61 protein-coding genes (2 of these 61 running past the window's edge) are annotated in these 54131 nt (G+C 66.3%); 26 read left to right on the forward strand and 35 right to left on the reverse strand.

Going from position 1 to position 54131, the window contains the following annotated elements; all coding sequences use genetic code 11:
• The 5 genes from CP958_RS20090 to CP958_RS20110 form a co-directional block, all read right to left on the reverse strand.
• Positions 1–498: the 5' portion of a MoxR family ATPase gene (locus CP958_RS20090; RefSeq protein WP_096703965.1), read on the reverse strand. It extends 348 nt beyond the left edge of the window; the window shows 498 of its 846 coding nt (coding positions 1–498); the start codon lies at positions 496–498; the stop codon falls past the left edge of the window.
• 249 nt (positions 499–747) lie between these two features.
• On the reverse strand, positions 748–1098 hold the full coding sequence (locus CP958_RS20095; protein WP_096703966.1) for a phasin family protein: 351 nt from the start codon (positions 1096–1098) through the stop codon (positions 748–750).
• Between the two features lie 204 nt (positions 1099–1302).
• Positions 1303–1734 (reverse strand): CBS domain-containing protein, encoded by a 432-nt coding sequence (locus CP958_RS20100; RefSeq protein WP_096703967.1) that lies wholly within the window; start codon positions 1732–1734, stop codon positions 1303–1305.
• 114 nt (positions 1735–1848) lie between these two features.
• Positions 1849–3231: a phosphomannomutase/phosphoglucomutase gene (locus tag CP958_RS20105; RefSeq protein WP_096703968.1), complete on the reverse strand. Its 1383-nt coding sequence runs from the start codon at positions 3229–3231 to the stop codon at positions 1849–1851.
• Position 3232: 1 nt separating this feature from the next.
• Positions 3233–4876: an alpha-D-glucose phosphate-specific phosphoglucomutase gene (locus CP958_RS20110; RefSeq protein WP_096703969.1), complete on the reverse strand. Its 1644-nt coding sequence runs from the start codon at positions 4874–4876 to the stop codon at positions 3233–3235.
• Positions 4877–5050: 174 nt separating this feature from the next.
• On the opposite strand from CP958_RS20110, the gene CP958_RS20115 reads away from it, so the two are divergent.
• Entirely contained in the window at positions 5051–5860 is an 810-nt protein-coding gene (locus tag CP958_RS20115) for a hypothetical protein (protein WP_096703970.1), read from the forward strand.
• 113 nt (positions 5861–5973) lie between these two features.
• Here the strand turns inward: CP958_RS20115 and CP958_RS20120 are convergent, their stop codons facing one another.
• From CP958_RS20120 to CP958_RS20135, 4 genes are all read right to left on the reverse strand, one after another.
• Positions 5974–7281 (reverse strand): UDP-glucose/GDP-mannose dehydrogenase family protein, encoded by a 1308-nt coding sequence (locus CP958_RS20120; RefSeq protein ID WP_096703971.1) that lies wholly within the window; start codon positions 7279–7281, stop codon positions 5974–5976.
• 13 nt (positions 7282–7294) lie between these two features.
• Complete coding sequence (gene galU, locus CP958_RS20125; RefSeq protein ID WP_096703972.1) at positions 7295–8167, reverse strand: UTP--glucose-1-phosphate uridylyltransferase GalU; 873 nt, start codon at positions 8165–8167, stop codon at positions 7295–7297.
• Positions 8168–8278: 111 nt separating this feature from the next.
• Positions 8279–8758 carry a DnaJ domain-containing protein gene (locus CP958_RS20130; RefSeq protein ID WP_096703973.1) on the reverse strand — a complete coding sequence of 160 codons (480 nt, stop codon included), beginning with the start codon at positions 8756–8758 and terminating at the stop codon, positions 8279–8281.
• Between the two features lie 3 nt (positions 8759–8761).
• The gene (locus tag CP958_RS20135) at positions 8762–9064 is read right to left on the reverse strand and encodes an STAS domain-containing protein (RefSeq protein ID WP_096703974.1); all 303 of its coding nucleotides are present in this window, start codon (positions 9062–9064) and stop codon (positions 8762–8764) included.
• A 179-nt stretch (positions 9065–9243) separates the two neighbouring features.
• Here CP958_RS20135 and CP958_RS20140 point away from each other — a divergent pair, with 179 nt between their 5' ends.
• The 3 genes from CP958_RS20140 (at position 9244) to CP958_RS20150 (ending at position 12829) form a co-directional block, all read left to right on the forward strand.
• Positions 9244–11199 carry an acetoacetate--CoA ligase gene (locus CP958_RS20140; RefSeq protein ID WP_096703975.1) on the forward strand — a complete coding sequence of 652 codons (1956 nt, stop codon included), beginning with the start codon at positions 9244–9246 and terminating at the stop codon, positions 11197–11199.
• A gap of 63 nt (positions 11200–11262) precedes the next feature.
• Positions 11263–12033, forward strand: coding sequence for a carbonic anhydrase family protein (locus CP958_RS20145; protein WP_096703976.1), 771 nt, complete (start codon positions 11263–11265; stop codon positions 12031–12033).
• A gap of 10 nt (positions 12034–12043) precedes the next feature.
• Positions 12044–12829, forward strand: a complete 786-nt coding sequence (locus CP958_RS20150; RefSeq protein ID WP_096703977.1) for a hypothetical protein — start codon at positions 12044–12046, stop codon at positions 12827–12829.
• Between the two features lie 40 nt (positions 12830–12869).
• Here CP958_RS20150 and CP958_RS20155 read toward each other — a convergent pair whose 3' ends face one another.
• On the reverse strand, positions 12870–13520 hold the full coding sequence (locus tag CP958_RS20155) for a hypothetical protein (protein WP_096703978.1): 651 nt from the start codon (positions 13518–13520) through the stop codon (positions 12870–12872).
• A 136-nt stretch (positions 13521–13656) separates the two neighbouring features.
• Positions 13657–14499, reverse strand: a complete 843-nt coding sequence (gene rlmJ, locus CP958_RS20160) for a 23S rRNA (adenine(2030)-N(6))-methyltransferase RlmJ (RefSeq protein WP_096703979.1) — start codon at positions 14497–14499, stop codon at positions 13657–13659.
• Positions 14500–14921: 422 nt separating this feature from the next.
• On the opposite strand from rlmJ, the gene CP958_RS20165 reads away from it, so the two are divergent.
• The 5 genes from CP958_RS20165 (at position 14922) to CP958_RS20185 (ending at position 19974) form a co-directional block, all read left to right on the forward strand.
• A complete protein-coding gene (locus CP958_RS20165) occupies positions 14922–15446 on the forward strand; it encodes a PAS domain-containing protein (protein WP_096703980.1) in 525 nt (174 codons plus the stop codon).
• Positions 15424–16734, forward strand: coding sequence for a methyl-accepting chemotaxis protein (locus tag CP958_RS20170; protein WP_096703981.1), 1311 nt, complete (start codon positions 15424–15426; stop codon positions 16732–16734). Before CP958_RS20165 ends, CP958_RS20170 begins: the two co-directional genes overlap by 23 nt.
• A 289-nt stretch (positions 16735–17023) precedes the next feature.
• A complete protein-coding gene (locus CP958_RS20175) occupies positions 17024–18043 on the forward strand; it encodes an aspartate-semialdehyde dehydrogenase (protein WP_096703982.1) in 1020 nt (339 codons plus the stop codon).
• Positions 18044–18262: 219 nt separating this feature from the next.
• Positions 18263–19081, forward strand: a complete 819-nt coding sequence (locus CP958_RS20180; protein WP_096703983.1) for an ATP-binding cassette domain-containing protein — start codon at positions 18263–18265, stop codon at positions 19079–19081.
• The gene (locus CP958_RS20185) at positions 19081–19974 is read left to right on the forward strand and encodes a hydrogen peroxide-inducible genes activator (RefSeq protein ID WP_096703984.1); all 894 of its coding nucleotides are present in this window, start codon (positions 19081–19083) and stop codon (positions 19972–19974) included. The genes CP958_RS20180 and CP958_RS20185 overlap by 1 nt, the downstream gene beginning before the upstream one ends.
• Before the next feature lie 68 nt (positions 19975–20042).
• Here the strand turns inward: CP958_RS20185 and CP958_RS20190 are convergent, their stop codons facing one another.
• The 7 genes from CP958_RS20190 to pip all read right to left on the reverse strand — a co-directional run bounded on the left by CP958_RS20190 (position 20043) and on the right by pip (position 26545).
• On the reverse strand, positions 20043–20975 hold the full coding sequence (locus tag CP958_RS20190) for a ribose-phosphate pyrophosphokinase (RefSeq protein ID WP_009871053.1): 933 nt from the start codon (positions 20973–20975) through the stop codon (positions 20043–20045).
• A gap of 102 nt (positions 20976–21077) precedes the next feature.
• Positions 21078–21899, reverse strand: a complete 822-nt coding sequence (locus CP958_RS20195) for a hypothetical protein (RefSeq protein WP_096703985.1) — start codon at positions 21897–21899, stop codon at positions 21078–21080.
• Positions 21896–22666: a peptidoglycan editing factor PgeF gene (pgeF, locus tag CP958_RS20200; protein WP_096703986.1), complete on the reverse strand. Its 771-nt coding sequence runs from the start codon at positions 22664–22666 to the stop codon at positions 21896–21898. The genes CP958_RS20195 and pgeF overlap by 4 nt, the downstream gene beginning before the upstream one ends.
• Entirely contained in the window at positions 22663–23739 is a 1077-nt protein-coding gene (locus CP958_RS20205; RefSeq protein WP_096704207.1) for an SAM-dependent methyltransferase, read from the reverse strand. Before CP958_RS20205 ends, pgeF begins: the two co-directional genes overlap by 4 nt.
• Positions 23736–24554, reverse strand: coding sequence for a prolipoprotein diacylglyceryl transferase (gene lgt / locus CP958_RS20210; protein ID WP_096703987.1), 819 nt, complete (start codon positions 24552–24554; stop codon positions 23736–23738). The genes CP958_RS20205 and lgt overlap by 4 nt, the downstream gene beginning before the upstream one ends.
• On the reverse strand, positions 24554–25540 hold the full coding sequence (gene rfaD, locus CP958_RS20215) for an ADP-glyceromanno-heptose 6-epimerase (protein ID WP_096703988.1): 987 nt from the start codon (positions 25538–25540) through the stop codon (positions 24554–24556). The genes lgt and rfaD overlap by 1 nt, the downstream gene beginning before the upstream one ends.
• 63 nt (positions 25541–25603) lie before the next feature.
• Positions 25604–26545: a prolyl aminopeptidase gene (pip, locus tag CP958_RS20220; protein WP_096703989.1), complete on the reverse strand. Its 942-nt coding sequence runs from the start codon at positions 26543–26545 to the stop codon at positions 25604–25606.
• A 95-nt stretch (positions 26546–26640) separates the two neighbouring features.
• Here pip and queA point away from each other — a divergent pair, with 95 nt between their 5' ends.
• Genes queA through CP958_RS20235 form a run of 3 tightly spaced genes read left to right on the forward strand, consistent with a single transcriptional unit; the run spans position 26641 to position 29380 of the window.
• Positions 26641–27678 carry a tRNA preQ1(34) S-adenosylmethionine ribosyltransferase-isomerase QueA gene (queA, locus tag CP958_RS20225; protein WP_096703990.1) on the forward strand — a complete coding sequence of 346 codons (1038 nt, stop codon included), beginning with the start codon at positions 26641–26643 and terminating at the stop codon, positions 27676–27678.
• Positions 27675–28802, forward strand: coding sequence for a tRNA guanosine(34) transglycosylase Tgt (tgt, locus tag CP958_RS20230; protein ID WP_096703991.1), 1128 nt, complete (start codon positions 27675–27677; stop codon positions 28800–28802). The genes queA and tgt overlap by 4 nt, the downstream gene beginning before the upstream one ends.
• Positions 28799–29380, forward strand: coding sequence for an isoprenylcysteine carboxylmethyltransferase family protein (locus CP958_RS20235; RefSeq protein ID WP_096703992.1), 582 nt, complete (start codon positions 28799–28801; stop codon positions 29378–29380). Before tgt ends, CP958_RS20235 begins: the two co-directional genes overlap by 4 nt.
• Here the strand turns inward: CP958_RS20235 and CP958_RS20240 are convergent.
• The 4 genes from CP958_RS20240 to CP958_RS20255 form a co-directional block, all read right to left on the reverse strand.
• Entirely contained in the window at positions 29370–29888 is a 519-nt protein-coding gene (locus CP958_RS20240) for an invasion associated locus B family protein (RefSeq protein WP_096703993.1), read from the reverse strand. The genes CP958_RS20235 and CP958_RS20240 overlap by 11 nt on opposite strands.
• 117 nt (positions 29889–30005) lie before the next feature.
• Positions 30006–31037 (reverse strand): OmpA family protein, encoded by a 1032-nt coding sequence (locus tag CP958_RS20245; RefSeq protein WP_096703994.1) that lies wholly within the window; start codon positions 31035–31037, stop codon positions 30006–30008.
• A gap of 136 nt (positions 31038–31173) precedes the next feature.
• The gene (gene pssA, locus CP958_RS20250) at positions 31174–31968 is read right to left on the reverse strand and encodes a CDP-diacylglycerol--serine O-phosphatidyltransferase (RefSeq protein WP_096703995.1); all 795 of its coding nucleotides are present in this window, start codon (positions 31966–31968) and stop codon (positions 31174–31176) included.
• Positions 31968–32690, reverse strand: coding sequence for a phosphatidylserine decarboxylase (locus CP958_RS20255; protein WP_096703996.1), 723 nt, complete (start codon positions 32688–32690; stop codon positions 31968–31970). Before CP958_RS20255 ends, pssA begins: the two co-directional genes overlap by 1 nt.
• Before the next feature lie 140 nt (positions 32691–32830).
• Here CP958_RS20255 and CP958_RS20260 point away from each other — a divergent pair, with 140 nt between their 5' ends.
• Positions 32831–33346 carry a hypothetical protein gene (locus tag CP958_RS20260; RefSeq protein ID WP_096703997.1) on the forward strand — a complete coding sequence of 172 codons (516 nt, stop codon included), beginning with the start codon at positions 32831–32833 and terminating at the stop codon, positions 33344–33346.
• Between the two features lie 4 nt (positions 33347–33350).
• Here the strand turns inward: CP958_RS20260 and CP958_RS20265 are convergent, their stop codons facing one another.
• Positions 33351–34292 (reverse strand): LysM peptidoglycan-binding domain-containing protein, encoded by a 942-nt coding sequence (locus tag CP958_RS20265; protein WP_096703998.1) that lies wholly within the window; start codon positions 34290–34292, stop codon positions 33351–33353.
• Between the two features lie 252 nt (positions 34293–34544).
• Here CP958_RS20265 and CP958_RS20270 point away from each other — a divergent pair, with 252 nt between their 5' ends.
• Positions 34545–36770, forward strand: a complete 2226-nt coding sequence (locus tag CP958_RS20270; protein WP_096703999.1) for an NADP-dependent isocitrate dehydrogenase — start codon at positions 34545–34547, stop codon at positions 36768–36770.
• 173 nt (positions 36771–36943) lie between these two features.
• Positions 36944–38158 (forward strand): NADP-dependent isocitrate dehydrogenase, encoded by a 1215-nt coding sequence (locus CP958_RS20275; RefSeq protein WP_096704000.1) that lies wholly within the window; start codon positions 36944–36946, stop codon positions 38156–38158.
• Between the two features lie 207 nt (positions 38159–38365).
• Here the strand turns inward: CP958_RS20275 and CP958_RS27400 are convergent, their stop codons facing one another.
• The 5 genes from CP958_RS27400 to CP958_RS20295 form a co-directional block, all read right to left on the reverse strand.
• Entirely contained in the window at positions 38366–38497 is a 132-nt protein-coding gene (locus tag CP958_RS27400; protein WP_277948892.1) for a hypothetical protein, read from the reverse strand.
• A gap of 153 nt (positions 38498–38650) precedes the next feature.
• Entirely contained in the window at positions 38651–39403 is a 753-nt protein-coding gene (gene fliP / locus CP958_RS20280; protein WP_096704001.1) for a flagellar type III secretion system pore protein FliP, read from the reverse strand.
• The gene (locus tag CP958_RS20285; protein WP_096704002.1) at positions 39400–39723 is read right to left on the reverse strand and encodes a flagellar biosynthetic protein FliO; all 324 of its coding nucleotides are present in this window, start codon (positions 39721–39723) and stop codon (positions 39400–39402) included. The genes fliP and CP958_RS20285 overlap by 4 nt, the downstream gene beginning before the upstream one ends.
• Before the next feature lie 2 nt (positions 39724–39725).
• A complete protein-coding gene (locus CP958_RS20290) occupies positions 39726–39992 on the reverse strand; it encodes a hypothetical protein (RefSeq protein WP_096704003.1) in 267 nt (88 codons plus the stop codon).
• Positions 39989–40342: an EscU/YscU/HrcU family type III secretion system export apparatus switch protein gene (locus CP958_RS20295; protein ID WP_096704208.1), complete on the reverse strand. Its 354-nt coding sequence runs from the start codon at positions 40340–40342 to the stop codon at positions 39989–39991. The genes CP958_RS20290 and CP958_RS20295 overlap by 4 nt, the downstream gene beginning before the upstream one ends.
• Before the next feature lie 203 nt (positions 40343–40545).
• Between CP958_RS20295 and flgB the strand changes: the two genes are divergently transcribed.
• From flgB to recA, 8 genes are all read left to right on the forward strand, one after another.
• Positions 40546–40947, forward strand: a complete 402-nt coding sequence (gene flgB / locus CP958_RS20300; RefSeq protein WP_096704004.1) for a flagellar basal body rod protein FlgB — start codon at positions 40546–40548, stop codon at positions 40945–40947.
• A gap of 14 nt (positions 40948–40961) precedes the next feature.
• Entirely contained in the window at positions 40962–41372 is a 411-nt protein-coding gene (gene flgC / locus CP958_RS20305; protein WP_096704005.1) for a flagellar basal body rod protein FlgC, read from the forward strand.
• 30 nt (positions 41373–41402) lie between these two features.
• Complete coding sequence (locus CP958_RS20310) at positions 41403–41714, forward strand: flagellar hook-basal body complex protein FliE (RefSeq protein ID WP_096704006.1); 312 nt, start codon at positions 41403–41405, stop codon at positions 41712–41714.
• A 15-nt stretch (positions 41715–41729) separates the two neighbouring features.
• On the forward strand, positions 41730–41999 hold the full coding sequence (fliQ, locus tag CP958_RS20315) for a flagellar biosynthesis protein FliQ (protein WP_096704007.1): 270 nt from the start codon (positions 41730–41732) through the stop codon (positions 41997–41999).
• A gap of 1 nt (position 42000) precedes the next feature.
• Positions 42001–42765 (forward strand): flagellar biosynthetic protein FliR, encoded by a 765-nt coding sequence (gene fliR / locus CP958_RS20320; protein WP_096704008.1) that lies wholly within the window; start codon positions 42001–42003, stop codon positions 42763–42765.
• A 4-nt stretch (positions 42766–42769) separates the two neighbouring features.
• Positions 42770–43837, forward strand: coding sequence for a flagellar biosynthesis protein FlhB (flhB, locus tag CP958_RS20325; protein WP_096704009.1), 1068 nt, complete (start codon positions 42770–42772; stop codon positions 43835–43837).
• Positions 43827–46214, forward strand: coding sequence for a PAS domain-containing sensor histidine kinase (locus CP958_RS20330; RefSeq protein ID WP_096704010.1), 2388 nt, complete (start codon positions 43827–43829; stop codon positions 46212–46214). Before flhB ends, CP958_RS20330 begins: the two co-directional genes overlap by 11 nt.
• 124 nt (positions 46215–46338) lie before the next feature.
• Positions 46339–47418 carry a recombinase RecA gene (gene recA, locus CP958_RS20335; RefSeq protein WP_096704011.1) on the forward strand — a complete coding sequence of 360 codons (1080 nt, stop codon included), beginning with the start codon at positions 46339–46341 and terminating at the stop codon, positions 47416–47418.
• Between the two features lie 359 nt (positions 47419–47777).
• On the opposite strand, the gene CP958_RS20340 is transcribed toward recA, so the two are convergent.
• From CP958_RS20340 to CP958_RS20350, 3 genes are all read right to left on the reverse strand, one after another.
• Entirely contained in the window at positions 47778–48671 is an 894-nt protein-coding gene (locus tag CP958_RS20340) for a LysR family transcriptional regulator (protein WP_096704012.1), read from the reverse strand.
• A gap of 74 nt (positions 48672–48745) precedes the next feature.
• Positions 48746–49696, reverse strand: a complete 951-nt coding sequence (trxB, locus tag CP958_RS20345; protein ID WP_096704013.1) for a thioredoxin-disulfide reductase — start codon at positions 49694–49696, stop codon at positions 48746–48748.
• Positions 49697–49793: 97 nt separating this feature from the next.
• The gene (locus tag CP958_RS20350) at positions 49794–50417 is read right to left on the reverse strand and encodes a peroxiredoxin (RefSeq protein ID WP_096704014.1); all 624 of its coding nucleotides are present in this window, start codon (positions 50415–50417) and stop codon (positions 49794–49796) included.
• A gap of 270 nt (positions 50418–50687) precedes the next feature.
• Here CP958_RS20350 and CP958_RS20355 point away from each other — a divergent pair, with 270 nt between their 5' ends.
• A complete protein-coding gene (locus tag CP958_RS20355; RefSeq protein WP_096704015.1) occupies positions 50688–51188 on the forward strand; it encodes an Lrp/AsnC family transcriptional regulator in 501 nt (166 codons plus the stop codon).
• A gap of 124 nt (positions 51189–51312) precedes the next feature.
• Here the strand turns inward: CP958_RS20355 and CP958_RS20360 are convergent, their stop codons facing one another.
• Positions 51313–51729, reverse strand: a complete 417-nt coding sequence (locus CP958_RS20360) for a hypothetical protein (protein ID WP_242443016.1) — start codon at positions 51727–51729, stop codon at positions 51313–51315.
• A 278-nt stretch (positions 51730–52007) separates the two neighbouring features.
• On the opposite strand from CP958_RS20360, the gene CP958_RS26505 reads away from it, so the two are divergent.
• The gene (locus CP958_RS26505) at positions 52008–52160 is read left to right on the forward strand and encodes a hypothetical protein (protein WP_170959044.1); all 153 of its coding nucleotides are present in this window, start codon (positions 52008–52010) and stop codon (positions 52158–52160) included.
• 150 nt (positions 52161–52310) lie between these two features.
• On the opposite strand, the gene CP958_RS20365 is transcribed toward CP958_RS26505, so the two are convergent.
• Positions 52311–52871 carry an NYN domain-containing protein gene (locus CP958_RS20365; RefSeq protein ID WP_096704017.1) on the reverse strand — a complete coding sequence of 187 codons (561 nt, stop codon included), beginning with the start codon at positions 52869–52871 and terminating at the stop codon, positions 52311–52313.
• Positions 52872–53011: 140 nt separating this feature from the next.
• Here CP958_RS20365 and CP958_RS20370 point away from each other — a divergent pair, with 140 nt between their 5' ends.
• Positions 53012–53239, forward strand: a complete 228-nt coding sequence (locus tag CP958_RS20370) for a hypothetical protein (protein WP_096704018.1) — start codon at positions 53012–53014, stop codon at positions 53237–53239.
• Here CP958_RS20370 and CP958_RS20375 read toward each other — a convergent pair.
• Together CP958_RS20375 and CP958_RS20380 are read right to left on the reverse strand one after the other, a co-directional pair.
• Positions 53209–54003, reverse strand: a complete 795-nt coding sequence (locus CP958_RS20375; RefSeq protein ID WP_096704019.1) for a DUF4239 domain-containing protein — start codon at positions 54001–54003, stop codon at positions 53209–53211. The two genes, CP958_RS20370 and CP958_RS20375, sit on opposite strands and share 31 nt — an antisense overlap.
• A gap of 76 nt (positions 54004–54079) precedes the next feature.
• Positions 54080–54131, reverse strand: partial view of a hypothetical protein gene (locus CP958_RS20380; protein WP_096704020.1) — the 3' portion only. Its footprint extends 362 nt past the window's final position; only the last 52 of its 414 coding nucleotides appear in the window; the start codon falls outside the window, past its right edge; its stop codon occupies positions 54080–54082.

Genomic DNA, 54131 nt, shown 5'->3' on the forward strand with positions numbered 1-54131 from the left:
GTCGGGCAGCTCCTTCTCGTTGTTCGACGTGATGATCACCATGGGCCGCCGCACCGCCTTGACCACCTGCTTGGTCTCGTAGACATGGAACTCCATGCGGTCGAGTTCCAGCAGCAGGTCGTTGGGAAATTCGATGTCGGCCTTGTCGATCTCGTCGATCAGCAGCACCGGCGGCGTGGGGGCCTCGAACGCCTCCCACAGCTTGCCCTTGACGATGTAGTTGGAGATGTCGTGGACGCGGGAATCGCCCAATTGCGAATCCCGGAGGCGCGCCACCGCATCGTATTCGTACAGGCCCTGCTGCGCCTTGGTGGTGGACTTGACGTGCCATTGCAGCAGCGGGCGGCCCAGCGACTTGGCCACCTCGGCGGCCAGCACGGTCTTGCCGGTGCCCGGCTCGCCCTTGATCAGCAGCGGGCGCTCGAGCTTAAGCGCCGCATTGACGGCGACCAGCAGATCCTCGGTCGCCACATAGCTATCGGTACCCTTGAACGACATCGGCTCACTCCTTACTCGATGAGAAAGGTAGGAGCCCGCGGCAATTCGGTCAAGCAATGCCGATTTAAAATGGGCAAAGAAAAAGCCCCGGCCTTGGGAGGGAGGCCGGGGCTCGTGTCCGTCGTCGCAAATGTCCGGAAGCAGCGGGATGGGGGGGAGAGCCCCGGACATCATCAAGCGGCGGCGGTCTTTTCGATCCAGGTCCGGACGAGGTGGGAGGAACCTCGCCGGGCCTTAAGTCGGATCGAATTAGGCGGCAACCTTGGTCAGCGCGGCGAAACGGGCCTGGATCGGCTCGACCGCGGCGGTGAGCGCAGTGGTCGACAGCTCGGCCAGCTTGCGGCCGTCGGCGATGGCGCCCTCGATGGCCTCGCGGGCCAGCTTGCCCTGCAGGTCGGCCAGCTCGGCCGGGCTCTTGACGGAGAACAGCGCCTTGACGGCGGCGTCGGCCTTCTTGACGTTCTCGGCGATCAGGGCCTGCTGGGCCTTGGCGATCTCTTCGAAAGCCTTGACGGTGGCGGCGCCCGACTTGGCGAAAGCGTCGGCGTTTTCCTTGCCCAGGGCGACGAACTTCTCGAAACCGTCGATCTTGATGGTCATGTGCGTATTCCTTATCAGAGGTGGGCGCGTTGTGCGCTGCAACATGACGTCAATCTAACAGAGCCTCGCTGCAGTGCAACATATTTTTTGCACTGCAACATAACTGTCGCGCATGGGTGGGGACGCAAAAAAGCAAACACCCCCGGAAACCAGGGTTTCCGGGGGTGTCGGAGATTTCTCGCCGAGCCTTGTCGCGTGAAAGCCTCAGCGGGTGGCGGCCACGTCGCGCAGCACGTTCATCTCCATCTGGGCCTCGGTCAGGCGGAAGTTGACCGCGTCGCCGATGGAGACGATGCCGATCAGTTCGTCCTTTTCCAGCACGGGCAGATGGCGGATGCGGCGTTCGGTCATCACGCCCATGATGGTCTTGACGCTGTCGCCGGGGGAGCAGGTCACCACCGGGCTGGACATGACGTTGCGTACCGGCATTTCCAGGGCGGCCTTGCCGTACTGGGCCAGGCCCTTGACGATATCGCGCTCGGACAGCACGCCCTGCAGCTTGCCCTTGGCGTCGCAAACCACGGCGACGCCGACCTTCTTGTTGGTCAGCAGGGCGGCGGCATCGGCCACCGAATGCTCGGGACGGATGGTGAAAACGACGCTGCCCTTGGTCTTCAGAATGGATTCTACGGACATTGCTGGTCCCCCTTATGCCTTGAACTTTGCTTTTGCGGAGGGGTGACCGGTCCCAGACCCCTACCTTCGAATGATAGTAGTCTGGAACCGAAGCCGAAGAAATTCAAGCCGCCATCAGTGAGTATGTCCCAGACTCACGCCGCTGGCGGCCAACTGATCGGAGAGCGTCTGGCGCAGGTGCTTCAGCCCCTCGGCACTGGCCGCCTCGCAGCGGGCCACCAGCACCGCCTGGGTGTTGGAGGCGCGCAGCAGCCACCAGCCGTCCGGGGTGTCGACCCGCACGCCGTCGATGGCCGAGAAGGTGGCGCCTTCGGCCTCCAGCCGGGCCTTGACCTCGGCCACCACGGCGAACTTGCGTTCGTCCGGGCAGTCGAAGCGCAGTTCCGGGGTGTTGACCATGTGGGGCAGCTTGTCGCGGCGCTGGCCGATGGTCATGTGATCCCAGCGTGCCACGATGCCCAGCAGGCGGACGGCGGCGTAAAGGGCGTCGTCGAAGCCGTAATAGCGGTCGGCGAAGAAGATGTGGCCGCTCATCTCGCCGGCCAGCGGCGCGCCGGTCTCGGCCATTTGGGTTTTGATCAGCGAATGGCCGGTGCGGCCCATGAGGGCCGTGCCGCCCATGCGGCGCACCTCGTCGAAGAATACCTTGGACGCCTTGACATCGGCGATGATGGTGGCGCCGGGCAGGGTTTTCAGCAGATCCTCGGCCAGGATCACCAGGATCTGGTCGCCGTAGAGAATGCGGCCTTCCGCGTCCACCACGCCGATGCGGTCGCCGTCGCCGTCGAAGGCGATGCCGATATGGGCGGATTCGGTCAGCACCTTGTCTTGCAGGGCCGCCAGATTGTGGGGCTCGGTAGGGTCGGGGTGGTGATTGGGGAAGTGTCCGTCGATCTCGCCGAACAGCACGGTATGGGTGCCGGGCAGGCGCTTGATCAGGGCGTGCAGCACCTCGCCGGTGGCGCCGTTGCCGCAATCCCACACCACCCGCAGGTCGCGCAGCCCGTCATAATCGCCGGCCAGCCGCGAGACGTATTGCTCGAACACCGAATCCTCGACGACCTTGCCCTCGCCGCTGGCGAAGTCGCCGGCACTGGCGATGGTCCCCAATGACTGGATGTCGGGACCGAAGAACGGCTTGCCGGCCAGCACCATCTTGAAGCCGTTGTGGTTGGGCGGATTGTGGCTGCCGGTCACCATGATGCCGCCGTCGGCGTCCCGCACCTTGGCGGCGAAGTACAGCATGGGGGTGGGGCCGCGCCCGACGCGCCTGACGGTGCAGCCCGCCGCCGTCAGCCCACGGGTCAGCGCCTCGGCCATCTCGGGGCTGGACAGCCGGCCGTCCCAGCCCAGGCAGACCACATGGCCGCCATTGCGGCGCACGCGGGTGCCGAAGGCCCGGCCGATGGCTTCGGCATCGGCTGCGAACAACGTCTCGCCGATAATGCCGCGGATGTCGTATTCGCGCAGGATGGTGGGGTGGAAGGTATGGGGCATGTCAGGTAATCACCGTCGGTTCCTTGCGCCCGGTACGGGCTTCGATCTCGGCCAGATCGCGGGCGATCTTGATCAGGTCGGCAAGGGCGACCTGGGGATCAAGGTGGTGCTTGGACGCATCGGGCTCGTAGCGCTCGATGTAGACGCGGAGCGTGGCGCCCTCGGTGCCGGTGCCCGACAGGCGGAAGACCACGCGCGAGCCGTCCTCGAACACCACGCGGATGCCCTGCTTCTTCGACACCGAGCCGTCGACGGGATCGGTGTAGGCGAAGTCGTCGTTGAAGGCGACGGTATAGGCGCCGAGCTTCCGGCCCTTCAGCGACAGGCCGCGCAGATGCTCCATCAGCCCCTCGGCGGCGGCGCTGTCGATGCCTTCGTAATCGTGGCGGGAATAGACGTTGCGGCCGTATTCCTTCCAATGCGCGGTGACGATGTCGGCGACGCTCTGCCTGCGTACGGCAAGGACGTTCAGCCAGGCCAGCACCGCCCACAGCCCGTCCTTCTCGCGCACGTGGTCCGAACCGGTGCCGAAGCTTTCCTCGCCGCAGAAGGTGGCAAGCCCGGCGTCCAGCAGGGTGCCGAAGAACTTCCAGCCGGTGGGGGTCTCCCAGGCGGGAATGCCCAGTTTGGCGGCCACCCGGTCAGGCGCCGCGCTGGTGGGCATGGAGCGCGCGATGCCCTTCAGGCCCTTGGCATAGCCGGGGCACAGGGTGGCATTGGCGGCCAGTACCGCCAGGGAGTCGGACGGCGTCACATAAAAGTCGCGGCCGAGAATCATGTTGCGGTCGCCGTCGCCGTCCGAGGCCGCACCGAAATCGGGGGCGCCCGCGCCGGTCAGCGCCTCGACCAGATCATGGGCGTGCACCAGATTGGGGTCGGGATGGCCGTGGCCGAAATCCTCCAGCGGCACGCCGTTCATCACGGTGCCCTTGGGCGCGCCCAGGCGGCGCTCCAGGATTTCGGTGGCGTAGGGGCCGGTCACCGCGTGCATGGCGTCGAACTTCATGCGGAACCCGGCGGCGAAGGCTTTGCCGATGGCGCCGAAGTCGAACAGGCTTTCCATCAACTCGGCATAATCGGCGACGGGGTCGAAGACCTGCACCTCCATGCCGCCCAGGATGCGGGTGCCGAGCGTATCCAGGTCCACATCCGCCGCTTCGGCGATCTTGTAGGAGGCGATCACCCCCGTGCGGGCGTAGATGGCCTCGGTGATGGCCTCGGGGGCGGGGCCGCCGGCCGGGATATTGTACTTGATGCCGAAATCCTCGTCCGGGCCACCGGGATTGTGGCTGGCCGACAGGATGATGCCGCCGAAGGTCTGGTACTTGCGGATGACGGCCGACGCCGCCGGGGTGGACAGGATGCCGCCTTTGCCCACCATCACACGGGCGAAGCCGCTGGCGGCGGCCATCTTCAGGATGGTCTGGATGGCGGTGCGGTTGTGATAGCGGCCGTCGCCGCCCAGAACCAGGGTCTTGCCGGCGATGTCGCCGCCCGCTTCCCCTCCAATCGTGTCGAAGACCGCCTGGACGAAGTTCTCCAGGTAGTGTTCCTGCGCGAAGACCTTGACCTTCTTGCGCAGGCCCGAGGTGCCGGGCTTCTGGCCGGCGAAGGGGGTGGTGACGATCGTCTTCACTGCGGCCATGGCGCTGGGTTCCCTCCCGACATGTTCCCTGCGTTGATGGCCGATGGCGCAACGGGTGTCAATGGCCGGCGCGAGAGCGGAAAGAGAGATCGGCCTAACTGAAGCGATAAATTGCATTGCATTGCTATCGCCATGGCATAGGCTCTTGTCTTCTTCACAAGCGGAGGGAGAGCGATGGGCGGAGAGACGGCCGTGGATGGGTTCGAGCCCGAGGCACTGGCGGCGGCGGGATTGGTGATGGCGCCGGGCGACCTTCCCTATCCCGCCATGCCGACCCCGGCCTATCATCCGGTGGTGGCGGCCAACTGGCGGCTGGATCGGGCCTTCATTGTCGCCGCGCCCGGCTATTTCACCGGGCCGCGTCCCCTCGACTGGATGAATGCCCTGCTGGTCCGCGACGGACGGACCTGGATGAGTCTGGTTCCCGGCGAGATGGAAAGCCAGATGCCCCATCTGGCCGCCGCGCGGGGAACGGTGGTGGTGTGCGGCCTGGGCATGGGGGTGATGGCCTATGCCGTCTCGGCCCGTACCGCCGTGGAGCGGCTGGTGGTGGTGGAGAAGGACCCCGAGGTCGTCGCCATGTTCCACGAATTCGCCGGCTTCGAGGCTTGGCCGCAGCGGGCCAAGATCGAGATCGTCGAGGCCGACGCCCGCGAGGTGCGGGTCGACGGCGTGGATTTCCTCTATGCCGATATCTGGCCCTGTTACCGCATGGATTGCATGGTGCCCGACATGCAGGCCATCCAGGGCAACATCAAGGCGCCGCGCTGCGGTTATTGGGGCCAGGAACTGGACATGGTCGACCGGGCGCGGGCCAAGGGCGTGGCGTTCGAGGATTTCGGCGCCGCGCATGTGTGCGATTTCATCGCCGAGACCGGCCTGCCGCTGATCGGGCTGGAGGAGCCGCGCTATCCCGAACTGTGCCGGCGGGCGGCGGCCAATCCCGCCATCGGCGCCAAGCGGCGGCCGGTGGCGAGAGACTGAGGGCCAAAGAAAACCGCCTCTTTGAACCTTTCAAAGAGGCGGCAAGGGCAAGGCCCGCCGCGGCCTGTGCAGCGAAAGCCAAGCGCGAGCGCCCGGCGACTGAGGGCCAGATATTACGGCCGGCCGATGCTGGTGTAGGTGAAGCCCAGTTCGGCCATTTCCTCGGGAACGTAGACGTTGCGCAGGTCGACGATGGCCGGCTGGGCCAGCAGCGACTTGACCTTCTTGAGGTCCAGGGCGCGGAACTCGTTCCATTCGGTGATCAGGACCGCGCAATGGGCGCCCGGCATGGTGGCGTAGGCGTCCTTGCAGTACTCGACGCCCTCGGGAAGCAGCTTCTTCGCCTCTTCCATGCCCTCGGGGTCGAAGGCCTTGATGACGGCGCCCGCCTCGACCAGCGCGGCAACGATATCCAGCGACGGCGAATCGCGCATGTCGTCGGTATTGGGCTTGAAGGTCAGGCCCAGCACCGAGATGGTCTTGCCCTTCACCGAGCCGCCGCAGGCGGCGACCACGCGTTCGGCCATCTGCTTCTTGCGGGCGTCGTTGACGGCGACCACCGATTCGACGATGCGGAGCGGCGCGTCGAAATCGCGGGCGGTCTTGACCAGGGCCAGGGTGTCCTTGGGGAAGCACGAGCCGCCGTAGCCGGGGCCGGGGTGCAGGAACTTCTTGCCGATGCGGCCGTCCAGGCCGATGCCCTTGGCGACGTCGTGGACGTTGGCGCCCACCTTCTCGCACAGATCGGCGATCTCGTTGATGAAGGTGATCTTGGTGGCCAGGAAGGTGTTGCCGGCATACTTGATCAGCTCGGAGGTGCGCCGCGAGGTGAAGACGATGGGCGTTTCGATCAGGTAGAGCACCCGATAGAGCTGCTTCATCACCTTGCGGGCGGCATCGGACTCGGTGCCGATGACCACGCGGTCGGGGCGCATGAAGTCGTTGATGGCCGAGCCTTCGCGCAGGAATTCCGGGTTGGAGACCACATCGAACTGAGCGTCGGGGCGCCGCGCCCGGATGATGCGCTCCACCTCGTCGCCGGTGCCCACCGGCACGGTGGACTTGGTCACCACCACGGTGTAGCCGGTCATGGCGTCGGCGATTTCCTCGGCCGCCGCGTAGACGTAGGAGAGGTCGGCGTGGCCGTCGCCGCGCCGGGACGGCGTGCCCACCGCGATGAACACCGCGTCGGCATCCCTGACCGCCGACTTGAGGTCGGTGGTGAAGGCCAGCCGGCCGGCTTCCACGTTGGCGGCGACCATGTCGTCCAGGCCCGGCTCGTAGATGGGCATGATGTTCTGGTGCAGTTTCTCGATCTTGCCGGCGTCCTTGTCGACGCAGGTGACGTCGATGCCGAATTCCGAGAAACAGGTCCCCGACACCAGGCCCACATAGCCGGTGCCGATCATGGCGATGCGCATGGCGCTTTAGTCCTTAGCCGTGAAAGCGGGTGATCAGGTCGCGGGCGGCCTCGGCCATGTCCTCGCGGGCCAGGGCGAAGGCCAGATTGGCCTCCAGCCAGCCCACCTTGTCGCCGCAGTCGAAGCGGGTGCCCTCGAAGCGCAGGCCGTGGAAGGGGACCATGCCGATGGTCTGGCTGATGGCGTCGGTCAGCTGGATCTCGCCGCCGGCACCCTTCTCCTTTCTGTCCAGCACGTCGAACACCGCCGGATGCAGGATATAGCGGCCGATGATGGACAGCGTCGAGGGAGCGACCTCGGGATCGGGCTTTTCCACCAGGCCCTTGGCGCGGGCCAGACGGCCGTTGTCGTGTTCCACGTCCAGGATGCCGTAGCGCTTGGTGTGCTCGCGCGGCACGTCGGAGACGGCGACCACGTGGCCGCCCACCTCGGTGTGAACGGCGGCCATCTGCTTCAGGCAGGCGGTCTTGGACAGGATCAGATCGTCGGGCAGCAGCACGGCGAAGGGCTCGTCGGCCACCAGATCGCGGGCGCACCACACGGCATGGCCGAGGCCCAGGGGCTCGGACTGGCGGGTGTAGGAAATCTGGCCCGACTTGGGCATCCACGAGGTCACCGCCTCGACCAGATCGAACTTGCCGCGATCCTTGAGGATGCGTTCCAGCTCGGGATTGTGGTCGAAATGGTCCTCCAGCGCGTTCTTGCCGCGCCCGGTGACGAAGATGAAGTGCTCGCAACCGGCCGCGGCCGCCTCTTCCACCGCGTACTGGATCAGCGGCTTGTCCACCACCGGCAGCATTTCCTTGGGCATCGCCTTGGTGGCGGGCAGGAAGCGGGTGCCCATGCCACCCACGGGGAACACGGCCTTGCGGACTCGACGAGTCATCGATCACTCCTGAAGCTTTGTCTCGGCCGCCCGGCGCTTTATCGCGCCTCGTTACGGTCGCGGCATGTTTTGCCACGCCCGCGTGACGGACGCAACGGTTTGAGCGCGACTCTATCCCAGCAGGATGTCGCGGGCCTGATTGAGGCGGGTGGCGATCCAGGTGGAGCCGCCGGCATCCGGGTGGGCTGCACGCATCAGGCGACGATGGGCCTCGCGGATTTCATCGGGCGTGGCGCCGGGCTCAAGGCCCAGCACCTCGTAGGCCTGGGGGCGGGTCATGGCGGCGTCGGCGGGCGGAGAGGGCGGTGGCGCCTCGGCGGCGGCGCCTCGGCCGGTCATGCGGCGGATGGATTGCCAGAGCTGGTGCAGGCGCATGGCGCGGCCGATCCATGGCGACAGGCCGGCCAGGATGGCGAACAATCCGGCCAGCTTGCCGGTCACCACCAGTGCCACGCCGCCGATCACCAGGGCGGCGAGCCCGGCACCGATCAGTGCCTTCTTGGCTTTTTCGGGCGGCGCCTTGGACCACCAGCGCAACCCCCACCATAGGGCGAGCAGGGCGCCGACCGCCAGAAGCAGGCGCAGGGGCATGGGCTATTCGAAATCGAAACTGGAATGGCCGTCGGTCAACTCGAACAGGCGCCGCACATTGCCCGAGGCGCCGCGCAGGGTGAGGTGCCGTCCCTTGCCGACGATTTCATCCTTGGCCAGATGCAGCATTCCCAATCCCACGGAATCCACCCGTCCCACCCTGGCCAGGTCGAAGACGACCCGGGCCGCCGTGATCGAATTGATGTCGGTGATCAGGCCGTTCATCTGGCTGGTGACGGTATAGTCCATGGTCCCGTCGAGCCGGACGGTCAGGGTATCGTCCTGGTGGGAGATGGAAATGTTCATGGGAAACCTGAATTCCTCGATTGGGTAGTCGATGATTATGCTACGACTTTGCCTGTCGCTCCAGGGATTGAATCAGGCAAATTGTGTCTCGCGTATAGGTGTTTGCCGCAAGATCAACCCTTGGCGCCACTGCGGCTTCGCGGTAAAAACGAACAGATGATCGTAAAAGTGGAGGTAGCATGTCCGTTCTGCTGTGGCAACCGTCCAACGAGCGTGTCGAAGCCTCGGCGCTTGCCCGGTTTATGCGCCAGGCCGATACCCGCTTTCACGCCGGAGCGAGCGATTACCAGACGCTGTGGCGCTGGTCGGTGGACCGCCCCGATCAGTTTTGGTCCCTGGTGTGGGACGAGGTGGGGATTGTCGGCGACGGGCCGGGCGGCGTGGTGGTGGACGATGCCGGCCGCATGCCGGGCGCCAGATGGTTCCCCGAGGCACGGCTGAACTTCGCCGAGAACCTGCTGCGGCGCGACGATGCCGGCGACGCCATCGTCTTCTGGGGCGAGGACAAGGTGAAGCGGCGGCTGTCCTTCGCCGATCTGCATGCCCTGGTGTCGCGCATCCAGCAGGCGCTGAAGGCGGCGGGAGTCGGACCGGGCGACCGGGTGGCGGGCTACATGCCCAACATGCCGGAATCGGTGGCCTTCATGCTGGCGGCGGCCAGTCTGGGCGCCATCTGGTCCTCGGCCTCGCCCGATTTCGGCGTCCAGGGCGTGCTGGACCGCTTCGGCCAGATCGCCCCCAGGGTGCTGGTGGCCGCCGAGGGCTATTTCTATTCGGGCAAGGCCCACGACTGCCTGGAAAAGCTGGCGTCCATCGTGCCGGGCATTCCCTCGCTGGAGAGCGTGGTGGTGGTGCCCTACACCCGTGAGGCGGCGGATATCTCGGGCCTGCCCAAGGCGGTGCATCTGGGCGACTTCCTGGCGCCGTATACGCCCCGCGCGGTGGAGTTCGTCCGCCTGCCCTTCGATCATCCCCTCTACATCATGTATTCGTCGGGCACCACCGGGGCGCCCAAGTGTATCGTCCACTCGGCGGGCGGGGCGCTGATCCAGCAGTTGAAGGAGCACCGGCTGCATTGCGACGTGCGCAAAGGTGACCGGGTCTTCTACTTCACCACCTGCGGCTGGATGATGTGGAACTGGCTGGTGGCCGGCCTGGGGGCCGAGGCCACCCTGCTGCTCTACGACGGTAATCCCAGCCATCTGGGCGGCAACATCCTGTTCGACTTCGCCGATGCCGAGGGCATGACCCTGTTCGGCACCTCGGCCAAGTGGATCGACGCCATCGCCAAGATGGGCCTGGAACCCATCAGGACCCACTCGCTGACGACGGTGCGCACCCTGTGCTCCACCGGCTCGGTCCTGGCGCCCGAGGGCTTCGACTACATCTACGGCAAGGTGAAGGCGGACGTGCAACTGGCCTCCATCTCGGGGGGCACCGACATCATCTCGTGCTTCATGCTGGGCAACCCGCTGGCCCCGGTCTATCGCGGCGAGATCCAGTGCCGGGGGCTCGGCATGAAGGTCGAGGTGTTCGACGAGAACGGGCGCTCGCTGGAGGGCGAGAAGGGCGAACTGGTCTGCACCCGCGCCTTCCCCTCCATGCCGGTGGGATTCTGGAACGACGATGACGGCGCCAAGTACCGTGCCGCCTATTTCGAGAAATTCCCCGGCATCTGGACCCACGGCGACTGGGTGGAGCTTAATCCCCGGACCGGCGGCATCATCGTCTTCGGCCGCTCGGACGCCACCCTCAATCCCGGCGGCGTGCGCATCGGCACCGCCGAGATCTACCGTCAGGTGGAGCAGATCGACGACGTGCTGGAAAGCCTGGTGATCGGCCAGGACTGGCAGGCCGACGTCCGCGTGGTGCTGTTCGTGCGGCTGCGCGACGGGGTGACGCTGACGCCGGAGCTGGAGGCGCGCATCAGGAAGCGCATCCGCGACAACACCACGCCGCGCCATGTGCCGGCCAAGGTGGTGCAGGTGGCCGACATTCCCCGCACCAAGTCGGGCAAGATCGTCGAACTGGCGGTCCGCGACGTGGTGCACGGCCGCGCCGTCAAGAACAAGGAGGCCCTGGCCAACCCGGAGGCGCTCGATCTGTTCACCGGCCGCTCCGAGTTGGAGGAGTGATAGACGGCCGTCAACTTTGACGATAGCCTTTCCCTTCGAGTTTGTTTGACGGGAGGGGCAGTCATGGATCGTCGTTCATTCCTCAAGGGGGCCACGGGCGCTGCCTGTCTGTGCGGCACGTGCGGCGGTTCCATCGCCCAGGCGGTGGCCGCCGAGGGAGCCCACTGGGCCTATGAGGGCCATGGCGGACCGGCCGAGTGGGGCATGCTGTCGCCGGAATACGCCGCCTGCTCCATGGGGCGCGAGCAATCGCCCGTCGACCTGTCCAAGCCCATTGCCGCCATCATCGGCGATCCGCTGACCGCCTGGCGGCCGGTGCCGCTCAGGGTGCAGAACAACGGTCACACCATCCAGGTGGATTGCGGCGGCGGCGGCAGTCTGATGCTGGACGGCAAGTCCTACGACCTGCTGCAGTTCCACTTCCATCACCCCAGCGAACACACGGTGGACGGCGCCTTCTTCGACATGGAGTGCCACTTCGTCCACAAGGCGGCCGATGGCGGTCTGGCGGTGCTGGGGGTGATGATCGCCAAGGGTGGCGCCAACCCGGCGCTTGAGGCCATCTGGCAGGTGATGCCGGGCAAGGGTGGCGAGAGCGTCACCGGGTCGTCCATGCTCGATCCCTCCATGCTGCTGCCCAAGGACCCGGTGACCTTCCGCTATGCCGGATCGCTGACCACGCCGCCCTGCTCCGAGGTGGTGCAGTGGGTTGTCTACCGTCAGGCCATCACCGCCTCGGCCGAGCAATTGGCCGCCTTCGCCAAGCTGTTTCCCAACAATGCCCGTCCGGTCCAGCCGCTCAACCGCCGCAAGCTGCTGCTCGATGTGATGTGAGGTGGGTGAGATGACGCATCGCTTTCCGCTCGCTCTCCTGCCGCTGGGCGCCGTGGCTTTGCTGGCGGGCTGCGCCGCCTCGCCCCAGCCCATGGACGGAGGCTGGTACCAGGGCACCTGGATCGTCACCGACGCCTTCCCCTCGGGGGCCGTGGCCGACGCCGCTTCCGCGCCGCGCGGTCAGGCCGTGCCCATGGACACCGCTCGGGCCGGTGATGCCGCCGGCCGTGTCTGCCCGTCGCCGCGCTACAGCGAGGACCGGGCGCCGTTGAGTTCGGTGATCGGGGCGGCGGCCGCCGACTGGCCGGGCATGTCCGATCAGGTCACGGTGCTCAATGTGGACTGTGACGGCCGGCCTTTCGCCCGCTATGCGGTGATGGCCGACGGCGCCCTGATGGCCCGCTACGGCGGCTGGGTGCTGCGGCTGGAGCACGGCGAGAAGCTGGCGGCCAATCCCGCTCCCATGATGGCCGAGCCGGCGGCTGCACCCATGGCGGTGGCGCCTCCGCCTCCGCCTGCGGTGACGCCGCCCCCGCCGGTTGCCGAGGCGCCGCGCAGGCTGGTCTATCTCGCCTCGTACAAGACCGAGGCGTGGGCTCGCAAGGGCTGGGGCGTCCTGGCCGGGCACTCGGCCGCCCTCAAGGCCTCGGAGCCGGTGCTGAAGGACGTCGAGATCAAGGGCAAGGGCAAGTTCGTGCGCCTGTTCGCCGGGGCCAGGGACGACGGCGCCGCCAAGACCATCTGCAAGGAATTGGGCAAGGCCATCGCCGAATGCGGCGTGGCGGGGCGGGAATAGGAGCGGGCGGCGGTGCGCGTCACATCCGACGCGTGATGATCTAGAAGCGGTAGCCCAGGCCGGCGCCGAGCGTCAGGCCGGTTCCCGGCTGATCGGTGCCGCTGGCCCGGTTGGCGCCGGCCATGCCGCCGACGCTGAAGGACGGGCTCACCTGATGGATCAGGCTGAGCGACATATTGATTTCGTTGCCGTTGGGGCCGGTGCGGTAAGGATCGGCCAGGGTCAGGGCCGGATGCTGGGAATTGGGGCTGATATAGCCCCAATCGGTGCGGTTGACGCCCAGGCTGAGCGATGCCCGGCTGTCGGTGCCCAGGGCTCCGCCGGCCCACGAGGCGGCGAGGTTGGCGCCGCTGCTGGCGCCGTCGCTGCGCAGCGACGAGGACAACTGGACATTGGCGCCGCCATAGGCGACGTAGCCGCCCACCGCCAGCGGGCTGCCCGGCAGGCCGAAGGCCAGGGGCGAGCCGGACAGGCCGGCCGATGGCCCCGACACGGCCCCCGCCGACAGCTTTCCCGACGACATCAGGGGCAGGCGGGACTCGCCCAGGCCGAAGGCGGGTGCCTCGGCTCGCGCCGCGCCGCCACCCGGCACCAGCCGCGCGGCGGGGGAGAGCTCGGCCGAATCCGCCGGTCCCGCCGCCCACAGGGGCAGCGCCAGGATGGAGAACAGAACGGAACGAGCGGAAGTCATGGCCTGAGACGGGTAAAGGTGTATCGCTTCAGGAAGATATAGGCGCCGGTCCGGCCGTGGGGAAGTCCCTGGAACGGCTGTCGTTTTGATTCTTTGCAAGTGTTGCAGTTTTGCACTGCAATATCGGGAAAACTCCCTACGTCTTTTCGGCGATCAGATGGCGAATGGCGGTGCTGCCGGTGTCGGGGGCGACGATTGCGGCCAGCCAGGGCAGGACGCGCTCCAGGCTTTCCCGCAGTTGCCAGGGCGGATTGATCACCAGCAGGCCGCTGCCGTTGAGCCTGAACGGGTCCTCGGCCGGGCGCAGCAGCAACTCCACGGCCAGGGTTTCCGGGCCGCCTTGGTCGGCGATGTCCCGATAGAAGGCCTCCACCGGCTCGCGGCCCTTGATGGGATACCAGGCCAGATAGATGCCGGTGGGCCACAGCTTGCGGGCCCGGCGCAGGGCGGCCAGCAGTCGCTCGAACTCGTTCTTGACCTCGAAGGGCGGGTCCATCAGCACCAGCCCGCGCCGCTCGGGCGGCGGCAGCAATCCCTTGGCGGCGGTGTAGCCGTCCAGATGGTGGACGCCGACCCGGCGGTCGCCGTGGAAGCGGGCCCGCAGCGTCTCCACGTCCTCGGGGTGCAGTTCCACCAGGGCCATGCGGTCCTGGGGACGCATCAGGCCGCGCACCAGTTCGGGCGAGCCGGGGTAGCGGCGCAGCGTGCCGTCCGAGTTCCAGGCCCGCACCACCGCCAGATAGGTCTCCAGTTCGGCGGGCGGACGGGGCGCGTCCAGGACCTTGGCGATACCGTTCAGATATTCGCCGGTCTTGTCGGCCTGGGGGGCCTCCAGGTCGTAGGCGCCGATTCCCGCATGGGTATCGAGCACAAAGAACGGCGTGTCCTTGCGCTTCAGTCCGGCGATGACCAGCGCCAGGATGGCGTGCTTCATCACATCGGCGAAGTTTCCTGCGTGGTAGGCGTGGCGGTAGTTCATACCCTGCTCTCGGACCCTTGGCTGCGGTGGCGCGAAAGCATAGAGGGCGTCGCCGCCAGGGGGCAAAGGGAAAGCGCCATAAGTGGACTTAAAATTAAAACTATTAAAAATAAAGAATGAGTGGGGTGTTTACTGTAGCCCGACTAATCAAGCCATTATTCCAATGGTATAAGCGGTAATACCAACGAATGGTATAAAGGCTCGGTAGAGAAATTGATCAGTGGCATGGAAAGGCGGCGGCTCCATCGACTCCTGTGATTTATGACGGATGACCCTTTTGTAAAAGACACATTTTGATGCATCTTCGTTCATCCTTTTCGAAGGGATTTGGTGTAGTGTCCGCTTCGGAGCGGCTCCAATGTGGGGCCGGGGCTGCATTGGCCGGGTGGCTGCCCGGCATTCTGCTTGCGCGGGGAATAGTCATGTCGCGTCCTGGTGTTTACTTGTCCGGGGTGGAGCGCACATTCGGCGCCGACGAGATCATCGTCAGCAAGACCGATACCAAAGGGCGGATCATCTATGCCAACGAGGTGTTCCTGCGGATGGCCGGTTTCGCCGAGGGCGAGATTCTCAACCAGCCGCACAGCATCATCCGCCATCCCGACATGCCGCGCTGCGTCTTCAAGCTGCTGTGGGACACCATCGAGGCCGGCAAGGAAATCTTCGCCTATGTGAAGAACCGGTCCAAGAACGGTGACCATTACTGGGTGCTGGCCCACGTGACCCCCACCTTCGACAAGACGGGCAAGATCGTCAGCTACCATTCCAACCGCCGTTCGCCCCGACGGGACGCGGTGGAAAAGGCCGAGGGCCTCTACAAGGAACTGCTCGCCATCGAGAACGGCCACGATGATCGCAAGGTCGGCATGGAAGCCGCCTTCCAGGCCGTGGTCGCCAAACTGCAAGGCGCGGGAGTGCCCTACGATGAATTCGTCTTCTCTCTCTAGGGCCCTGGCCGCCGCCATTCTCGCCGCGGTACTGTGCGGAATCGGCGCGCTGATCGCCCTGAGCCGCGGCGCACTGCTCGATGCGGGAGCCATGGGGCTGGCGGCGCTGGGGGCGCTGGCCGTGCTGTATTACGTCAACCGGGCGCGCGCCAGCATCCACCGGGCCTGCCAGGTTCTGGGCGAGGCCGGAGCGGGCCGCCTGGACGTGCGCATCATCGGTATCGTCGAAGGTGGGACCCTCGGCCGGTTGGACAAGGCGATCAACCGGTTGCTCGACCTGACCGAGGTGTTCACCAAGGAGGCCGACGCCGCCATGGCGCTGACCTCCGAGGGCCGTTATTTCCGCCATATCCTCACCGACGGCATGGTGGGCGAGTTCGCCGACCATGCGCGACTGATCAACAAGGCGCTCTCGGGGATGGAAATGCGCGCCAATGCCTTCAGCGCCGAAGCCACCGGAGTCGGCAACACCATCAAGCACGTCACCCAGGTGGTGGCCGCCACCGCCACCGAGCTGGAAGCCACCGCCCAGCAGATGTCCGACATCGCGTCCCAGACCAGCGAGCAGTCCACCAAGGTGGCCGGTGCCGCCGAGGATGCCTACACCCATGTGGAAGCGGTGGCGGCGGCGGCCGAGCAGGTGTCGTCCGGCATCCGCGACGTGGCGGCGCGCATCCAGGATTCGGCCCGCATGGCCCAGGAAACGGTGCGGGTCGCCACCGAGACCGACGAGGCCATCAACGGCCTCAACATAGCGGCGCAGAAGATCGGCGAGGTGGTCAACCTGATCACCGAGATCGCCAGCCAGACCAACCTGCTGGCCTTGAACGCCACCATCGAGGCGGCGCGGGCCGGTGAAGCCGGCAAGGGCTTCGCCGTGGTCGCCAACGAGGTCAAGCATCTGGCCAATCAGACGGCGCGCGCCACCGACGAGATTTCCAGCCAGATCGACGGCATGCGCCAGGCCACCGGCCAGGCGGTGGGTGCGGTGCGCAACATCGCCGGCAAGATCCGCGAGATCAACGACAACGCCACCGGCATCGCCGCCACCACCGAGCAGCAGAGCGCGGCGGTGGCCGAGATGAGCCGTTCCATCCGCACCGTCGCCGCCGACGTGCAGACGGTGGCCGACACCATCGGCGAAGTGGCTTCCACCGCCGGCACCGCCACCGACGCCGCCGGACAGGTGCTGGTCGCCGCCGGTGATCTGGCCAACCGCACGGTCAGCATGAACGACGACATCGACGCCTTCATCTCGCGGGTGTGCTCGGGCATCAAGGGGGCGTAGGGCGGGGACGCCCCTTTCTCCTTGCGTGGCGGAACGGCTTCCGTTAAAGCTACGCTTCCGATGGAGGAAACCATGTTCGTCTGCTTGTCCAAGGCAAACGCATTGCGCGTCCGGGGCTCTGCCTCGGCGGCGGCCTTCATCACTACCAAAACCGGCGCCACCAAGACCGCTTGAGCGGGCCGGTTCGTCACGATTGCACGAAAAAGGCCCGCGGAAAGCTTCCCGCGGGCCTTTTCGTATCTCGATAAGCGCCAGGGAACCAAGGGCTCTGGAAAACGGAGAGGACAAGATGGGTTACAAGGTTGCTGTAATCGGCGCGACCGGCAATGTGGGCCGGGCAATGCTTCAGATCCTGGTGGATCGCAAGTTTCCGGTGGACGAGGTCGTCGCCCTGGCGTCCGAGCGGTCGGTCGGCCGCGAAGTCGCTTTCGGCGACAACAAGATCCTGAAGTGCAAGGACCTGGCCACCTTCGACTTCAAGGGCTTCGATATCGCCCTGTCCTCTCCCGGCGCCAAGGTCTCGGCCCTTCATTCCCCGCGCGCCGCCGCCGCCGGCTGCGTGGTGATCGACAACACCTCGCATTTCCGCATGGACCCCGATGTGCCGCTGGTGGTGCCCGAGGTCAATCCGGAAGCCATCGCCCAGTACAAGAAGAAGGGCATCATCGCCAACCCCAACTGCTCGACCATCCAGATGGTGGTGGCGCTGAAGCCCCTGCACAAGCTGGGCAAGATCAAGCGCGTCGTCGTCTCGACCTACCAGTCGGTGTCGGGCGCCGGCAAGGAGGGCATGGACGAGCTTTACGACCAGACCAAGGGTGTCCTGGTCCATGACGCCATCAAGCCGAACAAGTTCTCCAAGCAGATCGCCTTCAACCTGATCCCGCAGATCGACGTCTTCATGGAAGACGGCTCGACCAAGGAAGAGTGGAAGATGGTGGTCGAGACCCACAAGATTCTCGACCCCGACATCGCCGTGAACGCCACCTGCGTGCGCGTGCCGGTGTTCGTCAGCCATTCGGAATCCATCAACGTGGAATTCGAGCGTCCGGTCAGCGTCGCCGAGGCCACCAGGGCGCTGCGCGACGCCGAAGGCGTGGTGGTGATGGATACCCGCGAGCCGGGCGGCTACATCACGCCCCTGGAGACCACCGGCGAGGACCCGGTCTATGTCAGCCGCATCCGCAAGGACCCCACCGTCAAGAACGGCCTGTCCTTCTGGTGCGTCGCCGACAACCTCAGGAAGGGCGCGGCGCTCAACGCCGTGCAGATCGCCGAGGTGCTGATCCGCGATTACCTGAAGAAGTAGGTCCCCCACCGTCGTTATCGTCGGTCTTGATCCGGTGATCCATGGATGCCCGGATCAAGACCGCGGCTGTCCGGTTTAAGTTTCCGGGTGCCGGGGATCGGCTGTTTCACCACCAAGCCACCAAGGGCACCAGGACGGGAAGGTGGGACTCGGAACGAACGGCCACTCCAAATGGGGTGGCCGTTTGCCGTTTGGGGCGGGCCGGTCTATCCTGGTTCCATGACCAAGACAGCCGCAGCACCGGTGGAAATCCGCATCGAGGGCCTGACCAAGGCGTTCGATGGCCATCCGGTGTTGCGTGGTGTCGATCTCGATATCCAGGCCGGCGCCTTCGTGGCGGTGGTGGGGGGATCGGGATGCGGCAAGAGCGTCCTGCTCAACCATATCCTCGGTCTGATGCAACCGGACGGCGGACGGGTGCTGGTCGCCGATCCCGAACGGCCCGATAGCCCGCTGCTCGACCTCGCCGCTCTGGATGCCGACCAAATGGCCGATATCCACGTCCATTGGGGCGTGGTGTTTCAGCGCAACGCCCTGTTCTCCGGCACCGTGCTGGACAATATCGGCCTGTGGCTGGAGGAGGTCGGCCATCTGGGCGTCGCCGACATCGAGCACATGGCCCAGCGCGTGCTGGCGGCGGTGGGACTGCCCGCCACGCCCGATTTCCTGGCCGGGCGGGTGGAGTCCCTGTCGGGCGGCATGGCCAAGCGCATCGCCATCGCCCGTGCCCTGGCCATGGAGCCGCGCTGCATGTTCTTCGACGAGCCGACCACCGGCCTCGATCCGGTCACCGCCTCGCAGATTCAGGACCTGCTGCTCTCCACCCATGTGGACGAGCGTGATGGACTGGCACGGACCACCATCGTCGTTACCCACGACAAGGACCTGCTGTACCGGCTGCGGCCCCGCGTGGTGATGCTGCACGACGGGCGGGTGTCGTTCGACGGGCCGTTCGAGGATTTCGAGGCATCGAGATCGCCGATCATCCGTCCCTATTTCGACCTGATGCCGACGCTGCACCAGCGGGAACTCGCCTGATGCAGGCCCACCTACCCACCTTGCGCCAACTGCGCTATCTGGTCGCCCTGGCCGAGCACCGCCATTTCGGCCGCGCCGCCGAGGCGTGTCTGGCGACCCAAAGCACCCTGTCGGCCGGGTTGCAGGAACTGGAAAGCCTGCTGGGCGTCACCCTGGTGGAGCGGACCAAGCGCAAGGTGCTGATGACGCCGCTGGGCGACGAGGTGGCGGCGCGGGCCCGCGACCTGCTGCGCGGTGCCGAGGACATCGCCGATCTGGCCCGTGCCCACGGCAAGCCGCTGACCGGCGGCCTGCGCCTGGGGGTGATTCCCACCATCGCGCCGTTTCTGCTGCCCCGCGTGCTGCCCGGCCTGCGCCGCCTCTATCCCGACCTCAAGCTGGCGCTGCGCGAGGATCTGACGGCGCGACTGCTGGAGCGTCTGGTCAACGGCGACCTGGACGCGGCGGTCCTGGCCCTGCCCTACGAGGCGGCCGAGGTGGAGATGGAGGCGCTGTTCACCGACCCCTTCGTGCTGGCCTGTCCGCCCGGCCATCCCCTGGCGGCACGGGAAACCGTCAGCGGCGCCGATCTGGCCGGGGCGGACCTGCTGTTGCTGGAAGAGGGGCATTGCCTGCGCGACCATGCTCTGGCCGCCTGCTCGCTGCCGGCGCCCAGGCGGGGCGAGGGTATCCTGGGCACATCGCTGGGCACCCTGGTGCAGATGGTCGCCTCGGGCATGGGGGTGACCCTGCTGCCCCGGCTGGCGGTGGAGGCCGGCGTTCTGATCGGCACCGATCTGGTCACCCGCCCGCTGTCCGGCGGCGGCGCCCGCCTGCTGGGGCTGGCCTGGCGCAAGTCCAGCGCCCGCAAGGACGAATTCCGTCTGCTGGGGCGCGCGCTGTTCGGGTTATAGATTCTCGGGGCCGGAAACGCCAATGCCCGGCGCAAGGCCGGGCACGACGTGGAAGATACCGGACGGCCTCAGTCGAACAGGCTGGAGACCGAGCGCTCCTCGCTGATGCGCGAGATGGATTCGGCCATCAGCGGGGCGATGGTGACCTGACGGATGTTGCGGGCCATCTTCACCGCCTCGGTGGCGGGGATGGAATCGGTGATCACCAGTTCCTCGAGAGGCGAGGCGGTGACACGGGCCACGGCGCCGCCCGACAGCACGCCGTGGGTGACGAAGGCGGCCACCGAGACGGCTCCGGCCTTCATCAGCGCCTCGGCGGCGTTGCACAGCGTACCGGCGGAATCGACGATGTCGTCGACCATGATGCAGCGGCGGCCGCGCACGTCGCCGATGATGTTCATCACCTCGGACACACCGGCCTTTTCGCGGCGCTTGTCGATGATGGCGAGATCGGCGTCGATGCGGCTGGCGATGGCGCGGGCGCGCACCACGCCGCCCACGTCGGGCGACACCACCATGACGTCGTCGCCCTGGTAGCGGGCGCGGATATCGTTGGTGAACACCGGGGCGGCGTAGAGGTTATCCAGCGGAATGTCGAAGAAGCCCTGGATCTGGCCCGAATGCAGGTCCAGCGTCACCACGCGGTCGGCGCCGGCGGTGGTGATCAGGTTGGCGACCAGCTTGGCCGAGATGGGCGAGCGGGGCGACGACTTGCGGTCCTGGCGGGCATAGCCGAAATAGGGGATCACCGCCGTGATGCGCCGGGCCGAGCCGCGCCGCAGGGCGTCCAGGGTGACCAGCAGTTCCATCAGATTGTCGTTGGCGGGATAGCTGGTGGATTGGATGACGAAGACGTCCTCGCCACGGACGTTCTCGTGAATTTCGACGAACACCTCGTTGTCCGAGAAGCGGCGGATCACCGCCTTGGTGATGGACATGGTGAGATATTCGGCGATCGCTTCCGCGAGGGGCCGGTTGCTGTTGCAAGCGAGGATTTTCATGATGGATACCGCCGGGTTAGCGCGCCGCTGCGCTGACGTGAAACCGGCACTCGTATATCAGCCGGATACCTGTCCTGTAAACCGGTGGCTATGACCGATCCACTATTTCTGTGGTATGGCGGCTATGATGTCGGCGATACCCTCGGCCCCGCCGGCCGCGATATCGCCGGCCAGCGCGCCCCACGGGCCGGAAAGGCGGCCCTTGGGCAGGGCGCCCTGCTGGGCGGCCTTGCCCAGTTCCGCACCGGTCTTGGCGTCCAGCACGATCCAGGTCACGTCCAGAATCTCCTCGCCGGGGCGGCCGGGCACCAGGGTGACACGGCCACGGATCGCCAGTTCGGCCTCGGCCCCGCCCAGTTTGACCCCCAGACGCTGCAAGGCGCGGCCGAGAGCCTTGGCCAGCGCGCTGTCGCCGTCGCCCGGCAATCCGCCCAGGGGCTCCAGCCGCGCCACGGGAAGGCGCGGCGGCGCGGCGGCGGCCGTCGCTTCGGCCGGTTCGCCGTGCAGGGTGGCGGCATACCGGGCGATCACCTCGTCGGCCAGCCGGTCGATGGTGGCCGGCCCCGCCTTGTCCCAAAGGGCGGTGGGCAGGGTCTGGGGGAAGGCGGTCGGCGGTTCGCCTTCCGGGACGATCAGACGCCAGCGCAGGGTCTTGGCGGCGACGGTGGTCTCGGTCTCGGCCACCAGAACCCAGGACCCGCTGACCGCGCTGCGGGTCGAGGCGGGGATGTCCTGATCGGTCAGGCGCTTGACGATGGCCTTGGCGAGGGCGTCGCCGCTGGGGCTGTCGTCGGGCGGGCGCACCACCACGCCACGCGGCCCCGGCGGGCTTACCGCCGCGTTGATGCCGTCGTGGCGGAAGGGCTGGGGCGGCTCGCCGCAGGCGGCCAACAGCAGGAGCAGGGCAAGGGAAAGACGTTTCATCGGTCCAGCGTGATCACCGAAATCTGCCGGCCGTAATCGGCCTCGCCCCGCAAGGTGGCGCGGCGATAGCTGAAGAAGCGGGCTTCGTCGCGGAGCGTGTCGGCGGGCACCCGCGTCACCTCGTGCACGCCGATGCGCGACAGCTTGCGCGAGATGTAGCCCGGCAGGTCGAACAGGTGATGGTCGGGTTTGGCCGGCGAGGGAGCGAAGAAATCGGCGTTTTCGGCTTCCTCGGCCAGGAAGGGAGCGGGGAATTCCGGTCCCACCTCGTAATTGCGGTGGCCGATGCACGGCCCGATGGCGGCGACGATCTTGGGCTTCCTGGCGCCGATGGCGATCATGGCCTTGACGGTGTTCTCCAGCACGTCGCCCAGGGCTCCCCGCCAGCCGGCATGGGCGGCGCCGATGATTCCCGACTTGCCGTCGGCGAACAGCACCGGGGCGCAATCGGCGGTAAGGATGCCCAGGCCGATGCCGGGACGGTCGGTGACCATGGCGTCGGCCTTGGGGGCGTTGCCCGGCTCCCACGGCTCGGTGACCGTCACCACGTCGCTGGAATGGGTCTGGTACAAGGTGACCAGCGCCTCTTCCGGCAGGTCGAGCAGGGCCATGACGCGGCGGCGGTTTTCCTTCACCGCTTCGGGCTTGTCGGAGGAACCGGGGCCGCAATTGAGCGAGGCGTACAGGCCTTCCGATACGCCGCCTTCCCGGGTGAAGAAGCCGTGGCGGATGCGGACGAACTCGTTGAGGGCCGACAGGGTGATCATTCAGCGGGTTCCAGGCCGGGAGGGACGGGCAGCAGAGGGTTGGCGAGGGCCATGACCTTGAACAGGGTGCCCATTTCGCCGGGATCGATCAAGCGCCGTGCGCCGCTGGCCAGATGAGCCGCCTGTTCGGAGGTGGCGTTGCCCATCAGCATGCGGGCCCGTTCCTCCAGCCCCAGGCGGGCCAGGAAGCGACCCTGCGACACCGGGCCATGGATGGCGGCGATACCCGCCGCCGCCTCGGCCAGGGCCTGGAAATCCACATGGGCGGTGATATCGGCATGGCCCGGCTCGGACAGCACCGGGTGGTGCTTGTGGCCCTTCAGCGCCTGCAGGCTGTCGCCGGCGGCGCTTGTTCCGTAGCCGTAATCGATGATCAGGGCGGCGCCGCCCTGGGTGACCACGCGCCGGGCGATGGCCTGGGCCAGTTCCCGCCCCTGGGGACTAATCTCGGCCAGGGCGCCGTCGGAGGCATTCAGCACGGCGGGGGCCAGGGGCGGTTCGTCCACCACCGGGCCGGCGGTGAAGACGAGCGCACCGCCGTCGTCCAGGGCGACCACCCGTTCGCGCCAGACGCCGCCGTTCTTTTCCAACTGGCGGATGGGCAGGGCGTCGAACAGCTCGTTGGCGACCAGCAACAGCGGTCCATCGGGCAGGTCCTCGAACCGCTGGTGCCAGGTGACCCGGCTGTCGGCCAGACTCTGTTGCTGGCGGTTGCGGAGCGCCGGGCTGGTCTCGATCAGGTGGACGTCCAGGGCCTTGGCGAAGGGGGGCAAGGCGGCGGCGGCGCGCAGCAGGTCGGCCATCAGGGTGCCGCGTCCCGGTCCGATCTCGGCCAGCACCACGCGGCCGGGCGAGCCCATGCTCTGCCAGACCAGGGCGCACCACAGGCCGAGCAGCTCGCCGAACATCTGGCTGATCTCGGGAGCCGTGGTGAAGTCGCCGGCCATGCCGAACGGATCGCGGCCCATGTAGTAGCCGTGCTCGGGATGCCCCAGCGCCTCGGCCATGAAGTCGGACACCGGGATGGGGCCGGTGGTCCTGATCCTCTCGGCGAGAATGTCGGCCAGACTCATCCGGCGGCCTTGGCCCGGGGTCCGCGCCGCCACGCCCACACCAGCATGGCGAGGCCGACCAGGACCTGGGGAATGGACAGCAACTGCCCCATGGTGGCGCCACCCCACAGGAAGCCCAGATGGGCGTCGGGCTGGCGGAAGAACTCGGCGGTGATGCGCGCCAGACCATAGCCGGCCAGGAACACCCCGGACAGGGCGCCGGCCCGATAGCGGATATCGGTCAGCTTCCACAGGCCGAACATGATCAGGAACAGGATCACGCCCTCCAGACCGGCTTCGTAGAGCTGGCTGGGATGGCGGGGAATGGGGCCGCCGCCGGGGAACACCATGGCCCATTCCACGTCGGGGGCGACGCGGCCGAACAGCTCGCCGTTGACGAAATTGGCCAGGCGGCCGAAGAACAGGCCGATGGGCACGGCACAGCAGATCACGTCGCCCACCAGGAACAGGTTGCGGCCCCTGAAGCGCGAGAAGGCGATGATGCCGAGGATGACGCCCAGCGCTCCGCCGTGGAACGACATGCCGCCCTGCCAGACCATGGGGATTTCCAGCGGATTGGCGAGGTAGTGCAGCGGCTTGTAGAACAGCACGTAGCCCAGCCGGCCGCCCAGCACCACGCCGAGCGTCGCCCACACCAGGAAGTCGTCGACCTCGATCTCGGTCATGGCGTTGGGTGGGCGGGCCACCAGGAACTTGACGTAGCGCCAGCCGGTCATCAGCCCGGCGATATAGGCCAGAGCGTACCAGCGGATGGCGAACGGCCCCAGTTGCAGGGCGATGGGGTCGAGGTGGGGATAGGCCAGGGCGAAGGTCATCAGCGGTAGGCATCCCCAGAGGCCAGGAAGCGTTTCACGTATTGCTCGACGCCGTCTTCCAGCGAGGTGAAGGGCTTGGTATAGCCGGCGCGGTGCAGGCGCTCCATCTTGGCCTGGGTGAAATACTGGTACTTGTCGCGGATCTCGATGGGGGTGTCGCGGAACTTGATCTGCGGCTCGCGGCCCACGGCGTGATAGACAGCGTTGGCCAGATCGAGGAACGAGCGGGCCTTGCCGGTGCCGACGTTGAACAGGCCGCTGACCCTGGGGTTCTCGATCAGCCACATCACCACGTCGACCACGTCGCCGACCCAGATGAAGTCGCGCAGCTGGCCGCCATCCGGGTATTTGGGATTGTGCGACTTGAACAGCTGGTAGGCGGCGTTCTTCTCGGCGTGGGGATAGACCTGGGCCACCACGCTCTGCTGGTTGCCCTTGTGGTACTCGTTGGGGCCGTAGACGTTGAAGAACTTGAGGCCCGCCCATTGCGGCGGCTTGCGCGATCCCGCCGACACCTTGCGCGCCACCCGGCGGTCGAACAGGTGCTTGGACCAGCCATAGGCGTTGAGCGGCCGCAGCTTGGCCAGATGCTCCATGGAGCCGTCGTCGTCGAAGCCCTGGGTCCCGTCGCCGTAGGTGGCGGCCGACGAGGCGTAGATGAAGCGTACGTTGTGCACGGCGCACCACTTCCACAGCGCCAGGGACAGCGAGAAATTGTTGGCGAGGATCTTGTCGGCGTCGGTCTCGGTGGTGGCCGAGATGGCGCCCATGTGGACGATGACTTCCATGTGCTTGGCGTTGGCTTCCAGGAAGTCGAACAACTGCTCGGGATGGACGATGTCGGCCAGCTCGCGCTTGGCGATGTTGTGCCACTTGGTGCCCGAACGCAGGCGGTCGCAGACCACCAGCTTGCCCGCCCCCTTCTCCTCGAGGGCCGCCAGGATGTTGGAACCGATGAAGCCGGCTCCGCCGGTGACGAGGATCATGGGGCGCTCCGCGCGTGGGATTGGTCCGCGACTCTTATAGGCCGGGATGTCCGACCCCGCAAGTTACCGTCTGATCCTCATCTTCATGCGTTCGGCCGCGTCGACCAGTCCGGCGCGGATGCCGGGCTCCATGGCCGAGTGGCCGGCGTCGGGGATGACGCGCAGGTCGCAGCCTTCCCAGGCGCGGGCCAGGTCGTCGGCCGAATTGGGCGGACAGACCATGTCGTAGCGTCCCTGGATGATCATGGCGGGCAGGTGGCGGATGCGGTCCAGCTCGTCCAGGAGCTGGTTGGGGCGCATGAAGCCGTCGTGGGCCATGTAATGGGCCTCGATGCGGGCGAGCGCCAGGGTGGACGGGCCGTCGGCCTCGCCGCTCTCCTCGCGGGGCAGCAGGCGGGCGCAGGCCTCCTCGTAGCCGCACCAGATGCGGGCGGCCGGCATGTGGATGGCCGGGTCGGCATGGTTGAGCCGCCGGACATAGGCATCCAGCGGCCGCTGGCGCTCGGCCTCGGGCAGGTGGGAGATGAAGCGGCGATGGGCCTCGGGGAAGAAGCGGCCCATGCCGGCCATGAACCACTCCACCTCGATGGGACGGAACAGGAAGATGCCGCGCATGATGAAGCCGGTGCAGCGCTCGGGGTATGCCTGGCCATAGGCCAGCGCCAGGGTGCTGCCCCACGAGCCGCCGAACAGCAGCCAGCGGTCGACGCCCAGGTGATGGCGCAGCTTCTCGAGATCGGCCACCAGATGGCCGGTGGTATTGGCGTGCACCGAGGCGCAGGGCCGCGAGCGGCCCGAGCCGCGCTGGTCGAACAGCACTACGCGCCAGAATTTGGGGTCGAAGAAGCGGCGATAGGCGGGCGCGGTGCCGGCCCCCGGCCCGCCATGGACGAAGACCACCGCCGGGCCGTCGGGATTACCCGAGACCTCCCAGTAGAGGTCGTGGCCGTCTCCCACGGCCAGCATACCCGAGGCATGGGGCTCGAACGGCGGAAACAACTCCATGGTTTCTCCTCTTGCGCTTATTTCCAATATGGCACGCGCCCGCCTCGCCTGCGAGTGCTTGACGGTGGGTATTCGCACGGCCTAAACCCGCCCACATGAAAGTGGATGATTTCGACTTCGACCTGCCGCGCGACCTGATCGCCGAACGTCCCGCCAGTCCGCGGGATTCGGCGCGGCTGCTGCATGTCCCGACGGCGGGCGGGCTGGCCGATCTCGGGGTGCGCGACCTTCCCGACCTGCTGCTGCCCGGCGATATCCTGGTGTTCAACGATACGCGGGTGATTCCCGCCCGGCTGTTCGGGCGCCGGGGGCTGGCGGGGGTGGAGGTGACGCTGCACCAGCGTACGGGGCTGGCCCAGTGGAAGGCCTTCGCCCGCCCGGCCAAGAAGCTCCGGCCCGGCGACCGGGTGGACTTCGCCGAGGGCTTCTCGGCCACCGTGGCGGAGAAGGGCGAGATGGGCGAGGTGACCCTGGATTTCGACCGCTCGGGCGAGGACCTGATGGTGGCGCTCGAGACCTTCGGCCACCTGCCGTTGCCGCCCTATATCCGCCAGGGCGAGGCCGACGAGCGGGATCGCGATGACTACCAGACGGTCTTCGCCCGCGAGAAGGGGGCGGTGGCGGCGCCTACCGCCGGGCTGCACTTCACCCCGGACCTGCTGGCCGCCCTGGAGGCGCGGGGCGTCAAACGCGCCACGGTGACCCTGCACGTGGGGGCGGGAACCTTCCTGCCGGTCAAGGTGGATGACACCGACGACCACCGCATGCACCAGGAGATCGGCGTGGTGACGCCCGAAACCGCCGCCGCCATCAATGCGGCGCGGGCGGCGGGCGGCCGGGTGGTGGCGGTGGGAACCACCTCGGCCCGCCTTTTGGAAAGCGCCGCCGATCCCCTGGGCACGCTGGCGCCCTTCGACGGCGCCACCGACATCTTCATCACGCCGGGTCACGCCTTCCGGCTGGTGGACGTGCTGCTGACCAATTTTCATCTGCCGCGCTCGACCCTGTTCATGCTGGTCTCGGCCTTTTCCGGCCTGGAACGCATGAAGGCGGTCTACGAGCACGCCAAGGTGGCGGGCTACCGCTTCTACTCCTACGGCGATTGCTGCCTGCTGGAACGGACACCGACATGACCCAGTTCTCCTTCGAGCTTCTCGCCACCGATGGCGCCGCCCGGCGCGGGCGGGTCAATACCGCCCATGGCGCCATCGACACCCCGGCCTTCATGCCGGTGGGCACGGCCGGCACGGTCAAGGCCATGCTGCCGGCCTCGGTGGCCGCCACCGGCGCCCAGATCGTGCTGGGCAACACCTATCACCTGATGCTGCGCCCCGGCGCCGAGCGGGTGGCGCGCCTGGGCGGCCTGCACAAATTCATGAACTGGCCGGGACCGATCCTCACCGATTCCGGCGGCTTCCAGGTGATGAGCCTGGCCAAGCTTCGGAAGATGGATGCCGACGGTGTCACCTTCCAGTCGCACCACGACGGGTCCAGGCATCGCCTGACCCCGGAAAGCTCCATGGAGATCCAGCGTCTGCTGGATGCCGACATCACCATGGCCTTCGACGAGTGCACGCCCTTTCCCGCCACCCATGAGCAGGCGGCGGAAAGCATGCGTCTGTCCATGCGTTGGGCGCGGCGCTCCAAGGAGGCTTTCGTCCAGCGCCCCGGCTACGGCCTGTTCGGCATCGTCCAGGGCGGCGTTTATCCCGAACTGCGGGCGGAATCGGCCCGGGCGCTGCTGGAGATCGGCTTCGAGGGCTATGCCGTGGGCGGTCTGGCGGTGGGCGAGGGCCAGGAGGCCATGTTCGCCACCCTGGACGTCACCACGCCGCTGTTGCCCGCCGACAAGCCCCGCTACCTGATGGGGGTGGGGCGCCCGTCCGACATCATCGGCGCGGTGGGGCGCGGCATCGACATGTTCGACTGCGTCATGCCGACCCGCTCGGGCCGCACCGCCCAGGCCTTCACCCGGCGGGGCACCGTCAACCTGCGCAATGCCCGCCACCAGGACGATCCCCGGCCGCTGGAGGAGGGCTGCCCCTGTCCGGCCTGCCGCGACCATTCGCGGGCCTATCTCCACCACCTGACCCGCTCGGAAGAGATTCTGGGGCCGATGCTGCTGACCTGGCACAACATCCAGGCCTATCAGACCCTGACCGCCGGTCTGCGCGCCGCCATCGCCGAGGGGCGTTTCGCCCAATTCGCGGCGGAAGCCGCCGCGCTGGAGGAGATGGGGGATATTCCGCCGCTATGAGCGGTCACCTCGCCTACGCCCTGGCCTGGATCGCCTTCGGCCTGTCCCACAGCGGACTGGCCGGGCGGAACCTCGCCGGGCGGCGCTGGTCGCGTATCGCATACAATGCCATCGCCCTTGCCGCCTTCCTGGCGGTGGGAGGAGTGGGCGGCTGGGCCCTGGGCGCCGAACCGGCCTTCGACCTGCCTCCCTGGGCGCGTTGGGCCTTGGGCGGCGTGCATCTGGCCGGCTGGGCGGTGATGCTGCTGTCGGCGCGCCATTACGATCTGGGACGGCTGGGCGGCCTCAGCCAGTTGCGCCACCCCGAGCGGCCGGCCGACGAGGGGCTGCGCCTCGACGGCCCCCACGCTTGGGTGCGCCATCCCCTCTATGCCGGGGCTTTCCTGATCCTGTGGGGAGCGGCCCTGTCGCCGCTGGGCCTCGCCACCGCCCTGTGGGGCAGCCTCTACCTGCTGGCCGGGACCTATTGCGAGGAGCGCAGGCTCCTGGCCCGATACGGCGCCGACTATGCCGCCTATCGGGCCAGGGTGCCGGCCTTCGTACCGTGGCGCAGGCCCGGCGGGGCGCCTACCGCTTGATATTGCACGCCTTGTCGGCGGCGGACAGCGCATCGGAAAAGCCCGACAGCGGGAAGGCGGCGGCGATGTCGGCGCCCTTGGCCGGGCTGGCGTGCAGGGTGGCTTCCTTACCCTTCTGCAGGCTGGTGATGATGGCCTTGTCGGCCTTGGCGTCATCGGCCCAGGCGCGGTCGCCCTTGGTGAACAGCGAGTGCTTCATGGCGCCCACCTGCAACTCGACCTTGGAGTCCTTCTTGAAGCCGTAGGTGCCGTTGATGCTGACCTCGTCCACGCCCTTGGCGCCGGGGCGGTGGGTGACGATCAGATAGGTGGTGGTGGGCTTGCCCTTCTCGCCGCCGGTGACCTTGCCGGCGGTGGCGGCCAGATAGCAGACCTTGGCGCTGCCTTCGGTGTAGGCGAAGCTTTCCCATTCGCCGAACTTGCCCAGGCGCTTGGTGGTGTCGGCGGCGAAAGCCGTGCCGGTCGAGGCGAGCAGGGTGACGGCGATGACGAGCGGGCGGGCGATCATGGGCTGAGTTCCTCGTATGTCCTCTGGAATCTTAATAGCCGCCAAAGGCGGGGATGGGAATCGAAAAGGGCCCGGCCTTGCGGCCGAGCCCCTCCCGGTCTGTTGCGTCGCCGCCGATTAGGGCAGGACGATCTCGACGCGGCGGTTCTGCGGCTCGCGCACACCGTCGGGGGTCGGGACCATGGGCGACGACTTGCCCTTGGCGACCACGATGATCTGGTCGGCGGGGATGCCCATCTGCACCAGCTGCGCCTTGACGGCGGCACCGCGCTTCTCGGACAGGACCTGGTTGTACTTGGCGCTGCCCGACAGGTCGGTGTGGGCCGACAGGTCGATGCGGGCCGAGCCGGCCGACTTGGCGGCGCCGGCGGCCTGCTGCAGGACGCGGGCGGCCTCCGGGGTGATCTGCGCCTTGTCGAAGTCGAAGAACACGATGTAGTTCTTCTGCACCTGGGCGACGGGCTTGGGCGCCGGCATCGGAGCCGGGGCGGCGACGGGAACCGGAGCCGGGGCCGGAGCGGCCTTGGGCGCGTTGAACTTGTAGACGAAGCCCAGCATCACGCCGTGGTCGCGGTATTCCGAGTCCAGCTTGGTGCCGGCGGCCGACTTGGTCTCGTAGTCCAGGGTCGAGAAGTAGCGGTACTGGGCCTTCAGCTCGACATTCTCGTTGAGGTCGTAGCCCACACCGGCGAAGCCCTGATAGGCGAACTGCCAGTCGCTGCCGTTATAGGCGTCGACGCCGTTCTTCTTGGCCTTGCCGGCATCCACATAGGCGGTACCGATACCCAGGCCGACGAAGGGGTGCCAGCTGGACTGGGGCAGGAACTCGTAGACGCCGTTGATCATCGGGGCCAGGGCGGTGGTTTCGCCCTTGCCGCTGGCGCCGCCGACCTTGTCCAGATCGCTGGAGCGGTAGGACAGCTCACCCTCGACGCGCCACTGGCCGAAGCCGTAGCCAACCACGCCCTGGGTCAGCCAGCCCGCGTCGGATTCCGACTTGAGACCCGAAACGCCGTTCCCGCTGTTCTTGGAATCCTGCAGGAACTGGGCGCCGGCATCGAGGCCGACATACCACTGGGCCTGGGCGGCCACCGGGGCCAGGGCGCCGGCGACGACGGCCGCGGCGAGGAGGGACTTGATGCTGCGCATGGTTTTTTACCTTCCCATAAGGGTGCGAGGCGTTGAAAATCTGCCCCCATATGTACAGTCGCAGCCAGGTTCCGGCAAGGTTGCAGCGCCGCAGCGCAGCACGATCCTGGATGTCTGTTGCGGAAAAGCCACAGTGTTACGCAGACGGTATAGCCGGTTCGTCAGGGGTCGCCGCCTCGGCCTGGGCCTTGAGGCGGCGGAACGAGCGCAGGCTGAGCGGAATCAGGCCCAGATACAGGGAGCCGAGCGCCGAGAGGGTCAGCCACGGCTCGGTGACCAGGAAGGCAGCGGCCAGGCCGACGATCAGCAGGATGGGCAGCACCCAGCGATGGGGAATGCGCACCTTCTTGAACGAGAAGGTGGGAATCTTGCTGACCATCAGGAACGACACGCCCAGCAGGAACACCGAGACCACCGCCGGCTGGTCGAAGAAGCCGTTGCCGAACTGGATGGTGAAGACCAGCGGCATCAGCACCAGCCCGGCCGCCGCCGGGGCGGGGACGCCGGTGAAGAAGTTGTAGGCGTAGGACGGCAGATCGGGCTCGCCGATCATGGTGTTGAAGCGGGCGAGGCGCAGGGCGCAGCACACCGAGAACAGCAGCACCATGGCCCAGCCATAGGCACCGGCTCCCTGCATGGTCCAGAAATACAGCACCATGGCCGGGGCCACGCCGAAACTGACGAAATCGGACAGGGAATCCAGCTCGGCGCCGAACTTGGAGGTCCCCTGCAACAGGCGGGCGACCCGTCCGTCCAGCCCGTCCAGGATGGCGGCCAGCACGGTGGACATCACCGCTTCCTTCCACATGCCGTGGACGGCGAAGCGGATGGCGGTCAGCCCGGCGCACAGAGCCAGCAGCGTCAGGATGTTGGGGATCAGCTTGTTGATCGACAACCCCCGGATGCGGGGTGGGCGCTTGGGGCGGAACATCAGCGGATTTCCCCCTGGCGCCCCGCTTCGGTGGAGTCGAGGTCGGCCAGCACCGTCTCGCCGGCGATGATGCTCTGGCCCAGGCTGACCAGCGGCGACACGCCCTCGGGCAGATAGACGTCGACGCGCGAGCCGAAGCGAATCAGGCCGAAGCGCTGGCCGGCGCGCACCTGCTGGCCGTCCTTGAGGTCGCACTTGATGCGGCGGGCCACCAGCCCGGCGATCTGCACGAAGGCGATCTCGCGGCCGTCGGCGCGGCTCATGCGCACGCTCATGCGCTCGTTGTCGGCGCTGGCCTTGTCCAGCGAGGCGTCGAGGAACTTGCCGGGGCGGTACGAGCACTTGACGATGGTGCCGTCCACCGGGCAGCGGTTGATGTGCACCGAGAACACGCTCATGAACACCGAGATGCGCATGCGCGGCTCGTCGCCCATGTCCAGCTCGGGGGGCGGGGCGACCATGCCGACCATCTGCACCACGCCGTCGGCCGGGCTGATCACCAGGCCGTCTCGGGTGGGAGTGACCCGGTCGGGATCGCGGAAGAACCAGGCGCACCAGCAGGTGAGCAGCGCTCCGGCCCAGCCCAGCGGGCCCCAGATCTGCCCCAGCAGCAGGGCTCCCAGCGCGAACAATCCGACGAACGGCCAGCCTTCGCGGTTGATGGGGAACCAAAGATACTTGGTCAGGGAAATCTGCTGAGCCTGCACGCGCCACCTCCGAATGACCGCCCCCTACGATGGTGCGGGCGGTGTCCTTCCTATGGCCGGCCTTTTGGATTTTCATCCCGGTCGGCGGCATGATACTAGTGTGGTGGAATTGAAGTTCCTACCATGAATTTCGTCGAGGATCGGGCGGCGTCAGCATGTCCAAATCGAATGTGTTTTCCTTGGGCGGCATGAGCTTGCCGTTGGATATCGACGCGGTTCTCGAAGAGGCGGAGGCGCAGCCTCTGTCCACGGGCGATGGTCCGGTGGCTTTCGACTTCGGCTTTCGCTTCGTTCGCTTTGTCGCCCGGCTGGAACAGACGGGTGCCGTGGCCCAGCTCAAGCTGGTGGGCGACATGGGGCCCATGCCGTTCTCGGCGGAATCCCCGGCCGCCCGCTCCGGGCTGGCCGCCATCGTTGAATCCGGCAATTCGGTGCTGGGCGGCGGAACCTTCCGCATCGCCCAGGGACGCATCCTGCTGGGGGGCGAGACGAACGTGGCCATGCCGGTCTCGGCGGTGGGGCTGGTCTCGGCGGTGACGCGCTTTCTGGCGCCGGCCATTCCCTACATGGAACTGATCGCCATGTATATCCGCCCGCCCCTGGTTCCCGGCCGTCCGGGCGAAAGCGCCGTGCGACCGGAATGGCGCAAGTCCAAGGCCCGCGGCCGCTGAACCCTTACTTCGCCGGAACGCCGAACACCTGACCGGGATAGATGCGGTCGGGGTCCTTGATGCTGTCGCGGTTGGCCTCGAAGATCACCGTGTAGGCGATGCCCTGGCCGTAGAGGCGGCGGGCGATGCGCCACAGGGAATTGCCCCGCAACACCGTCACCGTCGTTCCGCCCTTGAGGCCGGCATCGTCGCTCCGGGTCCAGGCCGCCTCGACCCGGGCTTGGACCTTGCCCTTGTCGTCCACCTGATCGGCGCGCAGCATGTGGTTGCCCTTGCCCGGCGGCAGGGCCGCGGCCACCCGCCAGTTGCCCTCGGCATCGGCGGTGGCGCGGCCCAGCAGGCGGTTGTCCAGGTAGAGGTTGATCTTGGCCCCGGCGGGGGCGCGGCCGCTGACCGACATGCGGCCCTTGTCGTCGTTGTCGACGATGTCCAGGGACAGCCCGCCCTGGGTGGCGGCGCCCGGCCCCTGCAGGATGCGGCTGCTGCCGTCGCGTCCCGACCTGATGGCCAGCGCGGTACCCTGGCCGCGCGGCGGCACCACCAGCACCACGGTTTCACCGGATTCGGACTGGCTGCCGTCGGGATTGATCGCCTTCAGCCTGAGCTCGCGCGAGCCGGGGGGCAGGGGGGCGGCGGGCAGGAACACCCACTCGCCGCGTGCGTCGGCGATGGCCTGGCCCAGTTCCTTGTCGCCATCGATGATGATGACGCGGGCGCCGGGCTTGGCCCGGCCGGCGATGACCGCGTCGCCGCCGGCGTCGATGCGGACCACATCGAACGAGGGCTCGCCCGGGTCGGTCGCGGCGGTCGTGGAGGCGGCGCTGGGCGCCGGCGGAATCTGCGTCTCGATATCCGTCGTCTCGTCACGCTGGCTGCGTACGGCGAGCACGATGGCGATCACGGCGACGGCAAGCCCGATAAGGGCGACGAGCGTAGGCCGGTTCAAGGCGCCTCGCGAGGTGGTGGTGGTGGAAGCGGTCGCTACCCTAGTCCTAAATTCTCTCACTGTCACGGGCGGGAATCCGTAGTTCCCGCCTGTTTCATGTGTTTTAGGCCGCGCCTACCCGCCCATTTCCCCTCCCAACGAGTAGGATTGAGTCTTGCGTTCGCCGTCCCGAATGCTATCGTCCCGCGTTTGCCGCGTGGCGGGAAATCACGGGCGAACGACGGCATGGGCTTCCAGCGAGGGGTAAGAACGATGACGACCGCGAAAATCATCTGGACCAAGGTTGACGAGGCGCCGGCTCTGGCGACTTATTCTCTGCTGCCCATCGTCCAGGCTTTCACCGGGGCGGCCGGGGTCGCCGTCGAAACCCGCGACATCTCGCTGGCCGGCCGCATCATCGCCAATTTCCCCGAGGGACTGAAGCCCGAGCAGCGCATCGGCGACGAACTGGCCGAACTGGGCGAGCTGACGCTCAAGCCCGAAGCCAACATCATCAAGCTGCCCAACGTCAGCGCCTCGGTGCCGCAGCTCAAGGCGGCCATCAAGGAATTGCAGTCCCAGGGCTACGCCATTCCCGACTTCCCCGAGGACCCCAAGACCGACGCCGAGAAGGAGCTCAAGGCCCGCTTCGGTAAGGTTCTGGGCTCGGCCGTGAATCCGGTGCTGCGCGAAGGCAATTCCGATCGCCGCGCCGCCCTGTCGGTCAAGAACTACGCCCGCAAGAATCCCCACAAGATGGGCGCCTGGGCCGCTTCGTCCCAGTCCCACGTGGCCCACATGACGTCCGGCGATTTCTACGGCTCCGAGAAGTCGGTGACCGTTGCCGCCGCCACCGACGTCAAGATCGAGTTCCACGGCAAGGATGGCTCGATCCACGTGCTGAAGGCCAAGACCAAGCTCAAGGCCGGCGAGGTCATCGACGCCGCCGTGATGAGCACCAAGGCTCTGCGCGCCTTCTATGCCGAGCAGATCGCCGACGCCAAGTCCCAGCCGGGCCTGCTGCTGTCGCTGCACCTCAAGGCCACCATGATGAAGGTCTCGGACCCCGTCATGTTCGGCCATGCCGTCACCGTGTTCTTCAAGGACGTGTTCGAGAAGCACGCCGCCGCCATCAAGGATATCGGCGTCAACGTCAACAACGGCTTCGGCGACCTGATCGCCAAGCTGGACAAGCTGCCCGCCGCCAAGAAGGCCGAGATCGAGGCCGACATCAAGGCCGCCTACGACAATGGCCCGGCGCTGGCCATGGTCAATTCCGACAAGGGCATCACCAATCTGCATGTGCCGTCCGACGTCATCGTCGACGCCTCCATGCCCGCCATGATCCGTGATTCTGGCCGCATGTGGGGCACCGACGGCAAGCTGCACGACACCAAGGCCATGATCCCCGATCGCTGCTATGCCCGCATCTATCAGGTGGTCATCGACGACTGCAAGAAGCACGGCGCCTTTGATCCCAAGACCATGGGCAGCGTGCCGAATGTGGGCCTGATGGCCCAGAAGGCCGAGGAATACGGCAGCCACGACAAGACCTTCGAAATCTCCGCCCCCGGCCTGGTCCGCGTGGTGGATGAAAACGACACGATCCTGCTGGAGCAGACGGTCGAGGCCGGCGACATCTTCCGCGCCTGCCAGACCAAGGACGCGCCGATCCAGGATTGGGTCAAGCTGGCCGTCACCCGCGCCCGGCTGTCCAATACGCCCGCCATCTTCTGGCTGGACAGGAACCGCGCCCACGACGCCCAGATCATCGCCAAGGTGGAGAAGTACCTGAAGGACCACGACACCAAGGGTCTGGACATCTCCATCAAGACCCCGGAAGAAGCCATCGCCGTTTCGTTGGAGCGTATCCGCAAGGGCCAGGACACCATCTCGGTGACCGGCAACGTGCTGCGCGACTACCTGACCGACCTGTTCCCCATCCTGGAGCTGGGCACCTCGGCCAAGATGCTGTCCATCGTTCCGCTGATGGCGGGCGGCGGCCTGTTCGAGACCGGTGCCGGCGGCTCGGCCCCCAAGCACGTGCAGCAGTTCCAGGAGGAAGGCTATCTCCGCTGGGATTCCCTGGGCGAGTTCCTGGCGCTCGGCGTGTCGCTGGAGCATCTGGCCCAGACCTTCAAGAATCCCAAGGCCCAGGTGCTGGCCGATACCCTGGATCAGGCCAACGCCAAGATCCTCGACAACAACCGCTCGCCGGCCCGCAAGGTGGGCGAGCTGGACAATCGCGGCAGCCACTTCTACCTGGCTCTGTACTGGGCGCAGGCCCTGGCCGAGCAGACCAAGGACAAGGAGCTGGCCGCCCGCTTCGTTCCGCTGGCCAAGGTGCTGACCGAGAACGAGGCCAAGATCAACGCCGAGCTGATCGCCGCCCAGGGCAAGCCGGTGGACATGGGCGGCTATTACAGCCCCGACGACGCCAAGACCTCGGCCGCCATGCGTCCGAGCGCCACCTTGAACGCGGCCCTGGCCGCCATCTAATTCCGGCTCGGCGGCGGCGGGAGATGCGAACTCCCGCCGTCCCGGTCCGGGTCCGCCACCGTCAGTGAGTTGGTGGGCCGCCTCGTCAAAAGGCTTGGAGAACAAGCTCGTGGGGCGGGCCGCTGGAGACAAGCAGATCTATTGGGCCTTTCGCACCCCGAGGAACACCGTCAATGAAGAAGATCAAAGTCGCAAACCCGATCGTCGAGCTGGACGGCGACGAGATGACCCGGATCATCTGGAAGTTCATCAAGGACAAGCTGATCCTGCCCTACCTGGATGTCGATCTGAAGTACTACGATCTGGGCATCGAATACCGCGACAAGACCGACGACAAGGTGACGGTCGAGGCCTCGGAGGCCATCAGGAAGTATGGCGTCGGCGTCAAATGCGCCACCATCACCCCCGACGAGGCGCGGGTGAAGGAATTCAACCTCAAGAAGATGTGGAAGTCGCCCAACGGCACCATCCGCAACATCCTCGACGGCACCGTGTTCCGCGAGCCGATCATCTGCAAGAACGTACCGCGTCTGGTGCCGGGCTGGACCAAGCCCATCGTCATCGGCCGCCATGCCTTCGGCGACCAGTACAAGGCCACCGACTTCAAGGTGCCCGGCCCCGGCAAGCTGACCATCAAGTTCGTCGGCAATGACGGCGAGACCATCGAGCACGAAGTGTTCGACTTCCCCGGCGCCGGCGTCGCCATGGGCATGTACAACCTGGACGAGTCCATTTATGGCTTCGCCCGGGCCTGCCTGAACTATGGCCTGCAGAAGAAGTGGCCGGTGTATCTCTCCACCAAGAACACCATCCTCAAGGCCTATGACGGCCGCTTCAAGGATATCTTCCAGGACGTGTTCGAGAAGGAATTCAAGGCCGAGTACGACAAGCTGGGCATCACCTACGAGCACCGCCTGATCGACGACATGGTCGCCTCGGCGCTCAAGTGGTCGGGCGAGTTCGTGTGGGCCTGCAAGAACTATGACGGTGACGTGCAGTCCGATACCGTGGCCCAGGGCTTCGGCTCGCTGGGCCTGATGACCTCGGTGCTGATGAGCCCCGACGGCAAGGTGGTCGAGGCCGAGGCCGCCCACGGCACGGTGACGCGCCACTACCGCGAGCACCAGAAGGGCAAGGAGACCTCGACCAATCCCATCGCGTCGATCTTCGCCTGGACCCGTGGCCTGTTCTACCGCGCCCAGTTCGACAATACCCCCGAGGTGGCGAAGTTCGCCCAGTCCCTCGAGGAAGTGTGCGTCGAGACCGTGGAAGCCGGCTTCATGACCAAGGACCTGGCCATCCTGATCGGCCCCGGCCAGTCGTGGCTGACCACCCAGCAGTTCCTGGACAAGCTGGACGAGAACCTGAAGAAGAAGATGGGCCTCTAGAGCGGCGCGCCTCAAATATGAGGCGCGCCGCTCCAGCGCCCGTTGAGGGCGCGGCCAAGGGCGCGGAGGCGCCCGCCCGGCGAGGGAAAATGATAAGGCCTATAGCGTGTGCACATTTTGGGCATCACGCTATAAGGCCCCTCCGACCGTCGGGTCGAAAAAGAACCCCGCCGGGGCATTCGCCCGGCGGGGTTTTTTATGATCCGTTCAACGGGCGCAGAACGCTTCGATGCGTCGCCGCATTTCGTCGTGGGCGCGGTCGAGTTCGTTCAGCTGGCTCCGAATCCGGGCCATGGTGGCGCCGAAGCCGGCGCGGAATTTGTCGAGATCAAAGGACATTCTTCCGGATTCCCCTTGCTTGGAATTCGGCCCCTCGTTGGGGGTTGACTAAAGTATGTCATAAGAACGTCAACACAATTCGCTCCGGGCATTAACCGAATTTAAACGATTGTGCGATGCAGCATCACATCTCGATTTGGTTGCTGTCCGTGATTACCCGTAGCTCTGGACCAGCGAGCCCACCACCAGATACCAGCCGTCCACCATGACGAAGAAGATCAGCTTGAACGGCAGCGAGATCATGGCCGGCGGGATCATCATCATGCCCATGCTCATCAGCACCGAGGCGATGACCATGTCGATGATCAGGAAGGGCAGGAAGATCAGGAAGCCGATCTCGAAGGCGCGGCGCAGCTCGCTGATCATGAAGGCGGGAATCAGGGCCTTGAGCGGCGCGTCCTCGACCTTCTCCACTTCCTTGGCGCGCGACAGGTCCATGAACAACTTCAGGTCCTGGGGGCGGACGTGCTTGCTCATGAAGCCGTGGAACGGCTTGACGGCGCGCTCGAAGCCCTCGATTTCGTCCAGATGGCCATCCATCACCGGCTGGATGCCGTCGGTCCAGGCCTTCTCGAAGGTGGGCGCCATGACGAAGGCGGTGAGGAACATAGCCAGGCTGACCATCACCGTGTTGGGCGGGCTCTGCTGGGTGCCCAGCGCCTGACGCAGGAAGCCCAGCACCACCACGAAGCGGGTGAACGAGGTGACCATCACCAGGATGCTTGGCGCCACCGACAGGACGGTGGTCAGCGCGATCAGCTGGATGATGCGCGAGGTGGCGCTGGCCTGGGGGCCGCCCAGGTCGATGTTCAGAGACTGGGCCAGCACCGGCCCGGCCGCCAGGGCGGTCAGGATACCGATGGCGGCGGCCAGGATCCCCCGGCGGCGGGAGGGCAGGCGGGTCATGCTCCGGTCTCCGGCTTGGGCGTCCCCGGTTTGCCCGGGGGAATTGCGAAGGCGGCGCGGGGGCAGTCGGTTTCCACCACCACGGGCTGCCCGCCGCCCAGGACCAGCAGGTGCTCGCGGTCGTCGCGTCGCACCAGGACAAGACGATGTTTCACGTCCAGCGTCAAGGATTCCACCACGGCCAGCCGCCGTCCGGGGCCGCCGCTCCGTCCGGCCATCATGCCCGGCAGGCGTTGGCGCACCACCCACAGCACGCCGAAGATCAGTCCCAGCACCGCCACCAGTGACAGGATGAAGCGCAGGTAATGGGCTGAATCCATGCTCAGGCGTCCAGGGAGGTCGGATTGTGGCGCTGGGTCAGCGCGGCGGCCAGCCGGTCCAGGTCGGCGACCAGGGCTTCGAGACCGGGGCGAAAGGCCGCCCCCTCGGTCCGCTCCAGGCCGAGAACCGCGCCGCAGACGAAGCGCACCCGCCCTTCCAGGGCGGCGAGGTCCACCTCGGTGCCGGTGGCCAGCAGGCGTCTGGCGGTTCCCACCAGGGTGGCCGCCTTTTCCAGTTCCTGGCGGACGGCGTCGGATTCGGTGCTCATGCGGCGCCTCCCGGCGGCGGCGGCTCGCCCATGGCGGCATTGGCGCGATAGACATAGGCCAGAATCTCGGCCACGGCGACGAAGGCCTCCACCGGAATGACGGTGTCGACCTCGACGGCGGCCAGCACCTCGGCCAGATCGGGATCGGTGCGGACCTTCACCCCGTGGGCGAAGGCCAGTTGCAGAATCTGCTCGGCCACCGCGCCGCGGCCCGAGGCGGTGACGGTGGGCAGGCCGGGATTGTCGGGGTCGTCGGAGAGCGCCACGGCCACCTGACGGCGGTGGGGTTTGGCGGCGGCCTTGGCCTGCTCGCTCTCCGCCTCCTCGTCCCAAATATCCCTGTTGCCCATCGACCGGCTTCCCAGCGGGTTCATCAGCGTTCACAATGGGCTCGGCGCGCTTAAAATTCGTTTAAGCCGGCGGCGGCTGAACCCGCGTGAAAGCACAGGCTTTACCGAATCTTAAAAGGGTCGGGCGGATAGTAATCGTGGCGAGTCGGGTCCGCCCGCCCATGGATCTGGCCCATCGGCCTGGATAGCGAAGGTTTCGCGGAATGTACGACGATCTCGGCATTTTCAAGATGGCCAAGGCGCAGATGGACTGGATTGCCCAGCGCCAGGAGGTGCTGGCCGGCAACATCGCCAACGCCAACACGCCCCGCTACCTGCCCAAGGACCTGAAGGAACCCGACTTCAAGGCCGTGCTGGCCGGAACCACCGAACCCGACGTGGGGGTGGTGGCCACCAATTCCAAGCACATCGTGCCCGAGGTCTCGCCCAGCCCCTTCAAGGCGCAGACCCAGCGGCGCACCTACGAATCCACGCCCGACGGCAATGCCGTTATCCTGGAAGAGCAGATGGCGAAGATCGGCGACGCCAATTCCAAGTACAACGCGGCCGCCGCGCTGTTCCAGAAGTACCAGAAGATGATCAAGACCGCCTCGGGCAGCCGGTAACCGAAGAGACCGTCATGGACGAACTCAGCAAAAGCACGACCATCGCCATTTCGGGCATGAAGGTACAGTCGCAGCGCCTGCGCGTGATCTCGGAGAATCTCGCCAATTCCGATTCGCTGGCCCAGACGCCCGAGGGGCTGCCCTATCGCCGCAAGGTGATGACCTTCAAGAACGAGCTGGACCGCGCCAACGGCACCACCCTGGTCAAGGTGGACAAGGTGCGGGGCGATACCGCCGAGTTCCAGCGCCGCTACGACCCCAAGCATCCGGCCGCCGACCGCGACGGCTATGTGCTGGCGCCCAACGTCAATCCGCTGATCGAGATGATGGACATGCGCGAGGCCCAGCGCAGCTACGAGGCCAACATGAACGTCATCAATACCTCCCGCTCGCTGCTGTCGCGCACCATCGATATGTTGCGCTAGGGCCAGATGCCGCGTTAAGGATTTGCCATCATGACTTCCAGCCTCACCAACGCCATCTCCGCCTACAAGACCGCCGCCAATCCGTTCGAATCGGTGGGCAAGACCTCCGAGGCCGAGGGCAACGGCACCGATTTCGCCAGCGTGCTCAAGGATGCCGCCAAGGTGGCGGTGGGCGATGCCAAATCGGCGGAAAAGGCCTCCATGTCCGCCATCGCCGGCAAGGCCGACATCCGCGAGGTGGTGGCCGCCGTCGCCAATGCGGAAATGACCCTGGAAACCGTGGTCAACGTCCGCGACAAGGTGATCAACGCCTATAACGAAATCCTGCGCATGCCCATCTGATCGGGTGTGGGTTAGATGACCGAGCCCGAGCTTATCGACATCGCCCGCGAAACCATCATCGTCATGCTCAAGGTGGCGGCACCCACCCTGCTGACCGGCCTTGTGGTGGGTCTGGTCATCTCCATCTTCCAGACGCTGACCCAGATTCAGGAACAGACCCTGACCTTCGTGCCGAAGATGCTGTTGGTCTTCGCCTCCATGATCCTGTTCCTGCCGTTCATGCTGCACTCGCTGAGCGAGTTCTGGAGGCTGGTCATGGACCGCGTCGTCGCCGGCGGCGGTTAACGTGCTGACCGAGCTCCTGCAACTGGACATCTTCCGCTTCTTTCTGGTCTTCACCCGCATCGGCGCGGCCCTGATGCTGTTTCCCGGCTTGGGCGGCTCGCTGGTCTCGACCCGCATCCGCCTGCTACTGGCGCTTTCGGTCGCCTTCGTGATGCTGCCGGTGGTGGGAGTCAGCCTGCCGCCGGTGCCCAGGAGCGTGGGCGGCATGGTGCTGGCGGTGTTCGGCGAGGCGGTGGTCGGCATCTATCTCGGCACGGTGATCATGGTCATCATGTCGACGCTGAACATGGCGGGATCGATGATCGGCTACCAGACCGGCCTGACCAACGCCTTTTCGTTCGACCCCATCGCCCAGCAGCAGAGCCAGTTGCTGACCGGCTTCCTGTCCAATATCGGGCTGGTGGCGGTGTTCGCCACCGACCTGCACCACCTCATGTTCCAGGCGGTATTCGAGTCCTATATCCTGTTCCCCCCCGGCCAGCCGTTGCAGTTCGGCGATTATGCCGAGACGCTGGGCCATCTGGTCACCGAGACCTTCAAGGTCGGAACCCAGTTCGCGGCGCCGCTGGTGGTGTTCGGGCTGGTGTTCTATTCCGGCCTCGGTCTGCTGTCGCGGCTGGTGCCCCAGTTGCAGGTATTCTTCGTCGGCATGCCGGTACAGGTGATGGTCGGCATGTGGCTGTTCATGATGTCGCTGCCGCTGATCATTTCCCTGTTCCTGCGCTTCTTCGAATCCGGCCTCATGCCTTACATACAGCCGAGGTAGGGGCATGGCCGAAGACGCCGAAGACAAAACAGAAGACCCAACAGACCGAAAACTGACGCAGGCCCGCGAGCAGGGCAACATCCCCACCTCCCAGGAGGTGAAGATCTGGGCGGGTCTGGTCGGCGCCCTGGTCGTCGTTTCCCTGTTCGCCCCCTACATGGCGCGGGACGTCAAACGCCTGCTGATTCCCTTCATCGAGCACCCCCACGCCTTTCCCATGGAGCAGCCCGACGTGGGGCGGATCCTGGCCGAGATAACCGTCAGCATCATCAAGGTCCTGATCCTGCCCATGATGCTGCTGATGGTCCTGGCGGTGGCCTCGGCCATGGCCCAGAGCGGCCTGATGTTCCTGCCCGACAAGCTGACGGTGGATTTCAGCAAGCTGAGTCCCATGAAGGGCATCACGCGCATCTTCTCGGGCCGCAACCTCGTCGAGTTCGTGAAGTCGCTGTTCAAGGTGGGCGCCATCGGCTTCGTCATCTTCCTGATACTCAGGTCGCATATGAGCGAGTATGCGGGGCTGGCGGCGCTGGACCTGATGGCCATGCTGGATTACCTGCGCCATCAGGTGATCGCCATGATCATGGTGGTGGTGCTGATGGTGTTCGTCCTGGCCGCCGCCGACTGGTTCTATCAGCGCTGGGCGTTCACGCAGCAGATGAAGATGACCAAGCAGGAGATCAAGGACGAGCACAAGCAGACCGAAGGCGATCCCATGATCAAGGGCCGCCTGCGGGCCCTGCGCATGCAGCGCGCCCGCCAGCGCATGATGGCGGCGGTGCCCAAGGCCAGCGTGGTGGTGACCAACCCGACCCACTATGCGGTGGCGCTGCAATACGACCAGGAATCCATGGGCGCTCCCGTCCTGGTGGCCAAGGGCGTCGACCTGATCGCCAAGCGCATCCGCGACCTCGCCACCGAGAACGAGGTGCCCATCGTCGAGAACCCGCCGCTGGCCCGTGCGCTCTACGCCACCGTCGAACTGGACGAGGAAATCCCGCCCGAGCACTATAAGACCGTGGCGGAAATCATCGGTTACGTCATGAAGTTGAAGGGCGAACTTGCGAACTGACGCGGCCATTCCCTCTCCGCTGATCCTCAGCCTGGCCGCCTCGGTGGCCGGAACCGCCGCGCTGGGCATGGCCGAGGCCGGCTGGCCCGCCATCTCCGCCGCCGCCTTGGTGGCCGCGGTGTCCGGCGGCATGCTGCTGCTGCGCGCCCGCCGCCCGGCCGGCCGAGCCCCGATCCTGGCCGGAGCGCTGGAATCCGAAAGCCGCGCCGTCCTGGTGGTGGCCTCCACCGGCGGGGAGCTCTATCGCAATCAGGCGGCGCGCCGCCTGTTGGGCGGTGCCGCCGATCCCCTGGCCCCGCTCAAGGCGCTGGCCGCCGATGACGATCGCGCCCTGGCCGAGATGGAGCGTCTCGACGCCGCCGCCGCGGTGGGGGCGCCGCGGCGCACCGAGGTGACCCTGGTCTCGGCGGGGGGCGGGCGTGAGTGGTTCGCGCTCGAGGTCCGGCCGGCGGGCAACTCCCAGGCGGTGGCCTGGGTCGCCGAGGACGTCAGTTCGCGCCGCGCCATCGAGGAGACCCTGCGGCGCGAGAACGAACTGCTGTCGGACTTCGTCGACCTGCTGCCGGTGGGCTGCTACTCGGCCGATGCCGACGGCACGGTGCGCTACGTCAACCAGCGCTTGGCCGAATGGCTGGGCAAGAGCGGCGACGAGATCGTCGGCTACAATCTGGCCGAGGTGTTCGGCACCGTTCCCAACCCGGAGGAGGAGCGGGCCGAGTTGCGCCTGCGCGGCCGCTCGGGCGAGGTGTTCCAGGCTCTGGTCGCCCATTCGGTGTTCGACGAGGGCGGCGAGATGTTCACCCGCTCCGTGGTGGTGCGCGACCTGGTGCCGGAGCAGCAGTGGGAAAAGGCGCTGCGCGCCGCCGAACGCCGCTTCCGCTGGCTGTTCGACGATGCTCCCGTCGGCATCGCCCTGGTGGATCTGGATGGGGCCATCGGCGCCTGCAATCTGGCGCTGCAGGCCATGCTGGGCATCGACCGCGACGACATGATCGGCCGCGCCGTCATCGACGTCATCGCCGAGGAGAACCGGGCGCCGGCCTCGGAGCAATTGGGCAAGGTGATCGCCGGTTCCACTCCCGGCACCCATCTGGAGGTACGCCTCAAGGGGCGGCGTAACCTGATCGCCCAACTGTTCGTCAGTCCCAGTCACGAGGACGGCGACATCTCCGGTCTGGTGATCCACTTCATCGACGCCACCGAGCAGCGCAATCTGGAGATGCAGTTTGCCCAAAGCCAGAAGATGCAGGCCATGGGCCAACTGGCCGGCGGGGTGGCCCACGACTTCAACAACCTGCTGACCGCCATGATCGGCTTTTGCGACCTGCTGCTGCAGCGCCACGGGGCCGGCGACCCCAGCTTCGCCGACATCATGCAGGTCAAGCAGAACGCCAACCGCGCCGCCTCGCTGGTCCGCCAGTTGCTGGCCTTCTCCCGCCGCCAGGCCCTGCAGCCCCGCCTGCTGAACGTCACCGACGCCCTGGCCGAGCTGTCCAACCTGCTGCGCCGCTTGCTGGGCGAGACCATCGAACTGCGCATGACCCACGGCCGCGCCCTGGGGCTGGTGCGCGTCGACCCCGGCCAGTTCGATCAGGTCATCATCAACCTTGCCGTCAATGCCCGTGACGCCATGCCGGGCGGCGGCGCGCTCACCATCCGCACCAACGCCGTCCACGTGGACCAGCCGGTGCAGCGCGGCCCCGAACTGATGCCGGCCGGCGATTACGTGCAGATCGAGGTGGCCGATACCGGCACCGGCATCGGCAAGGAGAATCTGGCCCGCATCTTCGAGCCGTTCTTCTCCACCAAGGAGGTGGGAGCCGGCACCGGCTTGGGCCTGTCCACCGTCTATGGCATCGTGCGCCAGACCGACGGCTTCATCTTCGTGGAATCCGAGCCCGGCCAGGGCGCCACCTTCTCCATCTACCTGCCGCGCATCGACGCCGACCCGGCGGCCGAGACCAAACGCCCCGCCCAGCAGACCGAGACGGTGGGCGCCGACCTCACCGGCTCGGGCACCATCTTGCTGGTCGAGGACGAGGACGCCGTCCGCCTGTTCGGGGCCCGCGCCCTCCGGAACAAGGGCTATACGGTGATCGAGGCCCGTTCGGGCGAGCAGGCCATGGAGGTGCTGAACGGCGGCGAGCCCATCCAGGTCCTCATCTCGGACGTGGTCATGCCCGGCATGGACGGCGTGACGCTCGCCCGCTTCGTCCGCATGGAGCGCCCGGCCATCAAGGTGATCCTCATCTCCGGCTATTCCGAGGACGTCGCACGCGACGGCATCGATCCCGACGCCGGCATCCATTTTCTCCCCAAGCCCTTCTCGCTCAAGCAGCTGGCCGGGGCGGTCAAGCAGGTGATGGAAGAGGGATAGCAAACCGTTCCAAGAACCCAATCAGAACAAATGCGAACAATTCCCTTTGCGTTCTCCTCTCGTTCGTGTAGCGTAATCCTCGTTGCGGAACCGCCCGGTTCAGGATAGATGAAGGGGAACGGCCATGTCGCAGGCTGCGTTGCGTCTCGTGGACAAGGATACCATGGATAGACAGAAGGCTTTGGAAGCCGCCGTCAGCCAGATCGAGCGGGCGTTCGGCAAGGGCTCCATCATGAAGATGGGCCAGAAGGATCAGGTGGTCGAGGCCGAGGTGGTCTCCACCGGGTCGCTGGGCCTGGATGTGGCGCTGGGCATCGGCGGCCTGCCGCGCGGCCGCATCATCGAGATCTACGGGCCGGAAAGCTCGGGCAAGACCACCCTGGCGCTGCACGTCATCGCCGAGGCCCAGAAGAAGGGTGGTACCTGTGCCTTCGTCGACGCCGAGCACGCCCTTGATCCCATCTATGCCCGCAAGCTGGGCGTCAACCTGGACGAACTGCTGATCAGCCAGCCCGACGCCGGCGAGCAGGCGTTGGAAATCGCCGACACCCTGGTGCGCTCCGGTGCCATCGACGTGCTGGTGGTGGACTCGGTGGCCGCCCTGGTGCCGCGTGCCGAGCTGGAAGGCGAGATGGGCGACAACCACATGGGCCTGCACGCCCGCCTGATGAGCCAGGCGCTGCGCAAGCTGACCGGTTCGGTGTCCAAATCCAAGACCATCGTCATCTTCATCAACCAGATCCGCATGAAGATCGGCGTGATGTTCGGCAATCCGGAAACCACCACCGGCGGCAACGCGCTGAAGTTCTATGCCTCGGTGCGCATGGAAATCCGCCGGGTCGGCGCCATCAAGGACCGGGACGAGGTGGTGGGCAACCAGACCCGCGTCAAGGTGGTGAAGAACAAGATGGCCCCGCCGTTCAAGGTGGTGGATTTCGACATCATGTACGGCGAGGGCGTCTCCAAGATGGGCGAGCTCATCGATTTGGGCGTCAAGGCCAGCGTGGTGGAGAAGTCGGGGGCGTGGTTCTCCTACAACTCCACCCGCATCGGCCAGGGGCGCGAGAACGCCAAGCAGTTCCTGCGCGACAACCCGGCCATGGCCGCCGAGATCGAAGGCACCATCCGCCAGAATGCTGGCCTGATCTCCGACGCCCTGGCCGCCGGCCCCGGCGATCTGGACGGCGCTCCCGTCGAGGAATAGCCGGGGCGGACATTCGACCGTTACAAAAAAGGCTATCCGCTGGAAGGCGGATAGCCTTTCTGCGTGAGGGAGGGAGGGCTGTCGCCGTTCCGCCAAAAAGAAACCCCCCGGTTATGCACCGGGGGGTAAGTCAAACAGGGAGGCTTCACGTCTAGGAGACGTAGGGTCCGAAGACCCGAAACCCAGGCATTGCACCTGGGAACGAGGTGGCGGAAACCGCCGATCTCGGGACCTGTTGCGGTGCAACAAGTCGTAAGTACTCATGTACGGCATAGCGGCCATTTGAACCACACCAAAAACCAGGACAGAGGCATGCGATCAGCGCATGCCTTGGCTTTTCAGGTAGGGTTTTTGCCGGATCAGGCGCTTTCGGCGATCTTGGAAAGCAGGAAGTCGCGGAACACCGTGATGCGCTTGGAATGGCGCAATTCCTCGGGGTAGACGAAATACGTCTCCACCTTGGGGCCCTTCAGTTCGGGCAGGATGTGGACCAGCGCCTCGGCTTCGCCGCGCAGGTATTCCGGCATGGCGGCTATCCCCAAGCCGCTTTTGACGGCGCGGTAGATGCCGTAGATATTGTTGACCTCCAGCACCGGCCGGCGCGGCCGGTCGGGGGAGGCACCGGCTTCCAGCAGCCAGTTGACATTGGACACCGGGGCCGAGACGCGGGTGTCGTCGCCGTAGACGATGATGCGGTGGTTGTCCAGATCATCGGCGGATTTGGGGATGCCGTATTGTTCGATATATGACGGTGAAGCGAACACCGCGTAGTTCATGGACATCAGGTGACGCTGGATCAGATCGGGCTGGCGCGGCGGCATCATGCGGATGGCCACGTCGGCCTCGCGCATGGCCAGGTCCAGTTCGCCGTCGAACAGCACCATGGTCACCGCGATCTCGGGATAGAGATCGAGGAATTCCTTGATGCGCGGCGTCAGCCACAGCGAGCCGAAGGCCACGGTGGTGGTGATCTTCAGCGGCCCCTGGGCGCGCTCGCGGCTTTCGGTGAGCAGCGCCTCGGTCATGGCCAGTTTGGAGAACACGTCGCGGGCGGTCCGGTAGAGCAGTTCTCCCTGCTCGGTAAGGATCAGCCCACGGGCGTGGCGATGGAACAGGGGCAGGTTAAGGCTTTCCTCCAGCGCGCTGATCTGGCGGCTGACGGCCGATTGGCTGAGATTGAGTACTTCGCCCGCATGGGTGAAGCTGCCCGCCTCGGCGACGGCATGGAAAACCCTAAGCTTATCCCAGTCCATGGTACGACCGGTCTCCTCCCCTGGCGGATTATGCTTTCCGCCTCCCCAACTATTACCGGCTACTGTGCCGTAACTTAACCGCCATGTCCATGCGCCGCGAGGAAGCGCTCGGCTTCCAGCGCCGCCATGCAGCCGGTACCGGCGGCGGTGACCGCCTGGCGATAGATCTTGTCCTGCACGTCACCGGCGGCGAACACGCCCGGCACGTTGGTGGCGACCGAGCCGGGGGCGGTGACCAGATAGCCCTCGTCGTCCATGTCCAGGGTACCCTTGAACAGGTCGGTGTTGGGGGTGTGGCCGATGGCGATGAACACGCCGTCCACCGGCAGCACGCTGAGCGCGCCGGTCTTGACGTTCTTGATGCGCACGCCGGTGACGCCGGGGGGATTGCTGTCGCCGACGATCTCGTCGACGACGCTGTCCCAGGCCACCGAGACCTTGGGATTGGCGAACAGGCGATCCTGGGCAATCTTTTCCGAGCGGAGCGCGTCGCGGCGATGGATCAGGGTGACCTTGGAGGCGATGCCGGCCAGATAGAGGGCTTCCTCCACCGCCGAGTTGCCGCCGCCGACCACCGCCACTTCCTTGCCCCGGAAGAAGAAGCCGTCGCAGGTGGCGCAGGCCGACACGCCGAAGCCCGAGAAGGTCTTTTCGGATTCGATGCCCAGCCAGCGGGCGGTGGCGCCGGTGCAGATGATCAGCGTGTCGCCGGTATAGGTGTCGCCCGAATCGCCCACCGCGGTGAAGGGGCGCTTGGAGAGATCCACCGAGACGATGGTGTCGTCCATGAAGCGGGTACCCACGTGCTCGGCCTGGGCCTGCATCTGCTCCATCAGCCAGGGGCCCTGGACGGCCTCGGCGAAGCCGGGGAAGTTCTCCACGTCGGTGGTGATGGTCAACTGGCCGCCGGGCTGCAATCCGGCAACCAGCATGGGCTCGAGATTGGCGCGCGCCGCATAGATGGCGGCGGTGCAGCCGGCGGGCCCGGAGCCCAGAATCAGAACCTTGGAGTGGTGGTGTGCCATCGACAGCTTCCCGGTTTAATTAGATGTTGTTGCGCTACAGCATATGGACAGGGCGCGCCGCTGGCAAGCGGCGCGCCCTTGATTTCAACTCCGAATCTTACAGTTCGGAGGCGTGCTTGGCCAGATACTCGGCGACGCCGTTCGGGTTGGCCTTCATGCCGGCCTTGCCCTTGTTCCAGCCGGCGGGGCAGACCTCGCCATGCTCCTCGGTGAACTGCAGGGCGTCGATCAGGCGGAGCGCCTCGTCGACGTTGCGGCCCAGCGGCAGATTGTTGACGTGGGCCGACTGCACCACGCCGTTCTTGTCGATGATGAAGGTGCCGCGCAGGGCGACGCCGCCCGGCAGCAGGACGCCGAAGGACTTGGCGATGTCCTTGGTCAGGTCGGCCACCATGGGGAACTGCACGTTGCCCAGGCCGCCCTTCTCCACCGGGGTGTTCTTCCAGGCCAGGTGGGTGAAATGGGAATCGACGCTGACGGCGATGACCTTGGTGTTGCGCTCGGCGAAGGCCTTGACGCGATGGTCGTGGGCCAGGATTTCCGACGGGCAGACGAAGGTGAAGTCCAGCGGATAGAAGAACACCACGCCGTAGGAACCCGCCAGATAGGACTTCAGGTTGAACGACGGATTGATCTCGTTGTCGGGCATCACGGCCGGGGCGGTGAAGTCGGGGGCGGCCTTGGTGACCAGGGAGGTCGGGTTCACAGTCGCGTCGGACATTATGGAAGCTCCGTATATAGGGCTTGGTGGGAAATGATGCCGAGAAATCTAGTCTGGTTTCCCGGCTTACGCAAGATGGAATGATTACAAAACTTCCGCCATACCCCCGCCTGCGAAGGATATTAACTCTCAGTTTCCCTATGGGTATGGCCGCCCCGGCCGGAAAGGCCGCCGCCCCGGGGAAAATCGTCGTCCCGACGGAACGTGACACTTGCTGGCGGCGCCTGAGTAATATAATTTCGCAAACCTAAGTGGTTTTGGAGTTCCCTTATGCAGCGGGTCAAGCTTGACCGCATCGATCGGCGCATTTTGGCCGACCTGCAGGCCGACGGCCGGATGACCAATGTCGAACTGGCGAGACGGGCGGGAATCTCGGCGCCGCCGTGCCTGCGACGGGTGCGGGCGCTGGAGGACGCGGGCTACGTCAAGGGCTACCACGCCGAGATCGACCCCGCCGCCCTGGGCTTCAACGTCACGGTGTTCGCCCATGTGGGCCTGAACAGTCAGGCCGAGGCCGACCTCAAGGGGTTCGAGGATCTGGTCAAGGGCTGGCCCGAGGTGCGCGAATGCCACATGCTGGCCGGTGAGACCGATTTCCTGCTCAAGGTGGTGGCCCACGACTGGGACGATTACCAGCGCTTCCTCACCACCCGCCTGACCGCCGCGCCCAATATCAGTCACGTGAAAAGCGCCCTGGCCATCCGCACCTCCAAGCTGCAGCCGGGCGTGCCCATCGACGTGGATTCCGGCCCCGAGCCCGAGCACGAATAGACGGTTACTGTGGCCCCTCAATCGCCGGGCGCGTGCCTCCGCACGCTTGGCTCCCGCGGCATAAGCCGCGCGGCCCCTTGGGCCTAGCAAAACCCCGATGAGCTCTGCGCATCGGGGTTTTGCGTTACTTCGCCAGCCTCTGGCGGATTTCCCCCTCGCAGCCCATCAGCCAGGCGACCCGCTTCAGGCGGGCGCTTTGTTCCGCCATTTCCTGCCGCTCCTTTTCGGCCCGGTCGTCGACGCGGCTCTGTTCCCGGTTCAGCCGGTCCATGCGGCCCTCGATGGCCGAGGCTTCACGCTGCAGCTCGGCCTCGATGCGGGCGCGCCGCGCCGGCCGGCCCAGCAGTTCGTCACGCTCGGCGAGTACGACCGTCAACTGCTTTTCCCAGAAACTTCCCGGAAAAAGGGCGGCACTGATGGATGCCGGGCCGCCCTGGGGAGCGCAGGATTCGCTCAGGGCCAGGGAAGACGGCGGCAGGACCGCCCAGACGAGAAAGGCCAATCCGGCTCCGATCAGCAGCATATCGCGAAGACGCAACATCGCCATGCCCTCCGTTCTGTCCCGGCCATGATAGGACGGCGTTCCGCTGCCGACAAATGCCGATCCACCGGGGAAGGTTTGCACGAAAAGGCGTTTTCCCCCAACGGGCAACCGGGAATGGAGCCCCCCGCGCACGACGGGCCGCCTATTGATTCTTTCCTGCCGCAACTATGCATGAGGTTTGTGCATGGCTGCCCTCGAACTCCTTTCGCACTTGCGAGAAGGCGTGTACATGGCGGGGACAGGCCGAGAGAATATGTGCGGCCAAGGAGAGGACCATGATCGTTTCCACCATGGACATCGTGATGGCCGCCATCGGCATTCTGACCATCGCCGGCTTTGGCATTTCCATCAGTGCCTGGCGCCATGCCGTCCGGATCGAGCGCGAGCTTGCCAAGGACGACCACGCGGGTATCCCGTCAGCGATCTAGAGTGCATCAGCTTCAAGCTGAAGCACTCCAGGATTCGGTCTGTACGAAAAAGCTTTGCTTTTTCAGGGCTCAAGTCCCGCTTGGGCTTAAGAGTTTTTCGATCTTCCGATTCGGCTTAAGTGCGAAAAACTCTGGTCACCGGCCCGCCGCTTAATCCCCACCGAACGACAGCCACAGGCCGGTCCGGTCGCGGCGCAGGGTGATCCCGGCCCGCGCCGCCAGGGTGGCCAGCCGGCCCCTTATGTCGAGGCCGAAGCGGCGGATCAGGTGATCGCCGATTCCGCCGGCCGCGGCCCAGCCGTCCGGCCGGGCGATCTCCTTCATCACCAGACGCAACAGGCCGGTCTCGTTCAGGTCGAAATCCTGGCGGGCTTCGATGCCGGCCGCCGACAGGTGGTCGATGTCGGCGGCGAAGCCCTTGTCGTTGGAGGCGATCACCACCGGTCCGGGAACCGGGCGGGCCGCCATTTCCCGCACGGCGCGGGCGATGGCCTGATCGGCGGCCTGGGACGGGGCGTCATCGGGAACCGGGGTTTCCGCGGCCACCGCAATACCCCGCCGCGCCAGGGCCTTGCGCCATGGCGCCATGGCCGCCTCGCGCCCGAACAGCTCGACGCGGCCGGCCCCGGCCCAGCGGCCCAGGGATTCCAATTGCCGGGGGCTGGTCAAATTCTCACAATCGATCAATACGATAGCGTTGCTTCTGGTCACGGATTCCTATCCCGCATGGCACAAAATTCACGACACGGCTTCCCGTCCGGCTCCGTGTCATATAACCTCTGTCAGATCGGGGCCGTTCCAGGCTCCGGCAGGATGATCATCTCATCCGGGTGAATTCGGCGGGAGTAGGAATGTTCAAGCGCAAGTCCGTTGATGCACAGGTCGGCGACATGTTCATCAAGACCCACGACACCAAGAAGAGCGTTTGGGTGGTCGAGAAGATTTTCGAGCACGTGGACGGCATCATGCATGCCCGGCTGTTCAACAAGCTGCAGCCCAAGACCATGATTACCGTATCGGCCTCGACGCTCGCCGATCCCGACTTCTTTCACCGGGCTCCCCCCGCCCCGCTGGACTGATCCATCAGGGCCGCGATCGGCCCGGCGTGAACCTGGGTGGGCGGCTGGAACGGGTTGCCCTGCACCAGTACGATGGCCGCCGTCGGGGCGGCGGCGGCCGCAAAGATCACCATGGCCAGGATTTCCGCCCGCGCCTGATCCACGTGGACCATGGCGATGGAAATCATGGTGAGGAAGCCGAGAAAGGCCATCCCCAGCCATTTCAGCGGATTGACGTGGGTCTGGGACAGCGCGATGCGCAGGCCCCGTGCCGCGCGGACCTGGGTGGCCTGGCTCAGCATCAATCCATGCACGCCGCTTGGCGCCGCCGTCGCGACCTCGGGGCCGGCCAGCAAGGCCAGCAGCCGGTCCAGCTGGTCCGACGCCGCGCGGCTGCTCTGGCGCCGGGCGAGCAGCGGCCATTCCTCGACCACGGCGATGCGGGCATAGTCGCGTACCGCGTTCTCCACCCTGGCCTTGACCGGGACGGGCAGGTGCTCGGCCAGGGCCTCGATGCTGCGCAGCCCGTCGGCTTCCTGGTAGACGGCGTTGAGTGCCCGGTCGTGGGCGTTCCAGGTGTCGTTGGCCAGGAAGGCCAGGGTCAGGGCGAACAAAACCCCGACGACCCCCAGGAAGGGCGGCGATACGCCGCGCCAGGCGCGGATGCGTTCGGACCAGGGCGAACGCAGGGTCACCCACAGCAGGAACCACGCCCCGAGAAAGGTGCCGAGCAGGGCGATGGCGGCATAGCCGTAATGGTCATAGGTGCCGAGCGTGGCGGTCATGGGGCGGTCCTGGTTGGGGAACGCCCCGTTCCACCCCGGCGGTGCCCTTGGGTGACGATGACCAGCGAGGCTGAAATCACCGGTAGCCGTATCCGGCCATGTCGAGGTGGCTCTTGAAGTTGATGTCG

The sequence above is a fragment of the Magnetospirillum sp. 15-1 genome (assembly GCF_900184795.1).
Lineage (GTDB): Bacteria > Pseudomonadota > Alphaproteobacteria > Rhodospirillales > Magnetospirillaceae > Phaeospirillum.

Coding starts and splice junctions, on each gene's coding strand:
- CP958_RS20095 (WP_096703966.1), bottom strand. CDS start 1,098: ATGACCATCAAGATCGACGGTTTCGAGAAGTTCGTCGCCCTGGGCAAG.
- CP958_RS20100 (WP_096703967.1), bottom strand. CDS start 1,734: ATGTCCGTAGAATCCATTCTGAAGACCAAGGGCAGCGTCGTTTTCACC.
- CP958_RS20105 (WP_096703968.1), bottom strand. CDS start 3,231: ATGCCCCATACCTTCCACCCCACCATCCTGCGCGAATACGACATCCGC.
- CP958_RS20110 (WP_096703969.1), bottom strand. CDS start 4,876: ATGGCCGCAGTGAAGACGATCGTCACCACCCCCTTCGCCGGCCAGAAG.
- CP958_RS20115 (WP_096703970.1), top strand. CDS start 5,051: ATGGGCGGAGAGACGGCCGTGGATGGGTTCGAGCCCGAGGCACTGGCG.
- CP958_RS20120 (WP_096703971.1), bottom strand. CDS start 7,281: ATGCGCATCGCCATGATCGGCACCGGCTATGTGGGCCTGGTGTCGGGG.
- galU (WP_096703972.1), bottom strand. CDS start 8,167: ATGACTCGTCGAGTCCGCAAGGCCGTGTTCCCCGTGGGTGGCATGGGC.
- CP958_RS20130 (WP_096703973.1), bottom strand. CDS start 8,758: ATGCCCCTGCGCCTGCTTCTGGCGGTCGGCGCCCTGCTCGCCCTATGG.
- CP958_RS20135 (WP_096703974.1), bottom strand. CDS start 9,064: ATGAACATTTCCATCTCCCACCAGGACGATACCCTGACCGTCCGGCTC.
- CP958_RS20140 (WP_096703975.1), top strand. CDS start 9,244: ATGTCCGTTCTGCTGTGGCAACCGTCCAACGAGCGTGTCGAAGCCTCG.
- CP958_RS20145 (WP_096703976.1), top strand. CDS start 11,263: ATGGATCGTCGTTCATTCCTCAAGGGGGCCACGGGCGCTGCCTGTCTG.
- CP958_RS20150 (WP_096703977.1), top strand. CDS start 12,044: ATGACGCATCGCTTTCCGCTCGCTCTCCTGCCGCTGGGCGCCGTGGCT.
- CP958_RS20155 (WP_096703978.1), bottom strand. CDS start 13,520: ATGACTTCCGCTCGTTCCGTTCTGTTCTCCATCCTGGCGCTGCCCCTG.
- rlmJ (WP_096703979.1), bottom strand. CDS start 14,499: ATGAACTACCGCCACGCCTACCACGCAGGAAACTTCGCCGATGTGATG.
- CP958_RS20165 (WP_096703980.1), top strand. CDS start 14,922: ATGTCGCGTCCTGGTGTTTACTTGTCCGGGGTGGAGCGCACATTCGGC.
- CP958_RS20170 (WP_096703981.1), top strand. CDS start 15,424: ATGAATTCGTCTTCTCTCTCTAGGGCCCTGGCCGCCGCCATTCTCGCC.
- CP958_RS20175 (WP_096703982.1), top strand. CDS start 17,024: ATGGGTTACAAGGTTGCTGTAATCGGCGCGACCGGCAATGTGGGCCGG.
- CP958_RS20180 (WP_096703983.1), top strand. CDS start 18,263: ATGACCAAGACAGCCGCAGCACCGGTGGAAATCCGCATCGAGGGCCTG.
- CP958_RS20185 (WP_096703984.1), top strand. CDS start 19,081: ATGCAGGCCCACCTACCCACCTTGCGCCAACTGCGCTATCTGGTCGCC.
- CP958_RS20190 (WP_009871053.1), bottom strand. CDS start 20,975: ATGAAAATCCTCGCTTGCAACAGCAACCGGCCCCTCGCGGAAGCGATC.
- CP958_RS20195 (WP_096703985.1), bottom strand. CDS start 21,899: ATGAAACGTCTTTCCCTTGCCCTGCTCCTGCTGTTGGCCGCCTGCGGC.
- pgeF (WP_096703986.1), bottom strand. CDS start 22,666: ATGATCACCCTGTCGGCCCTCAACGAGTTCGTCCGCATCCGCCACGGC.
- CP958_RS20205 (WP_096704207.1), bottom strand. CDS start 23,739: ATGAGTCTGGCCGACATTCTCGCCGAGAGGATCAGGACCACCGGCCCC.
- lgt (WP_096703987.1), bottom strand. CDS start 24,554: ATGACCTTCGCCCTGGCCTATCCCCACCTCGACCCCATCGCCCTGCAA.
- rfaD (WP_096703988.1), bottom strand. CDS start 25,540: ATGATCCTCGTCACCGGCGGAGCCGGCTTCATCGGTTCCAACATCCTG.
- pip (WP_096703989.1), bottom strand. CDS start 26,545: ATGGAGTTGTTTCCGCCGTTCGAGCCCCATGCCTCGGGTATGCTGGCC.
- queA (WP_096703990.1), top strand. CDS start 26,641: ATGAAAGTGGATGATTTCGACTTCGACCTGCCGCGCGACCTGATCGCC.
- tgt (WP_096703991.1), top strand. CDS start 27,675: ATGACCCAGTTCTCCTTCGAGCTTCTCGCCACCGATGGCGCCGCCCGG.
- CP958_RS20235 (WP_096703992.1), top strand. CDS start 28,799: ATGAGCGGTCACCTCGCCTACGCCCTGGCCTGGATCGCCTTCGGCCTG.
- CP958_RS20240 (WP_096703993.1), bottom strand. CDS start 29,888: ATGATCGCCCGCCCGCTCGTCATCGCCGTCACCCTGCTCGCCTCGACC.
- CP958_RS20245 (WP_096703994.1), bottom strand. CDS start 31,037: ATGCGCAGCATCAAGTCCCTCCTCGCCGCGGCCGTCGTCGCCGGCGCC.
- pssA (WP_096703995.1), bottom strand. CDS start 31,968: ATGTTCCGCCCCAAGCGCCCACCCCGCATCCGGGGGTTGTCGATCAAC.
- CP958_RS20260 (WP_096703997.1), top strand. CDS start 32,831: ATGTCCAAATCGAATGTGTTTTCCTTGGGCGGCATGAGCTTGCCGTTG.
- CP958_RS20270 (WP_096703999.1), top strand. CDS start 34,545: ATGACGACCGCGAAAATCATCTGGACCAAGGTTGACGAGGCGCCGGCT.
- CP958_RS20275 (WP_096704000.1), top strand. CDS start 36,944: ATGAAGAAGATCAAAGTCGCAAACCCGATCGTCGAGCTGGACGGCGAC.
- CP958_RS27400 (WP_277948892.1), bottom strand. CDS start 38,497: ATGTCCTTTGATCTCGACAAATTCCGCGCCGGCTTCGGCGCCACCATG.
- fliP (WP_096704001.1), bottom strand. CDS start 39,403: ATGACCCGCCTGCCCTCCCGCCGCCGGGGGATCCTGGCCGCCGCCATC.
- CP958_RS20285 (WP_096704002.1), bottom strand. CDS start 39,723: ATGGATTCAGCCCATTACCTGCGCTTCATCCTGTCACTGGTGGCGGTG.
- CP958_RS20290 (WP_096704003.1), bottom strand. CDS start 39,992: ATGAGCACCGAATCCGACGCCGTCCGCCAGGAACTGGAAAAGGCGGCC.
- CP958_RS20295 (WP_096704208.1), bottom strand. CDS start 40,342: ATGGGCAACAGGGATATTTGGGACGAGGAGGCGGAGAGCGAGCAGGCC.
- flgB (WP_096704004.1), top strand. CDS start 40,546: ATGTACGACGATCTCGGCATTTTCAAGATGGCCAAGGCGCAGATGGAC.
- flgC (WP_096704005.1), top strand. CDS start 40,962: ATGGACGAACTCAGCAAAAGCACGACCATCGCCATTTCGGGCATGAAG.
- CP958_RS20310 (WP_096704006.1), top strand. CDS start 41,403: ATGACTTCCAGCCTCACCAACGCCATCTCCGCCTACAAGACCGCCGCC.
- fliQ (WP_096704007.1), top strand. CDS start 41,730: ATGACCGAGCCCGAGCTTATCGACATCGCCCGCGAAACCATCATCGTC.
- flhB (WP_096704009.1), top strand. CDS start 42,770: ATGGCCGAAGACGCCGAAGACAAAACAGAAGACCCAACAGACCGAAAA.
- recA (WP_096704011.1), top strand. CDS start 46,339: ATGTCGCAGGCTGCGTTGCGTCTCGTGGACAAGGATACCATGGATAGA.
- CP958_RS20340 (WP_096704012.1), bottom strand. CDS start 48,671: ATGGACTGGGATAAGCTTAGGGTTTTCCATGCCGTCGCCGAGGCGGGC.
- trxB (WP_096704013.1), bottom strand. CDS start 49,696: ATGGCACACCACCACTCCAAGGTTCTGATTCTGGGCTCCGGGCCCGCC.
- CP958_RS20350 (WP_096704014.1), bottom strand. CDS start 50,417: ATGTCCGACGCGACTGTGAACCCGACCTCCCTGGTCACCAAGGCCGCC.
- CP958_RS20355 (WP_096704015.1), top strand. CDS start 50,688: ATGCAGCGGGTCAAGCTTGACCGCATCGATCGGCGCATTTTGGCCGAC.
- CP958_RS20360 (WP_242443016.1), bottom strand. CDS start 51,729: ATGTTGCGTCTTCGCGATATGCTGCTGATCGGAGCCGGATTGGCCTTT.
- CP958_RS26505 (WP_170959044.1), top strand. CDS start 52,008: ATGATCGTTTCCACCATGGACATCGTGATGGCCGCCATCGGCATTCTG.
- CP958_RS20370 (WP_096704018.1), top strand. CDS start 53,012: ATGTTCAAGCGCAAGTCCGTTGATGCACAGGTCGGCGACATGTTCATC.
- CP958_RS20375 (WP_096704019.1), bottom strand. CDS start 54,003: ATGACCGCCACGCTCGGCACCTATGACCATTACGGCTATGCCGCCATC.